The organism is Streptomyces sp. NPDC046915 (genome assembly GCF_040644935.1).
Taxonomy (GTDB): domain Bacteria; phylum Actinomycetota; class Actinomycetes; order Streptomycetales; family Streptomycetaceae; genus Streptomyces.
In genome coordinates this window covers 168,088-223,800 of record NZ_JBEYXB010000014.1, presented here as the reverse complement: position 1 = coordinate 223,800, position 55,713 = coordinate 168,088, and the positions used below count along the sequence as shown (strand labels likewise).

Annotated in this window: 56 protein-coding genes, 1 tRNA gene, 1 pseudogene and 1 riboswitch (2 of these 59 cut by a window edge); of the genes and pseudogenes, 27 read left to right on the top strand and 31 right to left on the bottom strand. The window is 71.5% G+C overall.

Annotated elements, in window-relative coordinates; genetic code table 11:
• Positions 1–430, top strand: the final stretch of a protein-coding gene (locus ABZ915_RS32380) for a phosphoribosyltransferase (protein ID WP_361810597.1). It extends 2,381 nt beyond the left edge of the window; only the last 430 of its 2,811 coding nucleotides appear in the window; its start codon lies beyond the left edge, outside the window; the stop codon is at positions 428–430.
• Positions 430–1,242, top strand: coding sequence for an HAD family hydrolase (locus tag ABZ915_RS32375; RefSeq protein ID WP_361810595.1), 813 nt, complete (start codon positions 430–432; stop codon positions 1,240–1,242). The genes ABZ915_RS32380 and ABZ915_RS32375 overlap by 1 nt, the downstream gene beginning before the upstream one ends.
• A 6-nt stretch (positions 1,243–1,248) precedes the next feature.
• Here the strand turns inward: ABZ915_RS32375 and ABZ915_RS32370 are convergent, their stop codons facing one another.
• Positions 1,249–1,470 carry a zinc ribbon domain-containing protein gene (locus tag ABZ915_RS32370; RefSeq protein ID WP_361437988.1) on the bottom strand — a complete coding sequence of 74 codons (222 nt, stop codon included), beginning with the start codon at positions 1,468–1,470 and terminating at the stop codon, positions 1,249–1,251.
• Between the two features lie 358 nt (positions 1,471–1,828).
• On the opposite strand from ABZ915_RS32370, the gene ABZ915_RS32365 reads away from it, so the two are divergent.
• From ABZ915_RS32365 to ABZ915_RS32355, 3 genes are all read left to right on the top strand, one after another.
• On the top strand, positions 1,829–4,084 hold the full coding sequence (locus ABZ915_RS32365) for a transglycosylase domain-containing protein (protein WP_361810593.1): 2,256 nt from the start codon (positions 1,829–1,831) through the stop codon (positions 4,082–4,084).
• Between the two features lie 51 nt (positions 4,085–4,135).
• Positions 4,136–5,434, top strand: coding sequence for a hypothetical protein (locus tag ABZ915_RS32360; protein WP_361810591.1), 1,299 nt, complete (start codon positions 4,136–4,138; stop codon positions 5,432–5,434).
• A gap of 186 nt (positions 5,435–5,620) precedes the next feature.
• Positions 5,621–6,721 carry an amidase domain-containing protein gene (locus ABZ915_RS32355; RefSeq protein ID WP_361810658.1) on the top strand — a complete coding sequence of 367 codons (1,101 nt, stop codon included), beginning with the start codon at positions 5,621–5,623 and terminating at the stop codon, positions 6,719–6,721.
• Here ABZ915_RS32355 and ABZ915_RS32350 read toward each other — a convergent pair.
• The 3 genes from ABZ915_RS32350 to ABZ915_RS32340 all read right to left on the bottom strand — a co-directional run bounded on the left by ABZ915_RS32350 (position 6,709) and on the right by ABZ915_RS32340 (position 9,572).
• Positions 6,709–7,278 carry a DUF4383 domain-containing protein gene (locus tag ABZ915_RS32350; RefSeq protein WP_361810589.1) on the bottom strand — a complete coding sequence of 190 codons (570 nt, stop codon included), beginning with the start codon at positions 7,276–7,278 and terminating at the stop codon, positions 6,709–6,711. The genes ABZ915_RS32355 and ABZ915_RS32350 overlap by 13 nt on opposite strands.
• 171 nt (positions 7,279–7,449) lie before the next feature.
• Complete coding sequence (locus tag ABZ915_RS32345) at positions 7,450–8,718, bottom strand: hypothetical protein (protein ID WP_361810587.1); 1,269 nt, start codon at positions 8,716–8,718, stop codon at positions 7,450–7,452.
• A gap of 74 nt (positions 8,719–8,792) precedes the next feature.
• Positions 8,793–9,572 carry a DUF4097 family beta strand repeat-containing protein gene (locus ABZ915_RS32340; protein WP_361810585.1) on the bottom strand — a complete coding sequence of 260 codons (780 nt, stop codon included), beginning with the start codon at positions 9,570–9,572 and terminating at the stop codon, positions 8,793–8,795.
• A 127-nt stretch (positions 9,573–9,699) separates the two neighbouring features.
• On the opposite strand from ABZ915_RS32340, the gene ABZ915_RS32335 reads away from it, so the two are divergent.
• Positions 9,700–9,774: transfer RNA gene (locus ABZ915_RS32335), tRNA-Val, on the top strand.
• Between the two features lie 41 nt (positions 9,775–9,815).
• On the opposite strand, the gene ABZ915_RS32330 is transcribed toward ABZ915_RS32335, so the two are convergent.
• Entirely contained in the window at positions 9,816–10,178 is a 363-nt protein-coding gene (locus ABZ915_RS32330) for a hypothetical protein (RefSeq protein ID WP_361810583.1), read from the bottom strand.
• 67 nt (positions 10,179–10,245) lie between these two features.
• A complete protein-coding gene (locus ABZ915_RS32325; protein WP_361810581.1) occupies positions 10,246–10,698 on the bottom strand; it encodes a MarR family winged helix-turn-helix transcriptional regulator in 453 nt (150 codons plus the stop codon).
• A gap of 60 nt (positions 10,699–10,758) precedes the next feature.
• Between ABZ915_RS32325 and ABZ915_RS32320 the strand changes: the two genes are divergently transcribed.
• Entirely contained in the window at positions 10,759–11,130 is a 372-nt protein-coding gene (locus ABZ915_RS32320; protein ID WP_361810579.1) for a hypothetical protein, read from the top strand.
• Between the two features lie 23 nt (positions 11,131–11,153).
• Complete coding sequence (locus tag ABZ915_RS32315) at positions 11,154–11,384, top strand: DUF2277 domain-containing protein (protein WP_361810577.1); 231 nt, start codon at positions 11,154–11,156, stop codon at positions 11,382–11,384.
• 129 nt (positions 11,385–11,513) lie between these two features.
• On the opposite strand, the gene ABZ915_RS32310 is transcribed toward ABZ915_RS32315, so the two are convergent.
• From ABZ915_RS32310 to ABZ915_RS32295, 4 genes are all read right to left on the bottom strand, one after another.
• Positions 11,514–12,137, bottom strand: a complete 624-nt coding sequence (locus tag ABZ915_RS32310) for a VTT domain-containing protein (protein WP_361810575.1) — start codon at positions 12,135–12,137, stop codon at positions 11,514–11,516.
• A gap of 159 nt (positions 12,138–12,296) precedes the next feature.
• On the bottom strand, positions 12,297–12,752 hold the full coding sequence (locus ABZ915_RS32305) for a DoxX family protein (RefSeq protein ID WP_361810573.1): 456 nt from the start codon (positions 12,750–12,752) through the stop codon (positions 12,297–12,299).
• Positions 12,753–12,988: 236 nt separating this feature from the next.
• Entirely contained in the window at positions 12,989–14,629 is a 1,641-nt protein-coding gene (locus tag ABZ915_RS32300; RefSeq protein ID WP_361810571.1) for an alkaline phosphatase D family protein, read from the bottom strand.
• Positions 14,630–14,692: 63 nt separating this feature from the next.
• Entirely contained in the window at positions 14,693–15,346 is a 654-nt protein-coding gene (locus ABZ915_RS32295; RefSeq protein ID WP_361810569.1) for an HNH endonuclease family protein, read from the bottom strand.
• A gap of 396 nt (positions 15,347–15,742) precedes the next feature.
• On the opposite strand from ABZ915_RS32295, the gene ABZ915_RS32290 reads away from it, so the two are divergent.
• Both ABZ915_RS32290 and ABZ915_RS32285 read left to right on the top strand, forming a co-directional pair.
• Complete coding sequence (locus ABZ915_RS32290; protein ID WP_361810567.1) at positions 15,743–16,324, top strand: TMEM165/GDT1 family protein; 582 nt, start codon at positions 15,743–15,745, stop codon at positions 16,322–16,324.
• A 157-nt stretch (positions 16,325–16,481) separates the two neighbouring features.
• Complete coding sequence (locus ABZ915_RS32285; protein WP_361810565.1) at positions 16,482–17,147, top strand: HAD family hydrolase; 666 nt, start codon at positions 16,482–16,484, stop codon at positions 17,145–17,147.
• 178 nt (positions 17,148–17,325) lie between these two features.
• Here the strand turns inward: ABZ915_RS32285 and ABZ915_RS32280 are convergent, their stop codons facing one another.
• Positions 17,326–18,243 (bottom strand): peptidoglycan-binding domain-containing protein, encoded by a 918-nt coding sequence (locus ABZ915_RS32280; protein WP_361810563.1) that lies wholly within the window; start codon positions 18,241–18,243, stop codon positions 17,326–17,328.
• Positions 18,244–18,419: 176 nt separating this feature from the next.
• Between ABZ915_RS32280 and ABZ915_RS32275 the strand changes: the two genes are divergently transcribed.
• Entirely contained in the window at positions 18,420–20,468 is a 2,049-nt protein-coding gene (locus ABZ915_RS32275; protein WP_361810561.1) for an MFS transporter, read from the top strand.
• A gap of 19 nt (positions 20,469–20,487) precedes the next feature.
• Here the strand turns inward: ABZ915_RS32275 and ABZ915_RS32270 are convergent, their stop codons facing one another.
• The gene (locus ABZ915_RS32270; RefSeq protein ID WP_361810560.1) at positions 20,488–20,997 is read right to left on the bottom strand and encodes a GNAT family N-acetyltransferase; all 510 of its coding nucleotides are present in this window, start codon (positions 20,995–20,997) and stop codon (positions 20,488–20,490) included.
• A gap of 10 nt (positions 20,998–21,007) precedes the next feature.
• A complete protein-coding gene (locus ABZ915_RS32265) occupies positions 21,008–21,643 on the bottom strand; it encodes a dihydrofolate reductase family protein (protein WP_361810558.1) in 636 nt (211 codons plus the stop codon).
• 243 nt (positions 21,644–21,886) lie between these two features.
• Between ABZ915_RS32265 and ABZ915_RS32260 the strand changes: the two genes are divergently transcribed.
• Together ABZ915_RS32260 and ABZ915_RS32255 are read left to right on the top strand one after the other, a co-directional pair.
• Positions 21,887–22,516 (top strand): hypothetical protein, encoded by a 630-nt coding sequence (locus tag ABZ915_RS32260; protein WP_361810556.1) that lies wholly within the window; start codon positions 21,887–21,889, stop codon positions 22,514–22,516.
• A gap of 5 nt (positions 22,517–22,521) precedes the next feature.
• Entirely contained in the window at positions 22,522–23,001 is a 480-nt protein-coding gene (locus tag ABZ915_RS32255) for a hypothetical protein (protein WP_361810554.1), read from the top strand.
• Here ABZ915_RS32255 and ABZ915_RS32250 read toward each other — a convergent pair.
• Positions 22,990–23,415, bottom strand: a complete 426-nt coding sequence (locus ABZ915_RS32250) for a DUF1992 domain-containing protein (RefSeq protein ID WP_361810552.1) — start codon at positions 23,413–23,415, stop codon at positions 22,990–22,992. The two genes, ABZ915_RS32255 and ABZ915_RS32250, sit on opposite strands and share 12 nt — an antisense overlap.
• A 99-nt stretch (positions 23,416–23,514) precedes the next feature.
• On the opposite strand from ABZ915_RS32250, the gene ABZ915_RS32245 reads away from it, so the two are divergent.
• Positions 23,515–23,907 (top strand): hypothetical protein, encoded by a 393-nt coding sequence (locus tag ABZ915_RS32245; protein WP_361810550.1) that lies wholly within the window; start codon positions 23,515–23,517, stop codon positions 23,905–23,907.
• Here ABZ915_RS32245 and ABZ915_RS32240 read toward each other — a convergent pair.
• Together ABZ915_RS32240 and proP are read right to left on the bottom strand one after the other, a co-directional pair.
• The gene (locus ABZ915_RS32240) at positions 23,904–24,575 is read right to left on the bottom strand and encodes an O-methyltransferase (protein ID WP_361810548.1); all 672 of its coding nucleotides are present in this window, start codon (positions 24,573–24,575) and stop codon (positions 23,904–23,906) included. The genes ABZ915_RS32245 and ABZ915_RS32240 overlap by 4 nt on opposite strands.
• Positions 24,576–24,925: 350 nt before the next feature.
• Positions 24,926–26,287 carry a glycine betaine/L-proline transporter ProP gene (proP, locus tag ABZ915_RS32235; RefSeq protein ID WP_361810546.1) on the bottom strand — a complete coding sequence of 454 codons (1,362 nt, stop codon included), beginning with the start codon at positions 26,285–26,287 and terminating at the stop codon, positions 24,926–24,928.
• Between the two features lie 424 nt (positions 26,288–26,711).
• Between proP and ABZ915_RS32230 the strand changes: the two genes are divergently transcribed.
• Together ABZ915_RS32230 and ABZ915_RS32225 are read left to right on the top strand one after the other, a co-directional pair.
• Positions 26,712–28,772 carry a bifunctional glycosyltransferase 87/phosphatase PAP2 family protein gene (locus ABZ915_RS32230; protein WP_361810544.1) on the top strand — a complete coding sequence of 687 codons (2,061 nt, stop codon included), beginning with the start codon at positions 26,712–26,714 and terminating at the stop codon, positions 28,770–28,772.
• Positions 28,769–29,167: a DUF5958 family protein gene (locus ABZ915_RS32225; RefSeq protein WP_361810542.1), complete on the top strand. Its 399-nt coding sequence runs from the start codon at positions 28,769–28,771 to the stop codon at positions 29,165–29,167. The genes ABZ915_RS32230 and ABZ915_RS32225 overlap by 4 nt, the downstream gene beginning before the upstream one ends.
• Before the next feature lie 160 nt (positions 29,168–29,327).
• Here the strand turns inward: ABZ915_RS32225 and ABZ915_RS32220 are convergent, their stop codons facing one another.
• Positions 29,328–30,563, bottom strand: a complete 1,236-nt coding sequence (locus tag ABZ915_RS32220; RefSeq protein ID WP_361810540.1) for a cytochrome P450 — start codon at positions 30,561–30,563, stop codon at positions 29,328–29,330.
• A 259-nt stretch (positions 30,564–30,822) separates the two neighbouring features.
• On the opposite strand from ABZ915_RS32220, the gene ABZ915_RS32215 reads away from it, so the two are divergent.
• Positions 30,823–31,992, top strand: coding sequence for a steroid 3-ketoacyl-CoA thiolase (locus ABZ915_RS32215; RefSeq protein ID WP_361810538.1), 1,170 nt, complete (start codon positions 30,823–30,825; stop codon positions 31,990–31,992).
• On the opposite strand, the gene ABZ915_RS32210 is transcribed toward ABZ915_RS32215, so the two are convergent.
• The gene (locus ABZ915_RS32210; protein ID WP_361810536.1) at positions 31,976–32,164 is read right to left on the bottom strand and encodes a DUF397 domain-containing protein; all 189 of its coding nucleotides are present in this window, start codon (positions 32,162–32,164) and stop codon (positions 31,976–31,978) included. The genes ABZ915_RS32215 and ABZ915_RS32210 overlap by 17 nt on opposite strands.
• Positions 32,139–32,975, bottom strand: coding sequence for a helix-turn-helix transcriptional regulator (locus tag ABZ915_RS32205; protein WP_361810534.1), 837 nt, complete (start codon positions 32,973–32,975; stop codon positions 32,139–32,141). The genes ABZ915_RS32210 and ABZ915_RS32205 overlap by 26 nt, the downstream gene beginning before the upstream one ends.
• 92 nt (positions 32,976–33,067) lie before the next feature.
• Between ABZ915_RS32205 and ABZ915_RS32200 the strand changes: the two genes are divergently transcribed.
• From ABZ915_RS32200 to ABZ915_RS32190, 3 genes are all read left to right on the top strand, one after another.
• Positions 33,068–33,493 carry an ATP-binding protein gene (locus ABZ915_RS32200; RefSeq protein ID WP_361810532.1) on the top strand — a complete coding sequence of 142 codons (426 nt, stop codon included), beginning with the start codon at positions 33,068–33,070 and terminating at the stop codon, positions 33,491–33,493.
• Between the two features lie 147 nt (positions 33,494–33,640).
• A complete protein-coding gene (locus tag ABZ915_RS32195) occupies positions 33,641–36,007 on the top strand; it encodes a bifunctional YncE family protein/alkaline phosphatase family protein (protein ID WP_361810530.1) in 2,367 nt (788 codons plus the stop codon).
• Positions 36,008–36,141: 134 nt separating this feature from the next.
• On the top strand, positions 36,142–37,113 hold the full coding sequence (locus ABZ915_RS32190) for a hypothetical protein (protein WP_361810528.1): 972 nt from the start codon (positions 36,142–36,144) through the stop codon (positions 37,111–37,113).
• 19 nt (positions 37,114–37,132) lie between these two features.
• Here ABZ915_RS32190 and ABZ915_RS32185 read toward each other — a convergent pair whose 3' ends face one another.
• The 10 genes and pseudogenes from ABZ915_RS32185 to ABZ915_RS32140 form a co-directional block, all read right to left on the bottom strand.
• Positions 37,133–38,131 carry a hypothetical protein gene (locus ABZ915_RS32185; protein ID WP_361810526.1) on the bottom strand — a complete coding sequence of 333 codons (999 nt, stop codon included), beginning with the start codon at positions 38,129–38,131 and terminating at the stop codon, positions 37,133–37,135.
• A gap of 144 nt (positions 38,132–38,275) precedes the next feature.
• The gene (locus ABZ915_RS32180; protein ID WP_361810524.1) at positions 38,276–38,488 is read right to left on the bottom strand and encodes a bacteriocin immunity protein; all 213 of its coding nucleotides are present in this window, start codon (positions 38,486–38,488) and stop codon (positions 38,276–38,278) included.
• Positions 38,489–38,520: 32 nt separating this feature from the next.
• Positions 38,521–40,107 (bottom strand): annotated as a pseudogene (locus tag ABZ915_RS32175) (RHS repeat-associated core domain-containing protein); the annotation flags it as partial.
• Positions 40,108–40,545: 438 nt separating this feature from the next.
• Entirely contained in the window at positions 40,546–41,223 is a 678-nt protein-coding gene (locus ABZ915_RS32170) for a YoaK family protein (protein ID WP_361810522.1), read from the bottom strand.
• Positions 41,224–41,368: 145 nt separating this feature from the next.
• Positions 41,369–41,785, bottom strand: coding sequence for a transglycosylase SLT domain-containing protein (locus ABZ915_RS32165; RefSeq protein ID WP_361810520.1), 417 nt, complete (start codon positions 41,783–41,785; stop codon positions 41,369–41,371).
• A 347-nt stretch (positions 41,786–42,132) separates the two neighbouring features.
• Positions 42,133–42,963 carry an ECF transporter S component gene (locus ABZ915_RS32160; protein WP_361810518.1) on the bottom strand — a complete coding sequence of 277 codons (831 nt, stop codon included), beginning with the start codon at positions 42,961–42,963 and terminating at the stop codon, positions 42,133–42,135.
• Positions 42,960–44,636 carry an ATP-binding cassette domain-containing protein gene (locus ABZ915_RS32155; protein WP_361810516.1) on the bottom strand — a complete coding sequence of 559 codons (1,677 nt, stop codon included), beginning with the start codon at positions 44,634–44,636 and terminating at the stop codon, positions 42,960–42,962. The genes ABZ915_RS32160 and ABZ915_RS32155 overlap by 4 nt, the downstream gene beginning before the upstream one ends.
• The gene (locus ABZ915_RS32150; RefSeq protein WP_361810514.1) at positions 44,633–45,736 is read right to left on the bottom strand and encodes an energy-coupling factor transporter transmembrane component T; all 1,104 of its coding nucleotides are present in this window, start codon (positions 45,734–45,736) and stop codon (positions 44,633–44,635) included. The genes ABZ915_RS32155 and ABZ915_RS32150 overlap by 4 nt, the downstream gene beginning before the upstream one ends.
• Positions 45,723–46,397 (bottom strand): SCO2322 family protein, encoded by a 675-nt coding sequence (locus ABZ915_RS32145; protein ID WP_361810512.1) that lies wholly within the window; start codon positions 46,395–46,397, stop codon positions 45,723–45,725. The genes ABZ915_RS32150 and ABZ915_RS32145 overlap by 14 nt, the downstream gene beginning before the upstream one ends.
• Entirely contained in the window at positions 46,394–47,626 is a 1,233-nt protein-coding gene (locus ABZ915_RS32140) for a prenyltransferase/squalene oxidase repeat-containing protein (RefSeq protein WP_361810510.1), read from the bottom strand. The genes ABZ915_RS32145 and ABZ915_RS32140 overlap by 4 nt, the downstream gene beginning before the upstream one ends.
• Positions 47,627–47,739: 113 nt before the next feature.
• Positions 47,740–47,876, bottom strand: a riboswitch (cobalamin riboswitch).
• A 57-nt stretch (positions 47,877–47,933) separates the two neighbouring features.
• Here ABZ915_RS32140 and ABZ915_RS32135 point away from each other — a divergent pair.
• From ABZ915_RS32135 to ABZ915_RS32110, 6 genes are all read left to right on the top strand, one after another.
• A complete protein-coding gene (locus ABZ915_RS32135) occupies positions 47,934–48,542 on the top strand; it encodes a phosphotransferase (protein ID WP_361810508.1) in 609 nt (202 codons plus the stop codon).
• 259 nt (positions 48,543–48,801) lie between these two features.
• The gene (locus ABZ915_RS32130; RefSeq protein ID WP_361810506.1) at positions 48,802–49,410 is read left to right on the top strand and encodes an XRE family transcriptional regulator; all 609 of its coding nucleotides are present in this window, start codon (positions 48,802–48,804) and stop codon (positions 49,408–49,410) included.
• Positions 49,407–49,979, top strand: a complete 573-nt coding sequence (locus ABZ915_RS32125) for a hypothetical protein (protein ID WP_361810504.1) — start codon at positions 49,407–49,409, stop codon at positions 49,977–49,979. Before ABZ915_RS32130 ends, ABZ915_RS32125 begins: the two co-directional genes overlap by 4 nt.
• A complete protein-coding gene (locus ABZ915_RS32120; RefSeq protein ID WP_361810502.1) occupies positions 49,979–51,199 on the top strand; it encodes an MAB_1171c family putative transporter in 1,221 nt (406 codons plus the stop codon). Before ABZ915_RS32125 ends, ABZ915_RS32120 begins: the two co-directional genes overlap by 1 nt.
• Positions 51,192–51,353, top strand: coding sequence for a hypothetical protein (locus ABZ915_RS32115; protein WP_361810500.1), 162 nt, complete (start codon positions 51,192–51,194; stop codon positions 51,351–51,353). The genes ABZ915_RS32120 and ABZ915_RS32115 overlap by 8 nt, the downstream gene beginning before the upstream one ends.
• Positions 51,346–52,761 (top strand): FAD-dependent monooxygenase, encoded by a 1,416-nt coding sequence (locus ABZ915_RS32110; protein WP_361810498.1) that lies wholly within the window; start codon positions 51,346–51,348, stop codon positions 52,759–52,761. The genes ABZ915_RS32115 and ABZ915_RS32110 overlap by 8 nt, the downstream gene beginning before the upstream one ends.
• Positions 52,762–52,820: 59 nt before the next feature.
• Here ABZ915_RS32110 and ABZ915_RS32105 read toward each other — a convergent pair whose 3' ends face one another.
• Entirely contained in the window at positions 52,821–53,276 is a 456-nt protein-coding gene (locus ABZ915_RS32105; RefSeq protein WP_361810496.1) for a nuclear transport factor 2 family protein, read from the bottom strand.
• Between the two features lie 39 nt (positions 53,277–53,315).
• The gene (locus tag ABZ915_RS32100) at positions 53,316–54,344 is read right to left on the bottom strand and encodes an MBL fold metallo-hydrolase (RefSeq protein WP_361810494.1); all 1,029 of its coding nucleotides are present in this window, start codon (positions 54,342–54,344) and stop codon (positions 53,316–53,318) included.
• 107 nt (positions 54,345–54,451) lie between these two features.
• Here ABZ915_RS32100 and ABZ915_RS32095 point away from each other — a divergent pair, with 107 nt between their 5' ends.
• On the top strand, positions 54,452–55,713 hold the 5' portion of the coding sequence (locus ABZ915_RS32095; protein ID WP_361810492.1) for an aldehyde dehydrogenase. The gene runs 196 nt beyond the window's last position; only the first 1,262 of its 1,458 coding nucleotides appear in the window; its start codon is at positions 54,452–54,454; the stop codon falls past the right edge of the window.

Here is a 55,713-nt window from a genome sequence, read left to right as displayed (position 1 = left end):
GAAGTTCTACCGCGAACTGGCCGCCACGGACGTGTCCGTGGCCTTCCTGGACGCGGTCTCCGCCCGCTTCCAGGAGGTCGCCGACGGCGTGGACGCGGCCGTGAAGGAACTGGCCGCCGGCGACCGCACGCCCAGCTGGGAGGGCTGGAAGGCGGTGGAGCGCATCAGCGAGGAGTACGGCATCCACGACGTGAACCTCGTCAAGCCGGGCGTCGGCGAGACCACGCGCGTGCTGCTGCGCCGGGTGCCGTGGAAGATCCTGGCCCGTGCCGGGGCGGGCCCCGACCTCGACCACGTACGCCTGCTGGCCGAGCAACGCGGCGTACCCGTCGAGGAGGTCGACGAGCTGCCGTACACCTGCGTGGGCCTGATCCACCCCAAGTACACGCGCGGCGCGACCGGTGCCGACGGCAAGGCGGTGAACGTCTGATGCCGGTGCTGGCGGCGAGCGACCTCGACCGAACGCTGATCTACTCCGCGGCGGCCCTCGCGCTGACCATGCCGGACGCGAGGGCGCCCCGGCTGCTGTGCGTGGAGGTGCACGAGAGCAGACCGCTGTCGTACATGACGGAGACGGCTGCCGAGCTGCTCACCGAGCTCGGGGACACGGCGGTGTTCGTACCGACGACCACCCGTACCCGCAAGCAGTACCAGCGCATCAACCTGCCGGGCCCGGAACCCGAGTACGCGATCTGCGCCAACGGCGGCCACCTGCTGGTGGACGGCGTCTCGGACCCCGACTGGCACCGGGAGGTGACCGACCGGCTGGCCGGCGAGTGCGCGCCGCTCGCCGAGGTGCAGGAGCACCTGCTGCGGACCGCCGACCCGGTCTGGGTGCGCAAGCACCGCGTCGCCGAGGACCTCTTCGCCTACCTCGTCGTCGAGCGCGAACTGCTGCCCGAGGACTGGGTGAAGGAGCTCGCCGTGTGGGCGGAGAACCTCGGCTGGACGGTCTCCCTCCAGGGCCGCAAGCTCTACGCCGTTCCGGGGCCGCTCACCAAGAGCGCCGCCGTCCGCGAGGTCGCCCGCCGCACCGGCGCGGACCTCGTCCTCGGCGCGGGCGACTCGCTCCTCGACGCCGATCTGCTGCTGGCCGTCGACCGGGGCTGGCGCCCGGGCCACGGCGAGCTGGCCGACACCAGCTGGACGGCTCCCGGGATCACGGCGCTGCCCGAGCGCGGGGTGCTGGCGGGGGAGCGGATCACCCGCGAGTTCCTCAGGGCCGCGCAGGCGCCCAGGTAACCGCGCTCAGCCGCAGCAGCCGCCGCCGCAGCACCCGCCACCGCCGCCGCCCGCGCGCGGCGCGGGTGCCGGCGCGGCCGCCGAGCCGCCCACCGCGACCGTGGACAGCAGCTTGACCGTGTCCTCGTGACCGGCGGGGCAGGCCGCCGGAGCGGAGGACTCGGCCATGGGACGGCTCAGTTCGAAGGTGTCTCCACAACTGCGGCACCGGTACTCGTAGCGAGGCATGCCGATAGGCTAACCGCCGGGGCCGTGACAAGGGCAGCTCAGAGTTTCATGAGTGTTGATTTCTGTCCGGCACGTGTGCGGAGATTTTGCAAAGATCGCTGGTAATTTGTGAGCGCCGCGAGGAGCCGCAAGTCCGGAGCGAGACCGGGGGAAGAGGGGGGCGTACGCCGCGTGAGCGGCGGTCAAGTCCACCCGCTGAGTCTGCCCGCGCGCAAGAACGAGTGCGGAGGGAGACGCAGTAGTGACCGAGGCAGGGCAGGGGGAGGGTCTCCCGGAGGACGACCGCCGTCCCCGGAAACGCCGAGCTGCGCCGAACGAGCGGCCGGCGGCGGGCCCTTCGCTGCCGCCGGACGAAACGATGCAGCTGAACGTCGACGCTTTGCGCAAAGCGGACGAGACCATGCAGCTGAGCGTCGAGGCCCTCCGTAAGGACGCCGCCCGCAAGGAGGCGCTGGGCAGGGACGCCCACGACTGGGACGCCGACGGCGGGAGCGCGCCGCCCAGACCCGACGAGACGATGGCACTGCGCGTGTCCCGGTTGCGGGAGACCGTCCGCACGCCCGGTCGGCGCGCCGACCGCCGCAAGCCGCGCGGTAAGCGCACGATGCCCCCCGCCGTTGCTCGTGTCACCGCCACCGCCGCGCGGTACCTCGCCCCGCTCGCCGCGCGAATATCCCCCTACGCCCGGAAGCTGAAGCCGGTCTACCCGCGCCCCGGCCGCACCGGCTGGCGCCGCTGGATGCCCTCCTGGCGGCAGTGGCTGGGGGCCTGGCTCACCGCGATCGGCCTGACCGGCATGTTCCTGGTCGTCGCCTACGCCGTCACCGACATACCGGACAACCTCAACACGTACGCCACCCAGCAGGACAACGTCTACTTCTGGTCCGACGGCACGCCCATGGCCCGCACCGGCTGGGTGCAGCGGCAGGCGATGCCACTGAAGGACATACCCCAGGACGTCCGCTGGGCGGTCCTCGCGGCGGAGAACGAGAACTTCTACAGCGACCCCGGCATCTCCTTCAAGGGCATCACCCGGGCCCTGTGGCGCACGGTCGGCCAAGGGGACACCGAGGGCGGCTCCACCATCACCCAGCAGTACGTCAAGAACGTCTACCTGACCCAGAACCAGACCGTCAGCCGCAAGTTCACCGAGGCGATGATCGCCCTCAAGCTCGACAACAAGATGAGCAAGGACCAGATCCTCGAGGGCTACCTCAACACCAGCTGGTTCGGCCGCGGCACCTACGGCATCCAGCGCGCGGCCCAGGCCTACTACGGCAAGGACGTCAGCAAGCTCAACGCCTCCGAGGCCGCCTGTCTCGCCGGCCTGCTCAAGGGCGCCGGCCTGTACGACCCCACGCTCGGCAAGGCCAACCACAAGCGGGCCGTGGAGCGCTGGTCCTGGATCCTGGACCGGATGGTCAAGATCGGCAAGCTGTCGCCGCAGGAGCGGGCCAAGTACACGAAGTTCCCCGACCCGCTGAAGACCAACCCGCTGTACGACACGGGTGAGCAGAGCGACTACCTGGTGGAGCTCGCGTCCCAGTACGCCAAGAAGTCCGCGCACCTCACGGACCAGCAGTTCGACCTGGGCGGCTACCAGATCTACACGACCTTCGACCACAAGCGGGAGAAGGCGCTCACCGACGCCGTGGCCAAGGCCCGCAAGCAGGCCAAGCAGGACCACCCCGAGGAAGCGAAGGCCGGGCACTACGGGGCCGCCTCGGTGGCCACCGACGGCCGGATCCTCGCCGTCTACGGCGGCCCCGACCACCGTACCCAGGGCTACAACGAGTCCAACGCGTCCACCGTCAAGGCGGGTTCGGCGTTCCAGCCGTTCGTCTACGCCGCCGGGCTCGAGCACGGCATCGTCAAGAAGCGCAACGGGGTCCCGAGCCCCGTCTCGCCCGAGACGGTCTATGACGGCGACGACGGCCACATCGTCACCACGCCCGAGGGGCCCTACTGGGACCGCAGCGGCAAGCGGGTCACCGCCCACAACGACGACGGCAAGTCCTACGGGCAGATCACCCTGGACAAGGCGCTCGCCCAGTCGGTGAACGTGCCCTTCATGCAGCTCGGCATGGACACCGGCCTCGACAAGGTGACCCGGACCGCCGAGGCGTCCGGTCTGCTCGCCTCCAGCATCGGCCCGCAGGTGCCCGCGCTGTCCATGGGCAACTCCACGCCCAGCGCGATCCGGATGGCCGGCGGATACGCCACGTTCGCCGCCTCCGGCACGCACACCGAGCCGTACTCGGTGCGCCGGATCACCCGCAACGGCGCCCAGGTCGCCCTGGTCACCCCGCGTGCGCAGCGCGCGGTCGGCGCGAAGGTGGCCGAGGCCGTCAGCCGGGGGCTCACCGAGTCCTTCCGCATCGCACACCCGGCCGGGGCGCCCGTCACGGCCCAGGTGTCCGGGAAGGCCGGAACCACCGAGGACGACACCGCCTCTTGGTACACGGGTACCGCCTCGTCCGTGACCACCGCGGTCGTCGTCTACCGCATCGATCTGGCCAAATCTCTCGAACCGCTGCCGCTCAAGGGACTCGCCGGCACCACCGCGGACAGCGTCCCGTACACCGTATGGTCGAAAGCCATGGGATTCGGCTGATCCCGGTGGCCGTCCCGCAACCCGCCGACCCCCTCGCAGAATGAGCCCCGCATGACCCGCACGAAGTCGTCGACCGGCCGCCGCCGCAGGGCCCGCGCCCGCCGTCCCGCCCCCCGGGCAACCCGCCCGCAGGTCATGACCCTCGCCGCCCTGCTCGTCGTGGCGTCCGTGGTCTCGGGCTTCCTGGTCCTGACCAGACCGGACCACACGGAGCCCACCGCCGCCGCGGGATCGAGCAAGTCCGGCAAGGCCGCCCCCAAGGCCACCGCGGAACCCAAGTGGGACGGCAAGACCAAGATCCTCGGGGATGGCTCCACCTCCTACACCGGCCCGCAGAAGGGCCAGTTGAAGGCCGTTCCGCTCAAACCCGGTGAGAAACCGCCCCAGTTCGTGGTCTTCTCCTGGGACGGCGCGCTGGAGGGCAGCGACCACCTCTTCTCGCACTACCGGGAGCTGGCCAAGGAGTACAACGCCCACATGACCTTCTTCCTCACGGGCATCTACCTGCTGCCCAAGGCAAAGAAGGACCTCTACACCGGCCCGATGCACAAGCCGGGCGACGCCGCGATCGACTACGCCACCGACGAGCACATACGCACCACGCTGGAGCAGCTCCGGCAGGCGTACGACCAGGGCAACGAGATCGGCACCCACTTCAACGGCCACTTCTGCGAGGCCAAGGGCGGCAAGGACTGGAGCGTCGCGCAGTGGAAGAGTGAGATCGACCAGTTCTTCTCCTTCGCGGAGAAGTGGAAGACCAACACCGGCTTCAAGGACATCCCCGCGCTGCCCTTCGACTTCAAGAAAGAGGTCACCGGCGGCCGCGCGCCCTGCCTGGAGGGCCAGCCCAACCTGCTGAAGGCGATCAAGAGCTACGGCTGGCGCTATGACGCCAGTTCCCCGGGCGATTTCCAGATATGGCCGACGAAGAAGAACGGCATCTGGGACTTCCCGCTCCAGCTGCTCCCGTACACGGACAAGAACCAGGCCCTGTCGATGGACTTCAACTTCCTCTACAACCAGTCCAACGGCGAGGTGCACGGCGACCCGACGCAGTACCCCAACTGGGAGCAGATGACCATCGATTCGTACATGAAGGGCTTCAACCGGGTCTACTACGGCAGCCGGGCGCCGCTGTTCATCGGAAACCACTTCGAGGACTGGAACGGCAGCATCTACATGAAGGCGATCGACCAGGTCATCAAGAGCGTCTGCACCAAAAAGGGCGTCAAGTGCGTTTCCTTCAAGGAACTCGCCGACTGGATGGACGTGCAGAAGCCCTCGACCCTGGCGGCCCTGCGCACCCTCGACCCGGCGCAGAACCCGGACTGGTCCGCGGTCGTCAAGTGACGCCTGTAACCCGTTGATTCCACTTGTGCATCCCCCTTCACAACCGACTCACATGCCGTGCGAAGATGCCATCTCCCGGTAGGTGTACCGGTGTAGAGGGGAACAGCATTGAAATCCAGAAAACTGAGCCGTAAGCGGAGCCGTGCCGCCATAGTCTCGGCCGCTGCCGCATCGGTCGTCGCCGGAGTGGCCCTCGTGCCCAACTGGAGCGCCGGCGCGGCGGTCGTCGACGATCCGACGGTGGACGCGGCGACCAAGGCGACCTTCCAGCGGCTGGCCGACGCGGTCTTCACCGACCGCACCGACGCCCTGGTGAACGGGGCCGGCAAGAAGCGGGCCACGTCCGGTTTCACCGGCGACGTGAAGATGTCCACTTCGCAGAACCGCGAGGAGAGCTCCGCGCTGACCGAGCTGCGCGGCCGCAAGACCCGCCTCGCGAAGCTGGGTGAGAAGTACAGCGCCGGCAGCACCCGGGTCACGCTGGAAGCGACGCGGGTGACCGGCCGCACCGCCAAGGCCGACGTCGTCGAGAGCACGACGCTGACCTATGCGAAGGTCAAGGGAACGGAGCCGAAGACCACCGGCTTCCAGGCCCACCACGAGCTGACCTTCAAGGCCGACCGGCAGGGCAACTGGCAGCTCACCGACGTCCAGGACACCGACAACGGCTACATCGCCGTGAACCAGGTGGCCAAGCAGCCGGCCGCCGTGAAGGCCAGCCCCGCCCCTGCGGACGACAGCCCGCCCGAGGCGGCCAGGTCGGCCACCACGTGGCCCGCGTCGGCGAACGCCAAGAACATGACCGCCAAGGGCTACGACTACAAGGCCATGGTGGCGTACGCCACGAAGTACTGGAGCAACTACAACAAGGACTACCCGGACTTCAACGGGGCCGGTGCCGGCGGCGACTGCACCAACTTCGTCAGCCAGTCCCTGAAGGCGGGCGGCTGGAAGCACGTGCCCGGCGACGGCACGGACTTCCACAAGTGGTTCGGCAACTCCGAGATCCAGTCGGACTCGTTCGTCGGCGTCAACGAGTTCTCCTGGTTCGCGCTGTCCTCCAAGCGCGTCACCAGCCTCGCCAACGTCTACCAGTTGGACATCGGCGACGTGCTGCAGATGGACTTCAACAAGGACGGCGAGAAGGACCACTCGATGATCGTCACCTACCGCAGCCCGCAGGGCGTGCCGTACGTGACGTACCACTCCACCAACACCTACAACCGGTCGGTGCAGAGTCTCGTCGCGTCCTACCCGAACGCCGCGTTCTACGCCTACCGCACCTGACCTCGCGGTCCCTCGGGGCCCCGCTGCTCCTGCGCCGACCGCTGCTCCCGTGGTGGCGGTTCGGGGTGGCGGGCCCGCCAGTACGGGTTGTCGTGCGGCAGGGACGTACCGACCCTGCCGTACATCCCGAAGACCATCAGCAGCAGACCGACCACGAAGCTGAACAGCACGTTCTGGATCTTGAAGGCCAGGAAGTTGTAGTCGGTGTCGAGCAGTCCGAGGTTCAGGAAGCCGTTCAGGATGAACAGCACGCCGAGGACCATGTTCAGCCACGAGGCGAAGTTCCCGCCGATCACCATGCCGACGAAGAGCAGCAGCCCGACACAGATCGACAGGATGCTCAGCGTGCCGTTGGTGTTCAGGCCGATGACGGTGTTCCCGCCGGTGTCGAAGAAGCCGATGTGGTCGATGACGCCGAAGATTCCGAAGACCAGCAGGAAAAGGCCCATCAGGCCGGCACCGACCCGGTAGACGGTGTTCAGCCGGTGGTCCACGGGCAGATGCTCGTCGAACCTGATCCGCCGGCTGCTTTCCGGGGGCACTGTGTGCGAGGCCATCTCCGCCTCCCTGTCCGTGCGGGCGCAGAAGGTACGTATCTCCCAATATCCGCCCGCCATGCCCCGACGGCAACGGCTCGGCACACGCCGGGGTGCGCCCGCCCGCTCCCGCCGTCCGGCGGAGGGCCCTGGGTCGGGGTAGGAGGCCGCGGGGGGCGGGCGGCGAAGGGCTCAGTGGGCGCCGCCGCGTTCCTCTCGGATCTGGTTGACCACCCGGGTCACCGTCTGCCGTACCGCTTCGGTCTCGGTCAGGAAGTGCCAGTAGTCGGGGTGGCGGCCCTCCAGTGTGGTGATCGCGCGTTCCAGGCGGGCCACGGAGTCGTCGAGCGGGCGGGCGTGCCGGGGGTCGGGCGTGGTCCGGCCGGTCATGGCCAGCCGCTGCGCGTCCCGGATGGCGAAGCGGGTCCGGTCGATCTCCTGCTGCGGGTCCTTCTGTACGGCGTTCAGCCGGGCCAGCCGGTCACCGGCGGCGGACACGGCCTCGTCGGTGGTGTTCAGCAGCGCCCGCACGGTCGACAGCAGCGAGGTGGCGTCCGGCAAGCGCTGGGCGTCCCGGGCGGCGTGCGCCTCCGACAGCTTCCGTTCGGCCTGCCGCACGTTCTCGGCGGCCTGCTCGGGCACGTGCTGGAGGTCCTGCCAGCAGGCGGCGGAGAACCGGCGCCGCAGCTCGCTCAGCACCGGCTCCACCTGCCCGGCCCGGGTCGTCAGCGCCTGCGCGCGGGTCCGCAGGCTGACCAGCCGGTGATCGATCTCGGCGGCCTTCTCCGGCAGCCCGGAGGCCGCCGCGCGGATCGCCTCCGCCTCCCGCTGCACCCGCTCGGCCCGCTCCAGCGTCGGCGGCACGCCGTGCTGCCCGGCGCCCTGGTTGAGCTTGGTCAGCTCCGGGGAGAGCGCCGCGAGCCGGGCCGCGAGGTCGTCGGCCCTGAGGCCGGACTCCCGTACGGCGTCGAGGGCGTTGGACGCGGCCAGCAGCGCCTGCCGGGCCCGCTCCACCGCCGGGGCCAGCCGGGCCAGCTGTGTCTCGGCCTTGCCCAGCAGCGGCCCGAGGGAGTCGCCGAATCGGTCCAGCTCCTTCTTGACGCCGACCAGCTCGTCCTTGGCGGCGCTCAGCTCCGCGCGGGCCCGCCCGGCGACGGAGGCCTCCAGGTCGTCGCGGTCCAGGTCGTGCGCGTCGACCGCCTGGATGTACCGCTGGCTGACCTCGTCGATCCGCCGCCCGAGCGCCTCGAAGTCCGCGACCGCGCGGCGGGCCGCCGGGGAGTCGTCCACGGCGGAGATCGTCTCTATGGAGATCCGCAGATCGCGCTGAGCGGTGTCCAGCTCGTAGAACGCGGCGGCCGCGGCGTCCTTGGCGGCCTGGGCGTCCGCCCGCTGGGTCTCCGCCCGGCCGCCGAACCAGCCACGGACCGGACCGGGGGTCCTTCGGGGTGTCGCCGCCACATCCCTCTCCTGTGCCGTGGTTCGCCCTGCGAGGAGACATTCTCCCACCCGGTGAAGACGAACACACGCGCCGGTCAGTTCACCGTTCGCACGGTGACGCTCCCGTCATCGCTGCGGGCGGAGACGACGTGGGGACTGGAGTCGCTCCGGGGCACGGTGACGTGGCTGCCGCCGTCGGCGGACTTCGCCGTCACCCGGTACGTGGCCCGGGGCAGCCCGATCGTGACCGAGCCGTCGTCGCTGCGGGACTCCACCAGGTCCGGTACGGCGCCGAGTTCGAGGTGGACCGAGCCGTCCTTGGACGTCACCCGCACCCGGGGCGAGGAGACCTCGGCGTGCGTGGAGCCGTCGTCGGTGCGGACCTCCAGCGGGCCGGTGGAGTCGGTGACGTGCACGGACCCGTCGTGCGTACGGATCCCGAGGGCGTCCCGGAACCCGCGCGCCCGCACACCGCCGTCGTCGTCCTCCACCTTGACCGCGATCCCGCGGGGTACCTCGATGCGGTGCTTCGCGGAGCAGTCGGTGATGAATCCGGAGCACGTCATCCGCAGCACCAGCCTGTCGTCCTTCATCGACCAGGTCACCTTGGGGGCCTTGCCCACGACGGTCGAGCCCTCGAACCACCGGGTGACCTCGACCGTGCCCGCCTTGGCGGAGCCGGTGGCGACGATCTCCAGCGCCGAGTCGTCGGAGTCGACGGTGAGGGTGTGCCCGTGCAGGGCGAAGGAGCGGTGGTCGGGCTCCTTGTCGTCCCCCGCGGAGGCCCCGCAGGCGGAGAGCGCGGCGGTGAGCAGCACGAGACCGCCGAGGGCGGCCGTACGGCGGAGGGAAGCGGTTCGGGCGGCTGAGGTCATGCCTCGACCGTAGGAACCGGCGGCACGGGAACCCATCCGGAGCGCTCCCGTATTCGAGGTGGGGCTAACCCCCCGATACGGGTTTGCGGGGCAGTGCTCCCGGCAATGTAGGCTGTCGACTCGTCCCGGGTGCGTAGCTCAGGGGTAGAGCGCCTGCCTTACAAGCAGGATGTCGGCGGTTCGAAACCGTCCGCGCCCACCATGGGGAAGACCCCGGCCGGTTCCGGCCGGGGTCTTCCGCTGTCAGCCCCCTTCTTCCCCTTCTTCCTCCCGCTCCTTCTGCGCTTCGTTCGCGTACTTGAGCTTCATGCGGGCGTCTACGCGGTCGCTCGCGGCCACCTCCGACCAGAAGCGGTGGCCGCTGACGAAGACCGCCAGTTCGTGCTCGCGCTGCCGGAGCTTCTCGACCTCGGCCTGTTCGTCGGCCGTCCAGCCCGGGGAGGCCGGGCGCTCCACCTTGCGCCAACCGCCCTCGTCGCTGAAGCCGTCCAACGGCTCGACCGACCAGGGCAGCCGCTTCAGCAGGACCGACAGCTCGGCCCTGACCTGATGCAGCTCCTCCTGACCGGCGAGAAGGTCACTCGGAAAGTCATAGGTCGCAGCCACAGCTCAATGCTACGCCTGTTCGATTTTGGGAGGCGAGTTCGTTCGGGAGGTTCATGCGAACGAGTGCTCAGTCCGTCGGGAGGCCCGCCCGGGTCGCCAGGGCGCCCAGGGCATCCCGCAGGATCTCCCGCTGGGCGGGGGTGAGTTGGGCGGTGATCTCGGCGTCCAGGGCGCGCGCCTCGGCGGCGCAGTCGCTCAGCAGCCGGTGGCCCTGCTCGGTCAGGGTGAGGACCTGTCGGCGGCGGTCGTCAGGGTCCCGTACCCGCCGCACCGCGCCGAGATTCTCCAGGTGGTCGGCGAGCGAGACGACCAGGCTGGGTGCCACGCCGAGCCGGCCGGCCAGGTCCTGCTGCGAGGCGAACGAGCCCTGGCCGAGGGCGGTGAGCAGGCCCACGTGCTTGGGCTTGAGGTCGTACGGCTCGATCCGCTCGGCGAAGCGGTCGCCGATCACCGCGCCGAGGGTGCCGAGACGGAAGACCAGGGTCTGCGGCAGGCCTGCGGAGCCCTTGACTTCATTCATGGCGAGTACGGTACCGTCGCTCAATCATTCACAGCCAGAACGATTCACGAGGTGATGGGAATGTCCGCGCACACCGCACACCTGCTGATCGGCCTCCTCAACGCGTTCGGCGCGCTCGTCTCGGGACTCTTCGCCGCGGTCGGCACCGCCCGCCCCGCACTGGCCCTCGGCCCGGACGAGCCCGCGCACACGGGCGTGGTGTTCTTCGCCCGCGCCTATGCCGTGCGGGCCGTCCCGCTCAGCGCGGTCGTCCTGGCGCTCCTCGCCGCGGGCGCCTGGGACGCCGTCGCCCCCGTCCTCGTCGTCGCCGGCCTGGCCCAGCTGGGCGACGCGGTCATCGGTGCCACCCGGCGCAACCCGGGCATGCTCGGCTCCGCCACCGCGCTCGCCGCGCTGCACCTGATCTCGGCGGGATGGCTGCTGACGTACTGAGCGGCGCCGGGGACACTGGGGGCATGTGCCGGAGCATCAAGACACTGCGCCCGCCCGCGTTGGCCGAGGAGGCCACGGAGGACGAGATCAAGGCTGCCGCGTTGCAGTACGTGCGGAAGGTTTCCGGGTTCCGGGCACCTGCCGCCCACAACCAGGAGGTGTTCGACCGAGCCGTGGAGGCGGTGGCGGCGGCGACCGCGGAACTGCTGGGCGGGCTGGAGGTGCGGGGGCAGGTCGCCAGGCCGGCGGGATAGCGGCGGGCACTCCGAAGTGCCGGGTGCGGATATTTCAGCCCGTCCGGCGTTTGAGGACGCGGCCGTTCAGGCCGAAGCGGGGGTCTGGGGGCGGCAGCCCCCAGTGGACGTGAGCTGGACGAGCCCCGACTACACCGGCTGCCGACGCATCACGTACGCCGCCCCGGCCCCCGCCAGGAACAGCGCCGCCAGGGAGACCCCCGTGGCCAGCCAGGTGGCGCCCAGCCACTGCGCGCCGAAGTAGCCGAGGGCGACGCTGTAGGCGGCCCAGGACAGACCGGCCAGGGCGGACCAGGGCAGGAAGTCGCGGGCGCGGCGGTGCGCGGCGCCCGCGCAGAAGGAGACGACCGAGCGGCCGGCGGGGGCGAAGCGGGCCAGGACGACCAGGGCGCCGCCGCCCCGGGCGAGGGCCGCGCCGAGACGTTCCTGCGCCGTGGTGAGGCGGCGGGAGCGGGCGATCGCGCGGTCCAGCCGCTCCCCGCCGCGCCAGGCCAGCCGGTAGGCCACGAGATCGCCGAGGAGCGAGGCGGTGGCCGCGGAGAGGGTCAGGGCCAGGATGTCCGGCACATCGTGCGGGACGCCTCCCGTCGCCGCGTTCGAGCCGGCCGCCGCGGCGGTCGCGGCGGTGATCACCAGCACCCCGCTCGGCAGCACTGGCACGAAGACGTCGAGCAGGACCGACAGGGCCACCATGACGTAGATCCATGGGCCGGCGGCGGTCACGGCTGCCAGCGACCCCACGTTCTCGAACACGACTGCTACTCCCCGTTGGTCCCCCGATGACAGCCATACAGCGTACGCCCGAGGTGTGACAGGAGGTGCATAGGGGGCTGATGTGAGGGCTGATACGAGGACTGATGTGCGCCGGTGCCCTCCCCCGCGCGGCAGGGGAGGGCACCGTGACCGGGGCGGTCAGGCCGCTACCGTGGCCCGCTCCGTCGTCCGCTTCTCCGTGCCGGAGGCGCGCCGGGCCAGCAGCCGGTCGAGGCCGAAGGCGCCCGAGCCGGTGAAGACGAGCAGGAGGAACGACCAGCTGAACAGCGCCGCCAGTTCGCCACCGTTCTGGATCGGCCACAGGGCCGCCTTCTGGTGGATGTCGAAGTAGGCGTACGCCATGGACCCGGAGGCGAGCAGCGCGGCGCCGCGGGTGCCGAGGCCGAGCAGGGCCAGCCCGCCGCAGACCAGTTGGATGACGGCCGCGTACCAGCCGGGCCAGGTGCCGGCGTCGATGGTGCCGCCGTCGGTGCCCATCGCGCCGCCGAGGACGCCGAAGAGCGAGGCGGCGCCGTGCACGGCGAAGAGCAGGCCGACGACCATCCGGAACAGGCCGAGGGCGTAGGGCTGAGCGGTGTCGAGGCGTTCGGACATGGGGGGTTGCTCCTTCGGTTTCGGTCGGACCGGTCGGGGACTGACCGGTCGGTGGGGGCGGCGGTACCGAACGAGAGACCCAGGCTAGGAGCACCTAATCGATGCTTGCAAGTTCAACATTTGGCCATGGTTCCGCTTCCGTTTGCGGTTCCGTCACGGCCGCAGCCGCACGTGGGGCGGCTCCCGCGACCACATCGACGCCCGAAAGCGTGACCGAATCCACGCCCGATGTGCCCTCACACAGGGCTGATGACGGACTCCTCCACGGTCTCCAGGTCCCCGGCCGAGCCGCGGCGCGCTCGTGCCCGCTCCAGCCGCAGCCGGGCCGAGCGCCCGTGCAGCGTCAGGGTCATCAGCTGGTTCCCGAACCACGGGCCGCCCGTCCTGCGCCACTCGACCGGCGGCCGGGGGCAGCCGCCGTGCCGGGCGAAGAGCCGGCCGAGGAGGCGGGCCGGGGCGCTCCAGCCGACGCGGAAGCCCAGCCGGATGGACGCCGGCACGGAGTTGTGGACGGGGGAGCAGGTCAGTTGCAGGATCCGGGCCTCGGGCGGGCGGGCCGGCCAGGACGGCTCGGCGGTGTAGGCGTGGTGGACGTCGCCGGACAGCACGCAGACGCTCGCCGGCGCCCGCGGGCCCGATCCGGCCTCGGCGAGCAGCCCGGCCAGGTCGGCGAAGGACTCCGGGAAGGCCGCCCAGTGCTCCAGGTCGGCCCGGCGGCGCAGCCTCTCGCCGAACCGCGCCCAGCGCGCGCCCCGCACGCCCCGGCACAGGGTGGCGTCCCATGCCTCGACGTCGTGCACGAGGTGGGGCAGCAGCCAGGGCAGCGAGGTGCCGACGAGAAGGTGGTCGTACCCGCCCCGGTCGTCCAGCGCCTGCTCGCGCAGCCACCGCGCCTCGCCGGGGGCGAGCATCGCGCGGCGGTCCTCCGCCAGCACCCGCGCCGCCCGCGAGTCGACCATCAGCACGCGTACGCGGCCGAAGTCGCGCCGGTAGCTCCAGCGGACCGAGGCGGGGTCGGTGTCGGCGCGGGCGGCGAAGGCGCGCAGCAGGTCGGTGCCGTCGGGGGCGGCGCGTACGGCTTCGTGGACGGGGTCGGCCGCCAGCTCGGCGGGGGAGAGGTTGCCGATGTGCTGGTACACCCAGTACGACATCAGCCCGCTCAGCAGCCGTTCCTGCCACCACGCGGTGTCCCGGACGTCGGCGAGCCAGGCGGCGGAGGTGTTCCAGTCGTCGATCACGTCGTGGTCGTCGAAGATCATGCAGCTGGGCACGGTGGACAGCAGCCAGCGCACTTCGGGGTCCAGCCAGGACTCGTAGTAGAGCCGGGTGTACTCCTCGTAGTCCGCCACCTCGCCGCCCGGCGCCTCGCGCAGGTCGCGGCGGGCGGCCAGCCAGCGCCGGGTCTCGGCCGAGGTCTCGTCGGCGTACACCTGGTCGCCGAGCAGCAGCAGTACGTCGGGCCGTTCGCCACCGGGGTCGGCCGCCAGCCGGGCGGCGAGGCAGTCGAGGGCGTCGGGGCCGACCGGGTCCGTGCCGTCGGCCGGGGCTGCGGCCCAGCGGCAGGAGCCGAAGACGACGCGGACCGCCTCTTCCGCGGTGCGGGTGGCGATGACGGAGGGCGGGAGGCGGGAGTCGGCGAGCGGCCAGACGCGGGTGCCGTCGAGGAACACCTCGTACGGCACCGACGTGCCCGGTGTCAGTCCGGTCACCGGCACCAGGGCGTAGTGGTGGCCGGCCACCTGGAAGGTGCGGGCCGTGCCGCCGGCGCCGTCCGCGCAGCGCACCTCGGCGGCGCACGGACGGCTCGCCTCGACCCAGACGGTCGCGCACGCGCCGTCGACGTATCTCAGCAGCGGTCCCAGGCGCAGTGCGGCCACGGCGGTCACCCTCCTCCGTCGCCCCGTACGGTACGGAACGCGGAGGAGGGTGGGGAGGGTCCGTCAGCAGCTCGCCAGGTAGTTGGTGAGCGCGGTCTTCTCGGCGGAGTCGACCGAGAGGCCGTAGTAGTACTTCACCTGGACCCAGGCGCGCACGTAGGTGCAGCGGTAGGACGTCAGCGAGGGCATCCACTCGGCCGGGTCCTTGTCGCCCTTGGACTGGTTCACGTTGTCCGTGACGGCGAGGAGCTGCGGGCGGGTGACGTCGTTGGCGAAGGCCTCGCGCTGGGCGGTGGTCCACTTGCCGGCGCCCGAGTCCCAGGCCTCCGCGAGCGGCACCAGGTGGTCGATGTCGACGTCGGAGGCGGCGGTCCAGGTGGCGCCGTCGTAGGGGGAGTACCAGCTGCCGCTGGTGGCGGTGCAGGCGGAGTTGGTGACGACGTTCGTACCGTCGCGCTTGAGGATCCACTCACGGGTGTTGCAGGTGCCGCTGATGGTGTCCCAGGTCGGGAACAGGTCGCGCGCGTAGCCGGTGCGGTTCTCGGTGGCCACGGTGAGCGAGGCGAGGTAGCCGCGGGCGGTGGCGGCGCTGACCGGGGTGGGGAGGGCGGCGGAGGCGCTCGGGGAGTTGAAGAGGGCGGCGGAGGCTATCAGGCCGGTGAGGGTCGCGAGTATGCTCAGTCGTCGACGCGCGTAGAACCTTGCGGAGCGGGCCATGCGAACTCCCTTTTGGGGTGGGGGTGTTGGAGCGCGAGCGTGGGAATGCTCGCGGCGCCGTGTGGCGGGGAGGTGTGCGCTGGGTAAGAAGTTAATGACGCGTACATGACACGACAAGGTTCAGGACCGAACTTTCGGTCTCCGAGGCCGGTGGAGGCGTCACGTACGATGGACGGCGTTGAAGGGGAGTAGCTCTTCGCCGGACCGTCGACATACTGCTCAGCCAGCCTGAGCCGGCGCCCGGAGGCGGATCCCGCGCGGACCGCCCAGCGAGACCTTCGGCAAGCAGTGCACGCCCGTGCCCTTCGGCACGGGCGACGAGTGTGCTGCCATGCCGAGGTGTCTCTTGTGAGGTTCAGCACTCTCGGTGGGGCAGCCCCGACCGATTGAGGACCCTTGATCAGCATCACCGTGACGGCGCTCGTCTTCGGCGTCATCTTTCTCGCCGAACTGCCGGACAAGACCGCGCTCGCCGGGCTCGTCCTCGGCACCCGCTATCGCGCCTCGTACGTGTTCGCGGGCGTCGCCGCCGCCTTCCTCCTGCACGTCGTGCTCGCCGTCGCGGCCGGCAGCGTGCTGACCCTGCTGCCCCAGCAGATCGTGCACGCGATCACCGGCGTCCTCTTCCTCGGTGGCGCGGCGATGCTGCTGTTCCAGAAGGGTGAGGACGAGGAGGAGATCCGCAAGCCCGCCGACCAGTCCTTCTGGAAGGTCGCGGGCACCGGCTTCATGCTCATCCTCGTCGCCGAGTTCGGTGACCTCACCCAGATCATGACCGCGAACCTCGCCGCTCGCTACGACGACCCGATCTCCGTCGGGCTCGGCGCGGTCCTGGGGCTGTGGGCGGTGGCCGGGCTGGGCATCGTCGGCGGCAAGGCCCTGATGAAGCGGGTGCCGTTGCGGCTGATCACCCAGATCGCGGCCCTGCTGATGCTGGGGCTCGGCGCGTGGAGCCTGTACGAGGCCGTGGCCGGCTGAGCTGAACGCCGGGTGAACGCTTGCCGGGGACGGTGGCGGATACGGGCAAGGTTTTGTACCGTAGGGAAACAAAGTGGCTCCCGCCCGTTTTCCCTGACCGGCGGGCGGGGCGCTTTGTCCCTCCCCACCTCGGGATCTCTCGTCATTGGAGCTGCCGATGCCGGCCACCGTCCTCACCGCCCGTGCCCTCCTGCTCGACATGGACGGCACCCTCGTCAACTCCGACGCCGTCGTGGAACGGATCTGGCGTCGCTGGGCCGAGCGGCACGGGCTCGACGGGGACGAGGTGCTGAAGGTCGTACACGGGCGGCAGGGGCACGCGTCGATGGCGGTACTGCTGCCCGACCGGCCGGTCGAGCAGAACCTCGCGGACAACGCGCTCATGCTCGCGCAGGAGACCGCGGACATGGACGGCGTGGCGGAGGTGCCGGGAGCGGGTGCCTTCCTGGCCTCCCTGCGGGGCGCGGGCGTGCCGCACGCGCTGGTGACCTCCGCGGACGTACCCCTGTCCACCGCGCGGATGGCCGCCGCCGGGCTACCCCTGCCGGACGTGCGGATCACGGCCGAGTCCGTCGGCGCGAGCAAGCCCGACCCCGAGGGCTTCCTGAAGGGCGCCGCCGAACTGGGCGTCGCCCCCGCCGACTGCGTGGTCTTCGAGGACTCCGGCGCCGGGATCACGGCGGGGCGCGCCGCGGGGATGCGGGTCGTGGGCGTCGGCCCGCGGGCCGGGCTCCACAGGCCGGACGTGGCGGTGCGGGACCTCCGGCAGGTGCGGGTGGAGACGGTCGAGGGCGGGGGCGTTCGGCTGCACGTCGGCCCGTAGGTGCGGGTCGGCTGGAGGCTCGGGCGGGTTTCGCTCGCCCGCGCCGACGGGGTGCCGCCCCCACTATCGGCTTCGCTCGAGCGGGGGCCCCACCGCCCACCCGTGCCGCCTGGGGGTCCCCCAGGCCCTTGAGGCACGGGGGGAGGCACGACTGCCCGCGGCTACGGCGGCTCAGTGGCTACGGCTCCGACGTCTCCGACTCCAGCTTCGTCCGGGTCGCGGTGTCGTACACGCCCAGTTCGTCGGCCTCGATGCCTCGGGCCCACTGGTAGGTGCGGACGGCGGTCTCGACCTGGGTGGAGTAGTCGCCGTCGATCTTGCCGGCGTAGAGGTTGAGCTGGCGCAGGCGCAGCTGGAGCTCGGTGACCTCCGCGCCCTGGTCGCCGGGGCGCAGCACCGGGTCGGAGGTCGGGGCCGCCGGGGCCGGGGTGTTGGCGCGCGTGGCCGTCTGGGTGGGCCGCGGGGTGCGGGTGGGAGTGGGGGACGCGGAATCCGCCGATGCCGACGCCGAGGGTGACGGGGTCGGGGACGGGCTCGCGCTGCGGGACGGGACGGCGGGCGCGGACGTCCGGGCGGGCGGGACGGCGGGGGCCGAGCTCGGCGTCGTCGGGGCGCTCGATGTCACGTCCGGAACGCTCTCCCGTACCTCCTGGGGCGCGGCACCGTCCCGCGACGGCGTGTCGTAGGAGAACAGGCCGCTCGCGAAACCGGCCGCCGCGAGGAGCGCGGCCAGGGCGGCGCCCGTGGAGAGCAGCGCGGTGCGCCGACGGCGCGGCGCGGGGCTCCCGGGTTCGCCGAGCCGGTCCTCCGGGTCCGGCCGGTCCGGTTCCACCGCGCGCATGGGCATCGTGACCGCGGCGGACGCGGTGGGCTCAGGCTCGGGCGAGCGCAGCGGCATCGTGGAGTCGGCCGGGGCGTCCAGGTCGACGTACGGACGTATGCGCAGCGGGTCGAAGTCCTCCGCCGCGGCCGCCTCGGCCGTACGCGTGTCGCGCAGGGCTTCGGCTGCCCGCTGGGTGCAGTCGCACGACGGGGCACTGTCCGGCCCCCTCGGCGCGCCGCATTCCGGGCACGGGTGGCCCTTCGGTGCTGTCACGCGTTCGTTCCCTCCCCATACGAATCACCGCCCCAGGGCTCCACAGATTATGCAGAAGTCCCCCACAAACACCCGGCGGCGCCCCGGAGGAGTACCGTCACCGAAAGGACTCAACAGGCCATAACGGGTGACACCGAAGACCATGAAAGGTGTCACACGAGCCGCGGGAGGTCTCCATGGCCCTGGATGCGCACGGCACGGCGAGGAAGCCGCAGAGTCCCGAGGACGCCGAGCACGTCCGCGCGAACGTCCTCGTCTCGATCGGCGCCCTGCTCCTCGGCCTGCTGCTCGCCGCCCTCGACCAGACGATCGTGTCGACCGCCCTGCCGACCATCGTCAGCGATCTCGGCGGGCTGGAGCATCTGTCGTGGGTGGTCACCGCGTATCTGCTGGCCTCGACCGCCGCGACCCCGCTGTGGGGCAAGCTCGGTGACCAGTACGGACGCAAGAAGCTCTTCCAGACCGCGATCGTGATCTTCCTGATCGGCTCCGCGCTGTGCGGCATGGCGCGGAACATGCCCGAGCTGATCGGCTTCCGGGCCTTGCAGGGCCTCGGCGGTGGCGGGCTGATGGTGCTGTCGATGGCGATCGTCGGCGACATCGTCCCGCCGCGCGAGCGGGGGCGCTACCAGGGACTGTTCGGTGCCGTCTTCGGCGCGACCAGCGTGCTGGGACCGCTGCTGGGCGGGCTGTTCACCGAGCATCTGAGCTGGCGCTGGGTGTTCTACGTCAACCTGCCCGTCGGCGTCGTCGCCCTCGGCGTGATCGCCACGGCCCTGCGCATCCCGCGCCGCGCCGCCCGCCACGTCATCGACTACCTGGGCACCTTCCTGATCGCCGCGGTCGCCACCTGCCTGGTGCTGGTCGCCTCGCTCGGCGGCACCACCTGGGGCTGGGGCTCGGCACAGACCGTCGGGCTCGCGGTGCTGGGCGTCGTGCTGGCCGTCGCGTTCGTCGCCGTGGAGCGCAGGGCCGCCGAACCCGTCCTCCCGCTGAAGCTCTTCCGCATCCGCACCTTCACGCTCGCCGCCGTGATCAGCTTCATCGTCGGCTTCGCCATGTTCGGCGCGATGACCTACCTGCCGACCTTCCTCCAGGTCGTGCAGGGCATCTCGCCGACCTTGTCCGGCGTGCACATGCTGCCGATGGTGTTCGGCCTGCTGCTGTCCTCGACCGTCTCCGGGCAGATCGTCAGCCGCACCGGCCGCTGGAAGGTCTTCCCGGTCGTGGGCACCGGGGTCACCACGCTCGGCCTGCTCCTGCTGCACCGGCTCGACGAACACAGCACGACGGCCGCGATGAGCGTGGACTTCTTCGTCTTCGGCCTGGGCCTCGGCCTGGTCATGCAGGTCCTCGTCCTCATCGTGCAGAACGCCGTCTCGTACGAGGACCTCGGCGTCGCCACCTCCGGCGCCACCTTCTTCCGGTCCATCGGCGCCTCCTTCGGCGTCGCCATCTTCGGCACGGTCTTCGCGAACCGGCTCGCCGACAACCTCGCCACCGCCTTCCGGGGCGTCCGGCTGCCCGGCGGCCTGTCCGCGGACACGCTGAAGTCCGACCCGCGCGGCATCGCCGCCCTGCCGCCCACGCTGCGCCCGGCGGCCCTGCACGCGTACGCGTCCTCGATCACCGACGTGTTCCTGTACGCGGCTCCCGTCGCCCTCCTCGGTTTCGTACTGGCCTGGTTCCTGAAGGAGGACCGGCTGCGCGGCTCGGTCACGGCACCGGACGTGTCGGAGACCATCGCCCCCAACCCGGTCGAGCGCTCCTCGTACGACGAGGTGTGCCGCGCGCTGTCCCTGCTCGGCACCCGCGAGGGGCGGCGGGAGGTCTATGTGAAGATCACCGAGCGGGCCGGGTACGACCTGCTGCCCGGGGCCGGCTGGATGCTGCTGCGGATCAGGCGGTACGGCTCGGTGGAGCCGGGCATGCTCGCCGAGCGCACCACCGTGCCGCTGAACGTGATCCTCGAGGCCGCCCGCCAGATAGAGGAGCGCAAGCTCGTGCTGCGGCAGGGCCTCGACCTCACCCTGACCGACACGGGCCGCGCCGTCGCCGAGCGGCTGGCCAAGGCCCGCGAGGAGTCGATGGCCGAACTGCTGGGCGACTGGTGGGGGCCCGACCGCCCCACCGACCTGGACCGGCTGGTGCGGGAACTGACCGGCGAACTGTGCGGCTCGGAACGGGAGCGGCCGCACAACGGGGCGACGGCGAAGTTCAGTTGAGGTCCTGGCGGTTGAGGTCCTAGCTGTTGAGGTTCTCGCGGACGAGGTCCTTGCGGAACCAGTGCTCGGCGTACACGTCGTCGTTGTGCGGCTCCGTCTCCGCGTAGCCGAGCCGGGCGTACAGGGCGCGGGCCTCCACCAGGTCCGTGCGGGTGTCGAGGATCATCCGCTCGGCGCCGAGCGAGCGGGCCGTGTCCTCGGCGGCGGCCACGAGGAGCGCGGCGCCGCCCTTGCCGCGCATCGCCTCGTACAGGAAGACCCGGGTGAGCTCGGCGGTGGCCGGGTCCAGGAGCCGTACGCCCGCGCTGCCGGCGGGCTCACCGTCGTACCGCGCCACCAGCAACCGCCCTGTGGGCGGCCCGAGTTCGGCGCCCGGGTGGGCCGCGATCTCCCTCTCCAGCTCCGCCGGCTCGGTGCGCCGCCCCTCGTGCAGCAGGTACCAGCGGTCGCTGACCTCGGTGTAGTACGCCCGCCAGAGGGCGGCGGCGACGGGGGAGTTCGCGGGTTCCCGGGAGACGGTCCAGGTCATGCCCGCATTGTCAGGACGCGGGGGGCGTCCGGCGCAACCGAATATGCGTGACCTCCGGTGAGTCCAGCACCTGGGTCTTGCGCCACTCGATGGGCAGGCCGCCGAGGTCGCCCGGGTCGCCGAACAGCCGCCGTCCGTCGCACAGGAGCACGGGCACGACGTGCAGGAGCAGTTCGTCCAGCCGGCCGTCGCGGATGAACTGCCCCACCAGGTCGGCGCCCCCGGCGAGGGAGACGTCCTTGCCGCCGGCCGCCTCCCGGGCCAGCTCCAACGCGCGCTCCGGTCCCTCGGTGACGAAGTGGAAGGTGGTGCCGCCCCGCTTCACCAGCGGCTCGCGCGGGTGCCGGGTGACGACGAACACCGGCATGTGGAAGGGCGGTTCGTCGCCCCACGGGATCTCGCCGGTGATGTACATGCCGTGGCCCATCACCACCGCGCCCGGCCGGGCGACGTGCTCGGCGAGCAACTCGTCGTCGGGTCCGCCCGCGCCCCCCTCCATCCCCTGCATCCGACGGAACGTGCGCAGCCCGAACACCCACGAGTGCAGCCGCTCGCCGCCGATGCCCAGCGGGTGCTCGCGCCCCGACTCGGGGCCGGCGATGTACCCGTCCAACGACATGGCCAGCCGCGCGATGACCTCACCCATGACTACCTCCTCGGTTCCCGGGGACCTCCGGTCCCTCACACCCCTGCGTCGATCGGGCCGCCGCGGGATCGACACACCGGGCCGAGGAGTTTTCGTCGACGGCATCCCGCTCGTCGCCCCCCCGGCTCGGCCGGAACATGCCCGGAGCGCACCGCTTCGCTGACGGAGCGTCGTTTGTGGGCCGCCTTCCGGGCAACCCGGGCAGTGAACCGGCCCACGGGGCCGACACACCGGAAGGCAGACATGTCCACAGGCTTGATCATTGCTCTGGTCGTGATCGTGGCGGCCGTGGTCGTTGTCGCGGCCGCCTCGACCCGGCGCGCCCGCGGCGGAAACGGCGGGCGGAACCTCAGGCGGCGCTTCGGGCCCGAGTACGACCACGTGCTGGCCCGGCACGACGGCGACACCAAGGCCGCCGACCGCGAGCTGACCGAGCGGCTGGAACGGCACGGCGGGCTGCGCGAGCGGCCGTTGGAGCCCGCGGAACGTGAACGGTTCGAGGCCCGCTGGGCCGCGGCCCAGGAACACTTCGTCGACTCGCCGCGCGAGGCGGTGGCGGACGTCGACCGGCTGCTCGCCGAAGCGGCCGGCGCGCGTGGCTTCCCGGACGGCGGACAGTACGAGGAGCAGCTCGCCGCGCTGTCCGTGCACCACGCCGGGAACGTGCGGGGTTACCGGCGCGTCCACCGCGCCGTCGGCGCCGCGGGGGACGGGTCCGGCACCGACACCGAGGAACTGCGCGCGGCGATGCTGGAGGCGCGGGACCTGTTCGCGGACCTGATGCGTTCCGACCAGCGCGCCCCGGTCTCCCACAAGGCGGAGCGCTCCCACCGGCCGCACCTGTTCCACCGGCACCCGGTCGCGGAGAGGTGACACACATGACCGACGTGACCCGACACGGCGCGACACCGCCCGCGACCGAGAAGCAGGCGACCGAGAAGCAGGCGACTGTGAATCCGGCGACCGAGAAGCCGGGGACCGAGACGCCCGCGGCCGAGGCGCGAAGGGCTGAGCCACCCGCGCCACCCTCACCGTCCGCACCACCCGCACCGTCCAAGCCGCCCGCGGCCTCCGCCGCGTCGCTCGTCCCCCACGAGGAGACCGACAAGTTCGGACTGCGGCTGCAACAGGCGGTCTCCGGGTTCGTCGACGAACCCCGGGACGCGGTGGAAGAGGCCGACCGGGTGGTGGAGGAGATCGCCGCCCGCTTCACGGAGGCGGTCGGCCGGCGCCGGCGCACCCTGCGCATGTCCTGGCAGTCCGCCGACGACAAGCCCGGCTCCACGGCCGACACCGAGCAACTCCGGCTGGCCCTGCGGGACTACCGGGAACTGGCGGAGCGGCTGCTACGCCTGTGACTTGATACCCGCCGCCGCCCGGCGCTCCCGCCACTCACGTACGACCTCCTCGACGTCGTACGGCTTCATGCCCAGCGGGGGGCCGGGCGGCGGCTTGAACATCATGTCGCGGAGCTTGACGTTCACCTCGTCGATGATCTTCCGCGCGATCCGCTCCGAGGGCGCCGCGTACGCCGCCGCGAGGGCGTCCTCGGCCTCCTTGCGCAGGGCCAGGGCCGGCGGCAGCATCGCCAGGCCCTCGCGGGCCATCTTGCGCTTCACCCACCACAGTTCGTCGTACGAGGTCTCCAGGTCCCTCGGCAGCGGCTTGCCGGCGCCGGGCAGCTGATCGAACTCGCCGCGCCCCTCGGCGTCACGGATCTGCTTGTCGACCCAGGACTCGAACGGCACCCCAGGTGGCTTTCGCTCGGTCATGAGGCCATTGTGCCGGACGTGGCCCGGCCGGGCGTTTTATCATGCGGCGGCGGAGCGCCAATCCGGCCGCCGTACCAGCACATTCCAGGGGGAACGCACGTGCTCGAACTCACGATGGCCACCGTCTCCGCGGCGGACGCGGGCGCCACGGCCGGCATGACCATGGCCGACGCGCCCAGCGAACCGGGTGCCGCGCTGCGGGTGGGCCGGGATGCGGCCGTGTGCCGCCTGGTGACGCCCGAGGACTGGCTGTTCGTCTCCCGGGTCCACCTGGAGTTCCTGTGCGGGCCGGACGGCGGCTGGCAGGTGTCCTGGCTGCGCGGCTCGCAGGCCGACCCGTCGGCCGAGGTGCGGCTGACCGTCGGCGAGTACGCGCAGACCATCGCCTACGGCGGCACCGTACGGCTGCCCCGGGGCGGCTCCGGTGAGATCATCATCCAGGACCGCACCGAGCCGCGCAGCGTGAACGTGGGCTTCTACCACGAGGGCTAGGCGAGCACCCGGGCCAGGGCGAAGCCGTCGTAGCCCTTGCTGCCCACCGTCTGGATGGCGGTGCCGCTCAGTCGCGGGTGGGCGGCGATCAGCTCGATGGCGGCGCGGGTGCCGCGTACGTCCGGTTCGATGCTCTCGGCGTCCACGACCCGGCCGCCGCGTACGACGTTGTCGATGACGACCAGGCTGCCCGCGCGGGTGAGCCGCAGCGCCCACTCGACGTAGTGGGCGCTGTTGGACTTGTCCGCGTCGATGAAGACCAGGTCGAAGGGGGCGGGGTTCTCGTCGGCCAGCTTGGGCAGCGACTCCAGGGCCGGGCCCACCCGCACCTCGACGATCTTGTCCAGGCCGGCGCGGGCGATGTTGCGGGTGGCGACCTCGGCGTGCTTGGCGTTGTACTCGAGCGAGACGAGGCGGCCGTCGGCCGGAAGGGCGCGGCCCAGCCAGATGGTGCTGTAGCCGCCGAGCGTGCCGATCTCGAGGATGGTGCGGGCGTCCTGGATCTGGGCGAGGAGCTGGAGCAGCTTGCCCTGGTTCGCCGTGACGCTGACGTGCGGGAGCTGAGCCGCCTCGCTGTCGCGCAGTGCCGCCTGGAGCACCTCGTCGTCGGGCGAGAGGTGGCTGGTGAAGTAGAAGTCGACATCGTCCCAGAGCTGCGACCCGCTCATGCGTCCACTGCCTTTCCCTGTCCGGTACTCGCCGAATACCCCGGCGGCACCTTACGCACCCGGCCGCCACAGATCACCTGCCTCTACGGCGTGTCCACCAGCACCCATGCGGGTCGGCTGGAAGGTACGGCTCCCCTCTCCCGTCGAGGGCGACTGGGAGGCGCGGCCTGCTCTTATCAGCCCGTCCGGCGTTTGAGGACGAGGCCGTTCAGGCCGATGGGGTCCGGGGCGGAGCCCCGGCGGGGTCGAAGGGGCGGAGCCCCTGGGGACGGGAAAGGGCAGGGGCGGCGGGGGCGAGGAACCGTCGTGGGCCCACCCGCACCACCCCACCCCGCCCGCGGAGCGACCGGTCAGACGCGCTCCACCGACGGCGCGGACCCCGGCAGCGGCCGCCCCGCGGACTCCGCCATGCGCCACACCGCGAAGCCCCCGATGACGGCCGCGGCCATCATGTAGTACGCGGGCATCATCATGTTCCCGGTAGCCCCGATCAACGCCGTGACCACCAGCGGAGTCGTACCGCCGAAGAGCGAGACGGACACGTTGAAGCCGATCGACAGCGAGCCGTAGCGAACACGGGTCGGGAACAGGGCCGGCAGCGCGGCGGGCATCGCCGCGGTGAAGCACACCAGCAGAAGACCCAGCGCACCCATGCCGAGCGCGACCGCGAGCAGGCTGCCCTGGCGGATCAGCAGCAGGGCGGGAACGGAGAGGGCGAGGAAGCCCACGCAGCCCACCGCGATGATCGGCCGGCGGCCCACGCGGTCGGACAGCGCGCCCACGAAGGGCTGGACGATCATCATCAGGGTCATCACGCCGAGGACGACGAGCAGGCCGTGCGTCTCGTCGTACTTCAGCTCACTGGTGAGGTAGCTGGGCATGTACGACAGCAGCATGTAGTCCGTGACGTTGAAGACCAGGACCAGGCCCATACAGAGGAGCAGGGCCTTCCACTGGCCCGCGACCATCTCGCGCAGCGGAACCTTCGGACGGTTCGTTTCGGCCTTTTCGACCTCGGCGGCGAACGCCGGGGTCTCCTCCAGCCGCATCCGCAGGTACAGCCCGATGATGCCCATCGGGCCCGCGATCAGGAACGGCACCCGCCAGCCCCAGGTCAGCAGGTCGTGCGAGGACAGGAGCGCCGTCATCAGGGTGACCAGGCCCGCGCCGCCGATGTAGCCCGCCAGCGTGCCGAACTCCAGCCAGCTGCCGAAGAAGCCGCGCTTCTTGTCCGGCGCGTACTCGGCGATGAAGGTGGACGCGCCCGCGTACTCGCCGCCGGTCGAGAAGCCCTGCACCAGCCGGGCGGCCAGCAACAGCAGCGGCGCGCCCACGCCGATCGACGCGTACGACGGGATCAGGCCGATCGCGAAGGTGCCCACCGCCATCATGATCATGGTGACCGCGAGGACCTTCTGGCGGCCGACACGGTCGCCGAGCGGTCCGAAGACCATGCCGCCGAGCGGGCGGACCAGGAAGGCCGCGGCGAAGGCGCCGAAGGTGGACAGGAGCTGGGCGGTCGGGTTCCCGGAGGGGAAGAAGACCTTGCCGAGCGTCACCGCGATGTAGCTGTAGACGCCGAAGTCGAACCACTCCATGGCGTTGCCCAGCGCGGCGGCCTTCACGGCACGCTTGACCATCGCCGGTTCGGTGACGGTGACCCGGGCGGCGGGGGACTTCGCGGAAGCGGGGGACTTCGGTGAGGCGGACACGGGGGCGGCTGTGGCACTCGCCAAGGCTTCGCTCGCCTGCCTTTCGACGGGGACAGATACGCGGTCCGCACGGCGGCGGGCGGGCCGAAAACGACCATAGGGTGACTTGTGCCGCTTACGGGTCGCACGCACTTCGATGCAGGGTGCAACTAAATGGCCCGTGTACAGGTACGTCTGCCGGTCCGCACGCCCGTTTTCGGCCAGCATGCTGTGATCCTTCTCGCGCCTCGGCCGGGCAACCGCACACCCCCCGGACTATCGTCATCCGGACAAAAGGCGAGCGGCGGTCAGGCGAAGAGGGGGTTGCCCGCGTCTCTCGTCGGGGGGCGCGAGCCTCAGGAGGACGCGCGGAGGAGTCTCCGCGCGTGAGGCCCACGGGAAGTACGGGACACGCGGGACGGATGGGGCGGGAGGCCTACGGGGCGTGGCGAACGTGGAGCACGGCGGACGACCGGCGGCGGACGGTTTCGGAGCGACGGCCGTAGCAGAGGCGAGACCCCCGCTGCGTGTGGTCCGGCTCGGCCTGTGGCTGGTGGCCGCGATCCTGGCGATACGGCAGGTGGCGGTCGTCCTCTCCACCCCGAGCGGTCAGCGGCTGACCGCCCTGGAGACCTGGGTCGGCCCCGAGGGCGTCCTGCATGTGAAGGGCTCGCTGTACGACTCCACCCGCTTCACCGGCACTCCCTTCGGCGGCCTCGTCCTCAAGCCACTCACCCGTTCGGCCGAACAGGCGCTCGGCTGGGGCTGGACCTTCGGCACGCTGCTGCTGGTCGTCGCCCTCGGCCTGGTCGCCGCCCGAGCCCTGCCCCAGCCGGTCGACCGCCGCACCTCGCTGCTGGCCGCTCCGGTCGCCGTCAGCCTGCTGATGCTCTCGCTGCCGGTGCGCAACACCCTCTGGCTGGGCCAGACCAGCATCATCCCGGTGCTGCTCGTCCTGCTCGGCTGCTTCACCGTGCGCGGGGAACGCGCCGGCGGACTCTGCATGGGCCTGGCCGCCGCGCTCCAGCCGACCGTACTGCTCTTCGCGCCGCTGCTGTGGTTCACCGGCCGCCGGGGCGCCGCCGTGACCACCGGTGCCACCTTCGCCGCGAGCACCGCGCTGGCCTGGGCCGCGATGCCGCACGACTCGTACACCTACTGGGTGCACCACATGGCCGGCGCGGGACTCGGCGGCGAGGCCGACGGCCTCGGCAACCAGTCCCTGCACGGCGGCCTGCTGCGGCTCGGCCTCACCGGCCCCCTCGAAATAGGCCTCTTCCTGTTCCTGGGCGCGGCCGTCGCCGTCCTCGGCCTGCGCCGCGCCGTCCACTACGCCCGTGACGGGCAGCTGCTGCTCGCCGTCGCGATCACCGGCTGCGCGGCGGTCGTGGTCTCGCCGACGGCCTGGCAGCACCAGCTGCTGTGGGTGCTGCTCGCGGTGGTCGGCCGGGTGGGGAGGCGGGCGTCCGACCGTTACGTGTGGCCGGTGGCCGTGGTCCTCGTGACCACCCTCCCCGCGAAGATGATGCTGCCGAACGTGCCGGCGATGTACCCCCTGCGGGACGACATCGTGCTGCTCGCGGCCCTGGCGGCGGCGACCGCCGTCCCGTTCCTGTCGCGCGCCTCCCCGTACTACCGGGCGCCGATCCCCGCAAAGTACGCGGCTCCCGTCCCCGCCCGCTTCCGGCGCGTCCCGCTGCTGCCCTTCCTCCGCCGGGCCCTCACCCGCCCCAGCCTGCTCCTGGAGCTGCTCCTCATACGCGTCACGTACGCCGCGTACCAGCAGGTCCGCCTGGCGGCGACGGGCGGCAGCAACTCGGCGGACCGGGCGCGGGCGGAGGAGCACGGCCGTCTCGTCCTCGACATCGAGCGCTTCCTGCACATCGACTTCGAGCACGCGGTCAACCACGCGGTGACCAAGGTCGACTGGCTGCGGAGCTTCTTCGACTTCTACTACGAGTCGTTCCACTTCGTCGTGCCCCTGACCATCATGGCCGTCCTCTACTGGCGCCGCCCGGCCGACTACCGCTGGGCCCGCTCGGCCCTCGGCTTCGCCACCCTCCTCGCCCTGGCCGGCTTCTGGGCCTTCCCCCTGGCCCCGCCCCGTCTGATGCCGTCCCTCGGCATCATCGACACCGTCCACGGCGCCCAGAACTTCTCCAAGCCGGACTACGGCACCCTCACCGCCCTCACCAACCAGTACGCCGCGATGCCCTCCCTGCACTTCGGCTGGTCCCTGTGGTGCGGCGTCGTCATCGCGATCATGGCCCCGAGATGGTGGATGAAGGCCCTGGGCCTGCTCCACCCGCTCTTCACGGTCTCGGCCATAGTCGCCACCGGCAACCACTGGGTCCTCGACGCGCTCGGCGGCGCCCTGGTCGTGACCGGCGGCTTCGGTCTGACCTACCTGTTCCAGGGCCCACGAGCCCGACTCACCCCCACGGAGGCTCCGACGACGACCGACCGCGAACGAACGGCACCGGTGAAGGAGACGGCGTCCGGATGACACCGATGAGGGAGTCCGAGCTGGTCATCAACCGGGTCGCGCAGGGGATCGTCCCGCTGGCGGAAGGCGTGGCCTGGTTCTCCGCGCTCGATCGCGCCGGACAGACCGCCGTGCTCGTCGAGATCGGCCACTACCTGATGCAGGCGAGCGCGACCGTTGAGGACGGCCGGGCCGGGGTGGCGAGGGCCGGGGTGAAACCCACGGTCACCCCGGCGGTCCTGATCACGATGGAGCCCTTCCTCCAGAGGGTGGGGACGATCATCGGCCTTCCCGAGGCCGAGCATGTGAAGGCCTTCCGCGTGCTCGTCTCGACCTTCACGGTGGCCGACACGCGCCGGAGGGAAACACGGTGCCAGGGGCGTTGTACGCATGCGTGGCACAACCTGGGTGCCTGATCAGCGGAGCCGCGGAACCGCGGGACCGCAGAACCACCGGACCGCCGGAGGCCGGGGCTTTCGGGGGAGGCAGGTACTGGGCGTGGGGGTGGTCCTGCCTCCCCCGCTCGGGCCGGCGGCGCCGGGAGCCGTCGGCCCGAGTCTGGGGGAACGGGTGGGGTCAGGTCGTGGTGACCCGGAGTTCCTTCACGCCGTTGATCCACGCGGAGCGCAAGCGGCGGGGGTCGGCGGCCAGGCGGAGGCCCGGCATCGCGTCCGCTATCGAGTGGAAGATCAGGTCGATCTCCAGGACCGCCAGGGACTTGCCCAGGCAGTAGTGGGGCCCACCGCCGCCGAAGCCGAGGTGGGGGTTGGGGTCGCGGGTGATGTCGAAACCGTCGGGGTCGGCGAACACCTCGGGGTCGTGGTTGGCGGAGGCGTAGAACAGGCCGACGCGGTCGCCCTCCTTGATCTGCTTGCCGCCGAGCTCCGTGTCCTGCGTGGCCGTGCGCTGGAAGGAGTTGACCGGGGTGGCCCAGCGGACGATCTCCTCGGCGGCGGTCGACGGGCGCTCGCGTTTGTAGAGGTCCCACTGCTCCGGATGGGTGAGGAAGGCGTGCATGCCGTGGGTGATGGCGTTGCGGGTGGTCTCGTTGCCCGCCACCGCCAGCATCAGCACGAAGAAGCCGAACTCGTCCGAGTTGAGGTTGCCCTCGTCCTCCGCCGCCACCAGCGTGGTCACGATGTCGTGCGCCGGGCACTGCTTGCGCTCGGCGGCCATGTTCATCGCGTACGCGATCAGCTCGGTGGCGGACTCCTGGCCCGTCTCCTTGGTGATCGCGTACTCCGGGTCGTCGTACGAGATCATCCGGTTCGACCAGTCGAAGATCTTCGCGCGGTCGTCCTGCGGGACGCCGATCAGTTCGGCGATGGCCTGCAACGGCAGTTCGCAGGCCACCTGGGTGACGAAGTCGAAGGGCCCGGACCGGGCACGGGCCGACGCGACGATCGCCTGGGCGCGGGCGCGCAGGCGCTCCTCCAGGGCGCGGATGGACCGCGGGGTGAAGCCGCGCTGGATGATCTGGCGGACCCGGGTGTGCTCGGGCGGGTCCATGTTCAGCAGGATCAGCCGCTGCGCGTCGATCGCGTCCCGTTCCATGTCCTCGGTGAACCGGATGATCGCCGTGTTGAGGTAGGAGGAGAAGAGCTCCGGGTGCGTGGAGACGTACTTGACGTCCGCGTGCCGGGTCACGGCCCAGTAGCCGTCGTCCGCGAACCCGGCCAGGCCGTGCGGCTGCGGGATCCAGCGGACCGGTTCGGCCTGCCGCAGTTCGGCGAACTCCGGGAGCGGGACGCGGTGGTGCAGCAGGTCGGGGTCGGTGAAGTCGAACCCGTCGGGCAGCGCGGGACAGGGCATGGGCGACTCACTCCCACCATTCTGACGGTCCATCAGATACTCGGGTTTCCGTGAAGGTAGTAACGGGTTCTACAAGTCGCAAGGGGCATGGCGACCCCAATTACGTGCACCCCCCTTGCGATTGCGGACCCCCTGTCCGCAGACTGCACACGGAACTAGAACGCGTACTAGTTCTGCGTGGCGGGTGGCCGGGACGCCCGCGCCGCGCGGGTTACCGGGCCTGCCCGCCGGACAGGCCCTAGGGAGAGGACGCACCCCCATGGCCTCGGAGCCCGTGATCGTCGAAGCCGTACGCACCCCCATCGGCAAGCGCGGCGGCGCGCTCGCCAACCTCCACCCCGCCTATCTCCTGGGCGAGACCTACCGCGAGCTCCTCGGCCGCACCGGCATCCCCGCCGACGCCGTCGAGCAGATCGTCGGCGGCACGGTCACCCACGCCGGCGAACAGTCCATGAACCCCGCCCGTACGGCCTGGCTGACCATGGGGCTGCCGTACGAGACCGCCGCGACGACCGTCGACTGCCAGTGCGGGTCGTCGCAGCAGGCGAGTCACATGGTCGCCAACATGGTCGCGGCCGGGGTCATCGACGTGGGGATCAGCTGCGGCGTCGAGGCGATGTCCCGCGTGCCGCTCGGGTCCGGATCCAAGCACGGGCCCGGCAAGCCCTTCCCCGACGAGTGGAACGTCGACCTGCCGAACCAGTTCGAGGCCGCCGAACGCATCGCCCGCCACCGCGGGCTGAGCCGTCAGGATGTCGACGCGCTGGGTCTACGCTCCCAGGAACGCGCCGCCGTCGCCTGGTCCGAAGAGCGCTTCAAACGCGAGACGTTCGCCGTCCAGGTCCCGACCACGGAGGACGAGCAGCGCGCCGGGCAGGGCATGTGGCGCCTGGTGGACAAGGACGAGGGGCTCCGCGACACGTCGACGGAGGCGCTGGCCCGGCTGAAGCCCGTCATGCCGACCGCCGTGCACACGGCGGGCAACTCCTCGCAGATCTCGGACGGCGCTGCCGCCATCATGTGGGCCTCCAAGCGGATGGCCCGCGCCCTGAAGCTGAAGCCCCGCGCGCGGATCGTCGCCCAGGCCCTCGTCGGCGCCGACCCGCACTTCCACCTCGACGGCCCCGTCGACGCCACGCGCACGGTACTGGGCAAGGCCGGCATGTCCCTCAAGGACATCGACCTCGTCGAGATCAACGAGGCGTTCGCCTCAGTGGTGTTGAGCTGGGCCCAGGTCTTCGAGCAGGACCTGGAGAAGGTCAACGTCAACGGCGGCGCGATCGCCCTCGGCCACCCGGTCGGCGCGACCGGCGCCCGCCTCATCGCGACGGCCCTGCACGAACTGGAGCGCGCCGACAAGGAGTTCGCCCTGGTGACCATGTGCGCCGGGGGCGGACTGGCCACCGGGACGATCATTCAGCGGCTGTAGTCCAGTCCAGGAACGAGGAGAAGGCGGCGGGCTCGAAGGAGAGGATCGGGCCCGTCGTGTTCTTGGAGTCGCGTACGGCGACGGTGGCCTCCGGCAGTTCGGCGACTTCTACGCAGTTGCCGCCCTCGTCGCCGCTGTAGCTGGACTTACGCCACATCGCGTTGTTCTCCATAGCGGTCCTCCATCACACACCGGATCATCTCCGCCGAGTCCCGGAGGGACAGTGCGGCGGCTTGCAGATGATCGTAACGGAGCGAGCACTTCTTGATAGTGGCTCGGTTGGCAGTTGGATGGCCGCTGCCCCCGTAGCCCTCCGTGTACACGATTGCCGGGTCGGACTCGAAGCGGTAGAGGTCGAACGAGCCTTGCAGCCCAGCATGCGCCCCAGACTTGAAGGGCAGCACCTGGATATTGATCCGCGGGTTGTCCTTGAACCCCAACAGGTGGCCCAGTTGCTCCCGCATGGTGACCGGACCGCCGATCTCCTGGTACAGCACGGCCTCACTGAGGATCGCCCAGAACACCGGCGGCTCCTCCTTCTCGAAGATCCGCTGCCGGGCCAGTCGAACGGCGGTGCGGTCGTCGAGGCCGGTGTCGTCCAGGGCGCCGAGCACGGCGCGCGCGTACGCCTCGGTCTGGAGGAGACCGTGCACCATGTGTGTCTCGAAGGAGCAGATTTCCACGGCCCGTGACTGCAACTCGGCCACCTGCCTGAACCAGGTGGGGAGTTGGTTTCGCAGCACCAGCTCGACCAGGCGGGACAGCAGTCCGTCGGAGCCCAGCGCCGCGTCGGCCCGTTCGCTGAACTCCAGCGTCGGGACCTTCCGCGCCGTCTCGATCTGCCCGACCAGCGACCCCGTGTAGTTGAGGACGTCCCCGAGCTGCCGCTGCGTGAGCCCCGCCGCCTCCCGAAGTCGCCGCAGCTCGAAGCCGTAGTAGTCGAGCGGCGACGCACCCGGGTCGAGGATGTTGATGTGGGTCACGCACGGTCCCCTCTCGCGCAACTGGGCCCACTGCGGAACCCGTTGTATCCGTCCCGTAGCTCAAAGTAGTCGCGCGAGGTCATCCTCGTCCTGTGGACGACTACTTTCCCCCCGCCCTGGTGGGCCTTGGCCCCCGCCCGGTCCAGTACCGCATGCGCCTCACCGTCGGCGAGCACTCGGCCCGGCACATCCGCAGGATCGTCCGGTCCTGCCTGGACGAGTGGGAGCTGGCCGAGCTGACGGACGTCGTGCAGCTCGCCGTGACCGAGCTGGTCGCCAACGTCGTACGTCATGTGCCGGACCGCCGCTGCGCGCTGGTGCTGCTGCGGCGGGGCGCGGGGGTCCGGGTGGAGGTGACGGACGGCTGCTCCCGGCTCCCGCGGGTCGTGCCGGACCCGGCGCCGGAGGCAGAGGGCGGCCGGGGGCTGCTGCTGCTCGATGCCGTGGTGGGGAAGTGGGGCGTGGAGCCCGTGCCCGGGGGCGGGAAGACGGTCTGGTTCGAGTGCGGGGACCGGTGAGCCGGTGGTCGCCCACTCACCTGAATGCCCGCCGCGACGAGAGCGGCCGGGTATCAGCGGTGACAATCCCCTTAGCCGTCGACCCACGTCGCATCGCCATGCCGAGCAGGGGAGAAGACATTGGCCGGCCCGTACTTCCGTGCCCTCGTGATCGGCGGGGCAGCCATGGCCGTGGTCGCCGCCCCCTGGGCGCCCAGGGCCCCGACCGATGCCATACCCACCGGATCCGACGGTCCGGTGTCCCCGCCCGGCATCAAGACCGTTGGTCCAAGGAAGGACGGCACCGCGATTACGCCGGTCGGGTACCGGGTCACACCGGCGGGCCACCAGACCCGGCTAGGGAGCCTGCCGCTGAACGCGGTACTTCATCCCGACGGTCGCCATCTGCTGGTGACCAACAACGGTCAGGGAGTGCAGAGCCTGCAACTGGTCGACACCCGGACGAACAGGGTCGTTCAGACACGGTCGTATCCGTCGCCGGAGTCGCTGTACATCGGTCTGGCGTGGAGTCCGGACGGCAGGACCGCCTACGCCAGTGCCGCGGGGAACTCCAAGATCCGGGTGTTGTCGTTCGCGGGTGGCCGGCTCACCGAACGTGATCCCGTCAAGCTGCCCACCAAGTCCCCGGAGGGCAAGGCCCTCACCCTCTTCCCGGCCGGTCTGGCCGTCACCCCGGACGGGAAGAGGCTGGTCGTCGCGGATCAGCTCGGGGACGCGGTGACGGTCGCCGACACCGTCGGCGGGCGGGTGCGGACCGTCGCCGCGGGTCATCGGCCGGTGTGGGTGACGCTCGGCAAGGACGGACGCACGGCCTATGTGTCGAACCAGGGTGCCGACACCGTGGACGTCTTCGATGTGGCGGGCCCGTCGCCCCGCAGGACGGGGCGGATCAAGGTGGGGCTGCATCCGAACAAGTCGGTGCTCTCCGCGTGCGGCGGGAAGCTGTATGTCGCGAACGGCGACGCCGACAGTGTCAGCGAGGTCGATCTGGCGACCAGGAGCGTGGTGCGCGGCTTCTCCGTGTTGACGTCCAAGAAGGGCCTCGTCGGCAGCAACCCGACGGGCCTGGCCCTCGACCCCGTGGGCAGGCGGCTGTTCGTCGCCGACTCCGGCGACAACAGCGTCGCGGTGCTCGGCCTGGCCGGGGGCGGGGTTCTGGGGCGGATCCCCACCGGCTCGTACCCCAGCGCGGTCGTCTGGCGCGACGGCCACCTCTGGGTCACGAATGCCAAGGGGCTGGGGGCGGGCCCGAACGACGGACCTGGATACCCCAACCCCGAGCGCCTGGCCAGGGCTTCCCCCAGTCAGCAGCTCGCGTCGATGGTCGTGGGCACGCTGAGCGCTGTGGACGTGCCGGCCTCGGGCGAGCGCCTGGCCGAGTACACACGCCAGGTGGAGTTCAACAACACCCGGGTGACCGGGGGCGGTGGTGGTGTGGTGCCGCGCGACCCCGGTGGCGGGAGCCCTGTCAAGCACGTGATCTACATCGTGAAGGAGAACCGCAGCTACGACCAGGTGCTCGGCAGTCTGGGGAAGGGCAACGGCGACCCCCGCCTCAACCTGTTCGGGGACGAGTCGGCGCCCAACACCCGCGAGCTGGCACGCCGCTTCACCACCATCGACAACTTCTACGGCGAGGGGAACGTCAGCGCCGGCGGCTGGAACTGGGCGGTCCAGGCCAACTCCAACCCCTACGTGGAGCAGATGTGGCCCGCGGCCTACTCCGGCCGCAAGGGTGTCTACCCGGGTGGGAACAACGCCCCGGAGAACGCCGCGCAGGGCACCGAGGACTCCTATCTCTGGCAGCGCCTCGCCAGGGCCGGCGTGAGCTTCGCCAACTACGGCTTCTACGTGAAGCGCAAGGGGGACGAGGTGCACGCCGCGGACCCGGTGCTCGACGCCCGGACGGACCACCGGTTCCTGGTGGATCTGGGCTGCCCGGACTCGGCGGGCACCTTCGCCCCCGCCAAGAAGGACTGTCCGACTCCACGGGTCGACCAGTGGCTGAAGAGCTTCCGTCGGTACGAGGCCGAGGGCGCCATGCCGACGGTGCAGTTCGTCCAGCTCCCCGGTGACCACACCTTCGGCCTCGGGGCCGGCCGGCCCACACCCAAGGCGATGGTGGCCGACAACGACTACGCCCTCGGCAGGCTGGTGGACGCCGTGTCCCACTCCCGGTTCTGGAAGGACACCGTCATCCTCGTCACCGAGGACGAGGCCCAGGGCGGGCCCGACCACGTCGACGCCCACCGGACGCTCGCCCTGGCGGTCAGCCCGTACACGCGGACGGGCAGGGTCGACTCGACCTTCTACAACACCGCCTCCATGGTCCGCACCATCGGACTGCTCGCCGGGATCGGCCCCCTCACCCAGTTCGACGACTACGCGACGCCCATGACCGCGTCCTTCACCGACAGGCCCGACTACCGGCCCTACTCGGCGATCAGACCGACGTACCCGATGAACAGCCTCAACCCGCCCTCTGCCGTGATGCGGACGCCAGGAGGCAAGTGACCGGGGGAGCGGCGACCAAAACGACTCATACAGCCTGCTATCGAACGTCTGCCTCACTCAACCGGTTTCCCGGACATCCCTGCCATCCCGCCGCTATCGTCACCCGAAAGGTACGGCAGCCGGGGGGAACGGGCATGGCACGGCGATCGAACACACCCGGCTGCGGATGCGGTGGCTGTCTGGGGTTCCTCTTCGGCTGGGTGACCCTCGCCTACGTCCTGCTGCTGCCGATCACCCTGCCCGAGCTGCTCGCCGTCCAGGAGCACGGGCCGCGCACCACGACGCCCGTCCAGGACATCGGCCTGTGGACGGCATCCGCCCTGGTGGTACTCGCCCTCGCCTGGGGCGCCCAGGGACGCCGCCGCCCGAGCCCGCCGACGCTGCTGCTGCACACCGCGCTGTTCTCCGCCTCCGCCGCCCTGGCGTTCTGGGGCGCCACCTGGGCCAACCGGTCGATCGCCGCGTACGCGCGAACTCATCCCACCGCCGGCGCCGCCTCACCCACCGAGCTGCCGTGGTCGTTCACCGCCACGCTCGAGACGGTGGCCGCGGCGGGCGCGATGATGATCACCTTCCATGCCGTCCGCCGCTGGTGCCGACGCGACGACCCGCCCCAGCGGGTGGTGATCCACGGCCCGCGCCCCGGCACGGACCGGGACCGTCCAGGCAGCACGGACCGGGAGGTACGCCGCCCCCGGACCGGGGAGATCTGGCTGGCCGACGTCCCGCTGCGCGAGGACGACAGCCAGACCCTCCAGCACTACTGCGTCGTCGTGCGCAACCACGCCGCGTACGCCGACGTCATGCAGATCACCAGCAAGGACAAGACCGGCCGGCGGGACTTCATCCCGATCCCCAACGACGGCTGGGACTACACGGAGTACGACCACTGGCTGGACGTCGCCCTGCCACCCCGCCGCGTCTCCTACGCCGGCTTCCTGAAGTCGACTCCCCAGGGCCGCTGCCCCCAACAGACCTGGCAGGCCATCACCCAGATCATGAACCACCCCCGACCATCCCACCAGACCAACAAGGCCCGCACACGCCGCCCCACCGGCGACCCGCGGCCACCGCATGGCTCGCGGAGGAGCGGACAGCGGAGGTGAGGTGTGCTCGGGGCCCGCTTCACTGCAGGCTGGTCCGGTGCTCGTGGGCGGGGTCGGCCCGGCAGACGAAGATGTCGAGGTGACCTCCCCGACCGACGAGCACCTGGGTAGGGGTGTTCGCATCGTGCGTGCCGACGAGGGGCAGGTCTTCGAGCGGGGTCCAACTGCTGCGCACGCCTCCCCACTCCGCGGAGGCGACGGTCAGCAGCAACCGCATGGGGCTGCCGCACGAGCAGACGAGCTGACGGGGGCCTGTGACGCCCCAAGCCGCGAAACCGCCCACCTTCCAGCCGGGGGCGATGGAGAAGTCGGCGTCGTAGGAAGGGGGTTCGGCTTCGCCCTGCTCTTCTTCATCGGCTGCCTCCCACAGCGTCTCTTCCCACTCCTCGATACGCTGCCGCAGGTCTTCGGGCAGCAGCTCGGCCCACTCGTGCTCGGTGACCTGTTCCGGGGCGAGCGTGCAGGGTTCCGGTACGTAGCCTTCGTCGCCGACCACTGCGGGGAGCGGGGGGTCGGCCCGGGTGCCACCTGCCTCGGCCGCTGTGCGCCACACCAAGTGGACGCCCGGTCCGGGCGGCGAGCCGTGCGCCTCGAACGGGCACCACAGCACCTGCAACACATCGCGCCCTTCGGGTGCCACGAGTCCCGGAACGTCCCTGGTGAACAGCTGCGCCAGTGGGAGCAGGGGAATGGGGTCGGTGTCGCCGAGGCCGGGCTCGCGGTGCGTGCGGCGGAGCGCCGTCAGGGTGTCCCGCTCTTCATCTGTGGGCCCGGAGCCGTCCCGCGCCCAGGCTTGCGCGAGCAGACGACGCTCTTCGCGGACATCCTGGATGCGCCTGCCCGTGTGCCGCGGGTGAGGCTCCCGGCAGCTCGGCCACGGCTCGTCGACGGGCCACAGGAACGGGCCGCCCACGGAGCTCTGACCGGGCTCGGGGGCTCCGGGGCGGGGGCGCAGCCGGGTGCAGGTCTGCCGGTGGCCGGCCAGTTCGGGGAACTGCGCCTCGATTTCCAGGCGCAAGCAAATGTTTGACGGCTCGTGATTCACTGGCACTTCCGATTCCTGGTATCACCTGGTGTCAGAGCCGGTCAGTACCGTCCACCCGGCGCAGGACGCGATGCTATGAGCTCCGCGTGAGCCACGCCCGCTCAGCGCCTTTGCGGGCTACAGCTCGATCGGACGATATGCGAGAGCCTGGTCCACCACGTCTTCAGCCGTCAAAGCGGGATCGGAGTAGTAGATGAGGTCACTGACCCGCGGGTGCGGAACGCTCTCTTTCAATTCTTCGAGGAGGCGATCTTCTTCATCTTCCGGCAACGTTGCGTCGATAAGCTGCTGAACGATGTGAACCAGTTCCTCGCGTGTTTTACGGAGCATGGCCCCGAACCTCCTTCAACCTATTTTTGAGGTCAATTTCCGAAGTGATAGCTGCCGTCCAATATTTCCTTATGATAGCGCGGCGTGACGACGACGATGTTGTCAAGGTCGTACACGCCACCGCCGCGTTGGATGGGCTGAACATGATGCAGCACGTACCTGTACTGCCCAGGAACCTGCTGCCCTTCGAGCACAAAGGGTGACTTACCGCCCGCCATCGCTGTCTGGCCTGACTTGCTGAACTGCCCCGCCAGCTCCGGATGCTTGGAAACCTGTTCCCAAAAAGCCTTCCGGAAGTCATTGAAACTGGAAAACTCTCTTCCGTGGAGCGCCTTGGCCACCTGTCCCGGTATTCTCCCGACATTACCTTCCGATCCCCTGAGCCATTTCCCGGAAACCTGTGGAAGTGAAAACCCTCCGGTAGCCGCCCCGGGAGAATTGCGGAGTTCGGTTGCACTCTTGGGTGACGTCAGGCACGGCGCAAGTCCCAGCGGGTCCGTCCACATATGCGGATTGACGACGTAAGCACTGGGATTTGGAGACGCGGCGAGTCCGAGCGGATCCGGGGTCAGATATCGAGCCGTCTCGGGATCATATTGGCGGAAGTAGTTGTAATGAAGGCCCGTTTCGGGGTCGAAGTACTGGCCAGGGAAGCGGAGTGGCGTGTACGTCGTGCTGTCGACCGGCCAAGCGGTCTCACCCCAGAGGGTGCTGCGGGCACGCCAGGCTATGTCGCCCTGCTCATCGATAAGCTCGCTCGGGCTGCCGACCAGGTCCGTGACGATCGCGAAGAAGCGGGAGGCAATCTCCTCCTGAGGCGCTCCCGCCACGGTTATGCGTTCCGTCTGGGCTATCGGAGCGGTTCCTTCGTGGTCCCAGGTGAGCGTGACCGGATTCGGCAGGTTCGGGGACGTGGTTGTCTGCTCGCCGAGGACGGTACCGTCCCAGGTGAACACCACACGTTCGACAACGGTTTCGCCGTCGTCAGCCAGGCGCAGTTTGGCCGTGCGGCGGCCGAGCGGGTCATAGGCGTAGCGCCAGCGGGTGCCGTCGGGGGTCGTCACCGCCGTCAACCGGTCTTCGACGTCCCACTCGTAGTGCCAGGTGTCCGGCTTGCGGGAGAGGCGGGGCTTCTGCCGCATGGTGATACGGCCCAAGGCATCATGTTGGTAGCGGACGCGGCCCGCACGGGTAACGCAAGTGCCTGCGTACTCACGCGCGCCGATTGCCGCTCCCCCTGGAGCACTCTCCGGCCAGTGCGCCTGCGACTGGTTGCCTGCCGAGTCGTAGACGTACTTCTCGGTCCAGTTCGCGGCGTTCACCGACGTCACCCGGCCCGCCATGTCCAGGTGAAAGCGTCGAGAGCCGGCGAGGCTGTCGTCAATACCGATCAGGGCGCCATCGGCACGATAGGTGTAGCTGCGGTGCTGGACGAGGTGACCGCCCGCCCCCGTCACCGACTGGGCCGTCAGACGGCCCAGTACGTCGAAAGTGTGCTCCAGGGTGACCGCACTTCCGACACTGCGCGCCACTTCCCGGCCTGCAGCGTCGTAGGTGACATCGATCGATCGGCCCGATGCCGCCATCCCGATACGACGGCCTGCCGCGTCGTACGACCACGGAATGCGCCATCTCCGTCGCGGACTTCCGGGCCGCCTTGGACCGCTTGTGGAAGGCCTTGGCCGCCTTGCCCTCCCACACCACCCCCGACAGCGCGCGGTCGGAGGCAGCGGCCGCGTCCTCCAGGCCCTTCGCCAGATGCCGCCACTTCTTCGCGATCTCCCGGACCCCGTCCGGATCCACCGCCGGATCCGAGATCCCCAGGAACTCCAGACCACTGGCGATCGAATTGCCGAACATGTGGTTGAACTTGTTGATGTAGTGCAGCGGGTTGAGATCCACCATGACTGCGGCCGCTCAGCCCTTCTTGGCCCTCAGGCCAGACATGCGGCCAATCCCCCGTACGTCACTCCGTGTACATGCCAGTCCTTCGACCCTAGGGAGGACGGATCACGTGAAAGGCATGGCCGCGTCAAGCTGAGGTAAAGGACAAGGGCCTACTCCCGCCCAGACGTCACCACCGCCAGCACCCCCGCCGCCAGTGCCGCGAGCAGTAGGGGCAGGGGCAGGCCCTGGTGGAGGACCAGCCAGGCGCCGAGTGTGGCGCCGGTGGCCATGGCGAGGACGGAGGCGGTGCGGCGCGGGCTGCGGTGGCCGGTGCCGTCGCCGGCGCGGGACTCGGAGGCCAGGCTGGTCAGGGTCATGGTGAGGACGGTGGTCGTGAGGTCGGGCACGCCCAGTTTGCGGACGGTCGCGTTGCGCAGGCCCATCGCGAAGGCGGTGAGGGCGATCAGCGCGTACACGGTGCCGGTCGGCGCGAAGAAGGCGACCGCCGCCGAGATGCCCATGAGCACCGCCTCGCTGCCGAGCATCACCCGGGCCCAGGTCCGGCGGGAGCCGCCGCCGTAGCGTGCCGAGACCCGGCCGCCGGCCGCCGCGCCCACCAGGAAGCAGGCCAGGGAGGTCGCCGTGTGGGGCACGGAGAAGCCGGGCGCTCCGGCCGCGGCGAAACCCAGTACCACCACGTTGCCGGTCATGTTGGCGGTGAAGACCCGGCCGAGCCCCAGATAGCTCACCGCGTCGATCAGACCGCTCACCACGGTCAGCACCAGCAGCACGGCCACCAGACGCACTCCGCGCCGCTCGGGGTCCTCGGTCCGGGTCTCCGCCGTCATGTGTCCTCCGGTCGGCCCGACGGGCAGGGCGGTTCCCAGTGCACCACGGGTGACGACCCCGGACATACGCGCGCACCCCCGCCGGCGTGGGCGAGGGTGCGTGCGCGTGCTGGACCGGGAAGCGGCCGGTCAGTGAGGGGTCGGCTCAGTACCAGCCGTTGGCCTGCCAGAACGTCCAGGCGGCGGCGGGGCTGCCGTAGCGGGACTTCATGTAGTCCAGGCCCCACTTGATCTGGGTGCTGGGGTTGGTCTTCCAGTCGGCGCCGGCCGAGGCCATCTTCGAGCCCGGCAGGGCCTGGACCAGGCCGTAGGCGCCGGAGGAGGCGTTGGTGGCGGTGATGTTCCAGCCACTCTCCCGCTTCACGATGTTGTTGAACGCGTTGTACTGGGCGGCGTCCGGGATCATCTTGTGCGCGATCGACTGGGCCTGGGCGGGCGCGACGGTGGTCGCCGCGTGGGCCGGGGCCGAGGTCAGGACCATGCCGGCGGTGGCGGCGGCCACGGCGGCGGAGGTGAGGGCCTTCTTCGGGGTGGCGATGCGACGGATGACGGCGACGGACACAGAGAACCTCTTCGTGCGGGGACAGGAAGCGCCGGACGTTCGCCACAACCACGCGGTGCGAGGCGGGGCGTACGTCGGCGCCGCGACCCGTGGGGTTCGTCGGCGCCTGGCGACTGCTCCAGAGAAACAGGCTCGAAGGATGTCCGCAATGCCCCCCTTTACTAGTTGTGGCCGGATCCAGGCGGAAAGTCGGTCGTGTGAACTGGCTCTCAAAGTGCAGGTCAGGAGGGGTGCGTGTGCGGACATTTCGGGCATGTCGCACTACGGTGTCGGATCGTAGGTGACCTGCGTCATGTGGGGTGCTTCACCGGTGGGCCGACGTTCCGCGTGCGGGTGATCGCTCGGCGTCACCTTGTGGGCGTGTCGAATGTGACCGCGGTCTCGAACGCCGCCCGGCGCGTGGCCCGGCGCAGCGCCCTGAGGACCGCCGGGCCGAGCGTCAGGGTCAGGACGACCGTGCACACCGCCCGGCCCAGGTCCCAGCCGAGGGAGGTGGCCAGGCAGTACGCGAGGAAGCGGGCCAGGTTCGTGGGGACGGCGGCGTGCGGGTCGAAGGCGATGCCCGAGGCCAGCGCGCTCATGAAGGGCCAGCCCGCCAGGTTCATCACCGTGCCATAGGCGAGGGAGGCCAGGCAGCCGTAGGCGGACAGCAGCGCGAGTTCGGCCCGGCCGCGCAGCCGGTCCGGGCCCGGCAGCAGGCCCGCGCCCATCGTGAACCACCCCATGGCGAGCATCTGGAACGGCATCCAGGGGCCCACCCCGCCGGTGAGCAGGGCGGACGCGAACATCGTGACCGAGCCGAGGACGAAGCCGAAGCCCGGACCGAGGACGCGCCCGCTGAGCACCATGAGGAAGAACATCGGCTCGACACCGGCGGTGCCCGCGCCGATCGGCCGCAGCGCCGCACCGGTCGCGGCCAGCACCCCCAGCATGGCCACGGCCTTCGGCCCGAGCCCCGATTCGGAGATCGTCGCGGCGACGACGGCTACGAGGAGCACGAGCAGCCCGGCGAAGAGCCAGGGCGCGTCCTGCGCGTGGGCGCCGAGCTGGGAGGTGGGCGGGGCGAGGAAGGGCCAGCCGAAGGCGACCACCCCGACCGCGCCGACCAGGACGAGCGCGGTCGTGGAGCGGGGGCCGAGCAGAACGGGCCGGGAACCGGGACGGGGGCGGCGGGTCACGCCAGCGCCTCCCGGACCTGGGTGACCGTGAGCCAGCGCTGCGGGGCGAGGATCTTGGTCACCTGGGGTGCGAAGGACGGGGACGAGACGACGATGTCGGCCGTCGGGCCGTCGGCGATCACCTCGCCGTCGGCGAGCAGCACGACCCGGTGGGCGATCTCGGCCGCCAGTTCCACGTCGTGCGTGGCCAGCACGATGGCGTGCCCCTCGGCCGCGAGGCCCCGCAACACCGTGACCAGGCGGGCCTTCGCCGCGTAGTCCAGACCCCGGGTCGGCTCGTCCAGCAGGAGCAGGGGAGGGCGGGCGGCCAGTACGACGGCCAGGGCGAGCGCCAGCCGCTGGCCCTCGGAGAGATCGCGCGGGTGGGTGTCGTCGCCGATGCCCGGCAGCAGCTCCGACACCAGCGCACGGCAGGTGCCCGGCGCGGCCTCCGCGTCCCGGTCGGCCGCCGCGCACTCCGTGCCGACCGTGTCCGCGTACAGCAGGTCCCGTGGCTCCTGCGGAACCAGGCCGACCCGGCGCACCAGCTCGCGCGGCGGGGTGCGGTGCGGCACGGCCCCTCCGACGTGCACCGATCCGGCGGACGGTGCGACGAGACCCACGAGCGTGGAGAGGAGGGTGGACTTTCCGGCGCCGTTGCGGCCCATGAGGGCGACCGTCTCGCCGGGGGCGACGGTGAGGTCCACGTGCCGGAGCGCGTCGACGCGGGCCCGGCGGACGGCCAGGGAACGGACCTCGGCGGCAGCGGGGGGCGCGGCCTGCTCGGGGGTGCGCCGGAACAGGCGGCGGCGGGGGGCAGACGGCGGGGAAGCGGGTGCCGTGGCGGCGGTCGGCTGCGCGCTGGGGGCCGCGTCCCGCCCGGCGAGCCGGTCCCGGAGCCCGCCCGCCCGGCGGCGCGCGTCCCGGACCGTCAGCGGCAGCGGGGACCAGCCCGCCAGCCGGCCGAGGTCCACCACCGGCGGGTACACCGGGGACACGGCCATCACCTCGGCCGGGCTGCCGAGCAGCGGGGCGGCGCCGGGGGCGGGCAGGAGCACGATCTCGTCGGCGTACTGGACGACGCGTTCCAGCCGGTGCTCGGCCATCAGGACCGTCGTACCGAGGTCGTGGACGAGCCGCTGGAGGACGGCGAGGACCTCCTCCGCGGCGGCCGGGTCGAGCGCCGAGGTCGGCTCGTCGAGGACGAGGACCCGGGGGTGCGGAGTGAGCACCGAGCCGATCGCCACCCGCTGCCGCTGGCCGCCGGAGAGGCCGGCGATGGGCCGGTCGCGCAGATCGGCCAGGCCCAGCAGGTCGAGGGTCTCCTCGACGCGCCGCCGCATCACCTCCGGAGCGAGCCCCAAGGACTCCATTCCGTAGGCGAGTTCGTCCTCCACGGTGTCCGTGACGAAGTGCGCGAGGGGATCCTGGCCCACCGTGCCCACCACATCGGCGAGTTCACGCGGCTTGTGGGTACGGGTGTCCCGGCCGGCGACCGTCACCCGGCCGCGCAGGGTGCCGCCGGTGAAGTGCGGCACCAGCCCGCTGACCGCCCCCAGCAGGGTGGACTTGCCCACGCCCGACGGCCCGGCGAGCAGCACGAGTTCGCCCTCCGGCACCTCGAAGTCCACACCCCGGACGGTCGGTTCGGGCGACCCGTCGTACGTCACGGAGACATCCTCGAAGCGGATCACGACGACTCCTTGGGGACGACGGGGACGGGGACGGGGGAGACGGGGACGACGAAGGCGGGCAGCAGGGCGAGGAGTATCGCGGCCGCGGGCCAGAGCGGGAGCTGGGGTGCGGTCAGCGGTACGACCCCGGGGCGCAGGGCGTCGGGGTCGCTCACGGAGGCGAGGGTCAGCAGCGCGGCGACGGCCGCCCCGGACGCGGCGACCAGCCAGGCACGCGCGTCCCAGGCGTCCGGGCGGTAACGGGTGCGCAGGGTACGGCGGCCCCCGAGGCGCAGACCCGCGAGGGCGGCGGCGACCGAGACCAGCAGGACCGGCAGCCCGTACGTGCCGCCTTCGGCGGTGAGCAGGCCGTACGTGCCCGCGCACACGCCGAGCAGGCCGCCCAGGGTGAGGGCGGCGGTCGTACGGCGGATCCGGGCGGGGACGTCGGCGGTACGGCCGTAACCGCGGGCGTCCATCGCGGCGGCGAGCGCGACGGACCGCTCCAGCGCGCCCTCCAGCACCGGGAGTCCGACCTGGAGCAGGCCCCGTACGCCCCGGTCCGGGCGGCCGCGCAGCCGGCGGGCGGCGCGCAGCCGCTGGACGTCGGCGATCAGGTTCGGCGCGAAGGTGAGGGCGACGACCACGGCCACACCCGTCTCGTAGAGCGCGCCGGGCAGGGACTTGAGCAGCCGGGCCGGGTTGGCGAGGGCGTTCGCCGCGCCGACGCAGATCAGCAGCGTGGCCAGCTTCAGGCCGTCGTACACCGCGAACAGCACTCCCTCGGCGGTGACTTCGCCGCCCAGTCGGATGCCCTGCGCCCAGTGGGGGAGCGGGACTTCGGGGAGGGTGACGAGCACGTGCGTGCCGGGGACGGGGGAGCCGAGCACCACCGCGAAGGTGAGGCGGATGAGGAGGACGGCGAGGGCGAGCTTGGCGAAGGCGCCGTAGGAACGGGCCCAGGGGGCGGCGCCGCGGTGGGTGGCCACCACGTACGCGGAAGCCGTGACGAGGAGGGCGAGGAGGAGGGGGTTGGTGGTGCGGGTGGCCGCGGTGCCCAGGCCTATGGACCACAGCCACCAGGCACCGGGGTGCAGGGCGGTGACGCTACGCGCGGCCACGGCGCCGAGCCCGCCATATCGCCGCCGCGCCCAGCAGCACGACCACACCCACTCCCACCGGCAGGCCCACCGACGGGCCGTGCGAGGAGCCGTGCGACGGCTTGCTCCCGGCCGGATTCCCGTCTGGCTCCTCGCCCGGCTTCTCGGCCTGTTTCCCGGCCGCCACCTGCTCCCCGCACCCCTTCCGCGGATACCCGTCGATCGCACACAGCAGCGCGTTGGTGTCGTAGCGGAGCGGTCCGGCCACGGCGGCCAGCGCGTCCGCCGTCGTCCCGTCGGCCGGGACCGCCGCGCAGACCGTCCGGCGGCCGGGCGGGGTCTCGTCGGAGGGGGCGTCGGCGGCCGTGCCGAAGTCGAGGACCAGGGCGATGCGCTTCTTGCCGTCCCGCGCGGGCGTCTTGGCGCAGATCGCGTCGAAGTCCGCGGTGCCGCGCGGCCGCGTCGCACTGGCGGAGTCCTCGCTCACCGCGAAGCGGAAGCCCTGGACGTCGCCGTCGGCGGGACGCGCGGTCGACGGGCCCTGCGTGGCGTACGTCCAGTGGCCGCCGGTGCGCTCCCAGAAGGACCAGTAGCGGTAGCCGGTGGCCTGGGCCTGCCCGGCCGACACCACGCACAGGAACGCGGCCAGGAGTACCGCCCCGGCACGGCGGACGACGGTCACGGCTGCTGCTTCCTGCGGCGGCCGCTGAGCAGGAAGCCGATGCCGATGCCCGCGACGAGGCCGGTGCCGACGATCCACCACACCTTCGTCGCCTTCGTCCCCGAGTCGTGCTCGGCCCGCTCGGTCTCAGCGCCGGTCGCCCGAGCCGTCTGCGGCGCCGGTCCGGTCGCGTCGAGCGCCTTCACGAGGTCCGTGCCGCCGGAGTCGTGCGGGTCGGCGCCCATCGCGTGCGCGGCGAGGATCAGCTGGGCGTAGGCGGCGGGGCCGCTCTGCTTCGCCCACCGCGCGGAGTTCGTCACCAGCCAGGCGTACGGCTCCCGCGCCTGCCTCATCCGGCCCTGGGCGGCCAGCGCGACGACCGCGTCCGCGGTGTTGCCGTAGTCGGGCTGGTCCTTGGCGCCGGGGAGCGCCGAGGTGAGGTGGGCGGTGTCGTGCATCTCGTCCGCCAGATATGCGGCGCCGTTGCGGGCGATCTCCCGCGGGGTGAGCGGCTTGCCCGAGTCGGCGCAGGCGTTGCCCTCCTCCACCGCCTTCCCGGCCGTCGTCACGAAGCCCTTGCCGAGCGCGCCCAGCACCCCGGCGGCCGTCGCGTCGGCGTTGGCCGCCAGTTCGCCCTTCTTGTCCGGCTGGTAGGCGAGGGCGCCGCCGCCGTCCTCGTCGCAGGGGATGGACCACTTGGCGAGCAGTTCGGCCGGGGTCCTGCCCTCGGTACGGAGCTGGAGCGGCTGCTCCCCGGCCGCCGCGAGCGCGCCGATGACGACGGAGGTGGAGTTGGTGTCGCTGGGCGAGCCCGGCGTGTAACTCCAGCCGCCGTCCTTGTTCTGCATCATCTTCAGCCAGACGACGGCCTTGTGGACCTCGCCGTCGTGCTCGCCGAGCGCGTGCAGGGCCTGTACGGCGGCGGCCGTGCTGTTGGTGTCGGCCTGGGCGCCGGTCGCCTCGCACGTCTTGCCGGGGTCCGGGCGGTAGGCCGCGAAGCCGCCGTTGGCGCACTGCTGCCCGACCAGCCAGTCGACGGCCTCGGCGGCGGGCCGGACACCGACCGTGCGCTGGGCGAGCAGCGCGAGGGACTGCCGCCACACGCCGTCGTACTTCGGGTCCGCGCTGCCGTACAGCCCGGACGGGAGCGCCTTCGACGGGGAGGGCGACGGCGACGCGGCCATGGCGGGCGCGGCTGCGGCTATGACGCCGATGGCGGCGAGTACCGCGGCACTGCGGCGGACGTTCATTGGCGGCTTCTGCCTCTCCCTGCGGGGGAGCACGGGCAGCACGGGGACACCCCGCGCGGCTCGGCCCCGTAGACCTCGACGGTGCCGCGCACGGCGGGCCGCCGCGCACGTGAGCCGGTCAACTTCCCGTGCGTGGCGGTCCGGCTCACCGTCGTTGAAACGGCTCACGGTTGCGGGTCAGCGCCGGAATTGCACCGGCTTCGCCCCGTACGGGTGTGATGACGCCCGGACACTCTACCCGGCGGTAGACAGCGGCTGGGAGGCGGCTGCGCGCCAGGGGCACAGGCGAGGTGGTCAGGGTCGCGCCATGCCGTCGACGGGGAGACTGCTGGGTTCCGGCCGGACAGCCGACGTGTACGAGATCGACGAGGCGTGGGTGCTGCGCCGCGACCGGGAGGGGCGGGGGGACGCCGCCGCCGAAGGGGCGGTGATGACGTACGTGCGCGAACACGGTTACCCGGTGCCCCGGGTGCGGCCGTCCGGCTCGCGCACCGACCTGGTGATGGAGCGGCTGTCCGGGCCGACGATGCTCGCCGCCCTCCTGGACGGCTCGCTGGGCCCGGCCGAGGCGGGCGCCGAACTCGCCCGGCTGCTGCGGCTGCTGCACGCCGTTCCCGCCCGGGACTCCGCCGGCCCCGGTGCCCGCGTCCTCCATCTGGACCTGCACCCCGACAACGTGATCCTCACCCCGGACGGTCCCCGGGGCATCGACTGGAGCAACACCGAGGACGGTCCGCCCGGCCTCGACTGGGGCATGTCCGCGGTGATCCTCGCCCAGGCCGCCGTCCCGTCCGACCTGACGGAGACGGGACTGACCGAGGCATGGCGGCGGCGCGCGGCCAATCCGACGATGAGTGCCAGGGAGGTCGAACTCCTCGGGGGGACCGTGGAGTTGGTGCGGACGCTCACCCGCTGACGACCAGGGCTGCCCCGGGGTGTCCCGGGATGCCCAGGGATGCCCAGGGTGTCCCGACCCCCGATGCCGCTCCCCCATAGGCGGCACCCGGGGCCGGGGCCGGGTGGCGTCATGATCCTGTCCCGACCGGACCTCAACTGTCAACGATTGCTGCCTAATTCAGCAGCTGTCATTGACATCACTTCTCGACCGGCGGGCGACCCGGTAGCCTCGCGTCAACTCAGCCACGGAACCGACGACATGCCCAGGGGGGACCTCGGTGAGTGACGCCCACGCCCCGCTCGCCGGCCTGCTCGAACGGCTCGGGGAGCTGACCGAACGGCCGGGCCGGCTGCCCGAGGTCCTGGACGTGACCGACCTCTCGTACCGCACCGGCATCCCCGCCGAGGTGGTCGCCCGGTTGCTCGGGGGCGGCACCGCACCCGAGACCGGGCTGGCCGAACGGGTGCGGCAGCGGCTCGACTTCATCCGCGAGACCCGGCGCCGGCCGGACGGCAAGCGCTACGCGCTGGACGAACTGGCCAGGATCGCGGGCACCAGCCGGCAGTGGCTGAGCGAGTGGCGCAAGAGCGGCATGCCGAGCCTGGAACACACCGACCGGCTGCGCAGGTTCTTCGGCCTCCCGGCCGGATACTTCACCGCGGACGAGCCGGAGGCCCTGTACGAGGCGCTCCAGCCGGTGCTCCAGAGCCTGGAGGCGCAGGCCGACCCGCTGCTGCGGCTGCGCGAGAGCGGACTGGTACGACTGGCCATGCGCGCCCCGCGGATGAATCCCCGTCAGCTCGCCACGCTCGCCGACCTGGCGGAGATGATCATCACCTCCGAGGACACGTACGCGAGCGCGGACATCACGAAGGACGGTCAGTGAGCCGGAAAAGATCGCCGAAGCGCTTCCTCGCCCAGCTCGTCCGCGACACCGCCCGCACCCTGACCCCGCCGACCGAGCCCGAGGCGTTCCTGCACGCCGTGTGCGACACGCTCAGCCCGCAGCTGGACCGTCCCGTCCGGCTCAAGTTCGTCGCCTTCCCGCCGGAACTGGACGTCTCCGGGGTCACCTTCGCCAAGGACGACGAGTACATCGTCGTGGTCGAGGACCGCGCGCCCGGCGCGCACAAGTTCGTGATCGCCGGGCACGAGATCGGCCACATCTACTACCAGACCCTCGACGTGCACTACCCGGCCGGCCTGCCCACCGCCGCGCGCCGGCTGCTGTCCCAGGCCGAGGAGGACATCCCCTGGGAGCGGGTGGCCGCCATGGCCACGCGGTCCCCGGCCGCCGCGACCGCCGAGGCCGAGTGGGAGGCCGAGGAGTGCGGACTGCGCCTGGCGGCCAAGTTCGCCAAGGTCGTCGGCCCGTCGGCCGCGCCCGGCCGGACGACCCAGGACACCCTGACCGACCGCCTGTCGTCCTCGCTGGGCAACGCCGGCGGCCTGTGATGCGCTGGGACATAGCGGGCTCGTTCCTCGCCTACGCCGTGCCCGCCGTGCTGCTCGCCGTGGCCTTCGTGATCAAACTGCCACTGCTCAGGAGGGCGTGGCAGGACCCGATCCTGCGGGCGACGGCCCTGCTGCTCGGCATCGGCGCCATCACCTTCGCCTCCCTGCCGCCGGGCAACCTGCACCGCATCAACGAGCTGACCGGCGTGCCGAACTTCGCCGGCCTCTGGGTCTACTCGCTGCTCAGCGTCTACTGCGGCGCCTGCCTGTGGCTGATCGTCACCTGGCGCGAGCCGCCCTCCCCGGCCCGGCGCCGGCGCACCCGCACGATCTGGATCACGTACTCCCTGATCATCGCCGGCCTGTGGGTGACCTTCTTCCTCGGCGACCACCACGTCGAGCGGCTGCGCGACCTGGACACCTACTACGCGACGACGCCGTGGACGCGTGAGTTCGCCATGCTCTACCTCGTCGCCCACATGATGTCCGCCGTGGCCGCCGCGAGCATGCTGTGGGCCTGGTTCCGGGAGGTCCGCGACACCTGGCTGCGCCGCGCCGTGGTGTTCCTCCAGGTCGCCTACGCCCTCGGGCTCATCTTCGACGTCGCCAAGGTGGCCGCGATCGGCGCCCGCTGGAGCGGCCGGAACTGGGACTGGCTGTCGACGTACGTCGCGCCGCCGTTCGCCATCGCCGAGGCGATCCTGGTCGGGGTCGGCTTCATCGCCGGGCAGACCGGGCCGCTCGCCGAGGAACGCCGGCGGATGTGGCGCACCCACCGCCGCCTGGAACCGCTGTGGCAGGCCGTGCTGACGGTCACCGCCCCGTCCGCCCCGGCGACCGGCCGGGTCAGCGGCGCCGAACTCCAGCTCGAACTGCGCCGGGCCGCCATCAACGACGCCCTGCTCAAACTCGCCCCGCACCTGAGCGGAGCCCGCCGCGAGCGGGCCCGCCGCGCGGCCCTGGCGGCCGGTCACCCCGACTCCGCGGCGCGCGGCATCGCGGGCGCGGTGGACATCCTGGCCGCCGTCGACGCGGTGCGTTCCGCGGGGGAGGGGGAGGGCGTGGACCCGGGCCCCGCGCACGACGGCTACGAGCGTCCCTCCGATGTTCCGGACAGCGAGCTGGAGTCGATCGGGCAGGCGCTGCGTGTGCACTCGTCGGCCATCGACACGATCCGCGGGCAGCTGGCGGCTACGGAAGGTCTCACTTCGCATGCCTGAGGGCCGCATGCCTGAGGGCCGCATGCCCGCCGATGCGATGTCCCCGGAAAGCGAGCTGGAGTCGGTCGCGCAGACGCTGCGCGTGCACTCGTCGGCCATCGACACGATCCGCCGGCAGCCGGCGGCCACGGAAGGTCTCACCCCATATGCCTGAGAGAACGACCGCTCGCCGTCGCACCGCGATCGTGATCGGGGGCAGTACGACCGGGATGCTCGCCGCCTCCGTGCTCTCCACCCGGTTCAACGAGGTCACGGTGATCGAGAGCGACCGGCTGCCCGAGGGGCCCGAGCCGCGCAAGGGCCTGCCCCAGGCCCGCCACGCCCATCTGCTGTGGTCCGGGGGAGTGGCCGCGCTGGAGGAGCTGCTGCCGGGGATCGGCGGGGAGCTGGCCGGCAGGGGCGCCGGGCTGATCGACGTGATGACCGACCTGGTCAGCAAGGCGCCGTCGGGGCAGTGGTTCCGGCGGTTCACCGACTCACGGCACCACATGATCGTGTGCAGCCGGGACCTGCTGGACGCGGTGATCCGAGCGGACGTCCTGGCCCGGAGCCGGGTCACCCTGCTCGACGGGACGAGGGTGCGGGGGCTGGCCGGCGACCGGTCCCGTGTGACGGGCGTACGCGTACCCGGCGGGCCGGGGGCCGGGGAGACCGTCCTGTACGCGGACCTGGTGATCGACGCGAGCGGGCGGGCCTCCCAGGCCGACAAGTGGCTGGCGGCGATGGGCCTCGCCCCGGTCGTGGAGCGCGTGGTGGACGCGGGCGTCGCCTACGCCAGCCGCGTCTACCGGGCCCCCGGTGCCACCGCGGCCCTGCGCTACCCGGTCGTCAACGTCCAGGCGGACCCGCGCCGGGCGCCCGGCCGGGGCGGGGTCGTCGTGCCGGTCGAGGACGACCGCTGGCTGGTGACGCTGTCCGGCACGAGGGGCGGCGAACCGTCCTCCGACCCCGACGCCTTCGAGGAGTTCGCCCTCACCGGCCTGGAGGACCCCGTCATCGGCCGCCTGATCTCCCAGGCCGAGCCCCTCACGGACCCCGTGACCACCCGCAGTACGGCCAACCGCCGCCGCTACTACGAGAACGCCGAGGCCTGGCCCGACGGCTTCGCCGTCCTCGGGGACGCCGTCGCCGGGTACAACCCCGTCTACGGCCACGGCCTGACGGTCGCCGCGCAGAGCGTCATCGCCCTGCGCCAGGTCCTCGACCGCCACGGCCCCACCACGCCCGGCACCGCCCGCCGCATCCAGCGCGCGGTGGCCCGCCCGGTCGGCAACGCGTGGAACCTGGCGGTCGGCCAGGACGCGTACTACCCGGGGGCCGCCCCGCAGCCCCCCACCGCCGTCGAGCGCCTCCTGACGGCCTACGTCGACAAGGCGGTGGCCGCCGGCTCGGAAAACCCCCGCGCCCTGCGCGGCCTCCTGGACGTCATGAGCCTGAAGACCCCACCCACCCGCCTCTTCGCCCCCGACATGCTCTGGAACATCTGCTTCGGCCCCCGCAAGGGCCCCCTCCCCGGCCCACCGCTGACCAGGACCGAACGCGAGGCGGCGGGCCTCAGCTGACCGCCGGGGGCGGGCCGCCGAAGGGGGGAGCGATCTGGGCGGGCGCAGGGCGGCGGGCCTCAGCCGACCGCCCGCGGGGTCGGACCGCCGAACGGCAGCGACAGCACCCGGCTGTCCAGCAGCCACTGACCGTCGACCCGGCGGAACGCGTCCTCGTAGGTGCCGACCTGGACGGGTGCGCCGGTCGGAACGATGCCGCCCTCGTAGCCGTCCACCCGGTACGTCGAGAAGTACGAGGTGGCGACGGCCGTGTCCGGCGTGATCAGGGTGACGAGGATGTTGGACATCAGACGGCGGGAGAGCCGGTCGGCGGGACGCGAGCCGAAATAGTCCCGCAGCGCCGCACGGCCCTCGACCAGCCGCCCGTCCGCCGGCCAGGACCAGGTGCCGTCCTCGGTGAACAGCTCGGCGACGGAGGCGGGTTCACCGAGGTCGAGACGGTGGACGAACTCGTGGATGACGCGCTCGCAGGCGCGCTCGGCGAGAAGGTTCTCCAGGGGGTCCGTAAAGTCCATGAGACGGTCTACCAGCCGGGGCCCCGCCCGCTCGACCGGTTAAACGGCCACGTACGCCACCGGCTCGCCCCCCGCCACTGCCTCCGCGCGCCCCAGCTTCACCAGCCTGCGCAGATGGGCCTCCGCCTCCGACACCGCGATGGTCCGAGACCCGTACGGGATCTGCTCCCAGGGCCGGTTCCACTCCATCCGCTCGGCCAGCTGCCAGGGGGTGAGGGGCTCGGCGAGGAGGAAGAGCAGGCCGGTGAGGCGGGCCTCGTGGTGGGCGAGCAACTCCCGGACCCGGGACGGCGCGTCGGTGAAGGCGTACTGGTGGGCCGGGAGGACCTCGGCGGGGGCGAGGCTGCCGACCCGCTCCAGGGCGGCCAGATAGTCGCCGAGGGGATCGGTGACGGTGGCGTCGTCGGGATCCTCGTACAGCCCGATGTGCGGAGTGATCTCGGGGAGCAGGTGGTCGCCGGAGAAGAGGCGGCCGTGGCCGGGGAGCCGGGCCGGGTGCTCCTCCTCCAGGTGCAGGCAGACGTGGCCCGGGGTGTGACCCGGCGTCCACAGGGCGCGCAGACGGCGGCCGGGGAGGCCGAGGAGTTCGCCGGGGACGATCTCGCGGTCCGGCAGCGCGGGGGAGAGACCGGGCACGGCGCGGCGGCGACGGCCGGCGCGCAGCGGGGCCACGTGCTCCTCCGGCGCTCCGGCGGCCGTGAGCTTGGCGGCCATGTAGGTGTACCAGCGCTCGGGGTCCGTCTCCCGCGCCCGGCGGACGATCGCCGCATCGGCCGCGTGCATCGCGAGCCACGCCCCGGAGGCCTCCCGCACCTGCCCCGACAGCCCGTGGTGGTCGGGGTGGTGATGGGTGATGACGACCCCATGGACCTCCGCCACCGCGGTGCCGAGGGCCGTCAGCCCGGCCACCAGGGTGTCCCAGGACGCCGGGTCGTCCCAGCCGGTGTCGATCAGCACCGGCCCCCGGTCGGTGTCGACCACGTACACCAGCGTGTGCCCGAGGGGGTTGTCAGGAATCGGAACCGCTATGGACCGTACGCCGCCACCGTGCTCGAACGTCTTCGTCATCCGTCCTCCGCCCCGTCCCTCCGGCCCGTGACCATTGCCCACTATAACTAGAACTGATATCAGTTCTGAAACAGCGTCAGATACGGTGCGGCGGGAGGCGGTCGGTCATGAGCGAGCTCGTGGAACACGGACAGCTGTTCATCGGTGGGGAGTTGACCGACCCCCTGGGCAAGGACGTCATCGAGGTCGTCTCGCCGCACACCGAGGAGGTCATCGGGCGGGTGCCGCACGCCTCGCGTGAGGACGTGGACCGGGCCGTCGCCGTGGCGCGCCGGGCCTTCGACGAGGGGCCCTGGCCGCGTGCGACCCTTCAGGAGCGGATCGAGGTCGTCAGCCGCATCAAGGACGCGATCGCGGTACGCCACGAGGAGATCGCCCGCGTGATCTCCTCCGAGAACGGCTCCCCGTACTCCTGGAGCGTCCTCGCCCAGGCCCTCGGCGCGATGATGGTGTGGGACGCGGCGATCAGGGTCGCGCGGGACTTCACGTACGAGGAGACCCGCGACGGAGTGCTCGGCAAGATCCTCGTCCGCCGCGAGCCGGTCGGCGTCGTCGCCGCCGTCGTCCCCTGGAACGTCCCCCAGTTCGTCGCCGCCGCCAAGCTCGCGCCCGCCCTGCTCACCGGCTGCGCGGTGGTGCTCAAGCCGTCGCCCGAGTCGCCCCTGGACGCCTACATCCTCGGCGAGATCGCCAAGGAGGCCGGGCTGCCGGACGGGGTGCTGTCCATCCTGCCGGCCGACCGCGAGGTCAGCGAGTACCTGGTCGGGCACCCCGGCGTCGACAAGGTCTCCTTCACCGGCTCGGTCGCGGCGGGCAAGCGCGTGATGGAGGTCGCCGCGCGCAACCTCACGCGCGTGACGCTGGAACTGGGCGGCAAGTCGGCGGCGGTCGTCCTGCCCGACGCGGACGTGGCCGCCTCGGTCGCGGGCATCGTCCCGGCGGCCTGGATGAACAACGGCCAGGCCTGCGTAGCCCAGACCCGCATCCTCGTACCCCGCTCCCGCTACGACGAGTTCGCCGACGCCTTCGCCCAGGCGGCGGGCGCGCTCACGGTCGGCGACCCGCTGGACCCGGCGACCCAGGTGGGCCCGCTGGTCGCCCAACGGCAGCAGCGCAGGAACCTCGACTACATCCGTATCGGCCAGGAGGAGGGCGCCAAGATCCTCACCGGCGGCGGGCGGCCGGCCGGGCTGGAACGCGGCTGGTACGTCGAGCCGACCCTCTTCGGCGACGTCGACAACTCCATGCGCATCGCCCGCGAGGAGATCTTCGGCCCGGTGATCTGCCTCCTGCCGTACGGTGACGAGTCCGAGGCCCTGAAGATCGCGAACGACTCGGACTACGGCCTCTCCGGCAGCGTGTGGACCTC

Bases quoted from the DNA above. Each gene is read 5' to 3' on its own strand.
- ABZ915_RS32295 (WP_361810569.1), bottom strand. From the start codon at position 15,346: ATGGCCCGCTCCGCAAGGTTCTACGCGCGTCGACGACTGAGCATACTC.
- ABZ915_RS32270 (WP_361810560.1), bottom strand. From the start codon at position 20,997: ATGACCTGGACCGTCTCCCGGGAACCCGCGAACTCCCCCGTCGCCGCC.
- ABZ915_RS32285 (WP_361810565.1), top strand. From the start codon at position 16,482: ATGCCGGCCACCGTCCTCACCGCCCGTGCCCTCCTGCTCGACATGGAC.
- ABZ915_RS32215 (WP_361810538.1), top strand. From the start codon at position 30,823: ATGGCCTCGGAGCCCGTGATCGTCGAAGCCGTACGCACCCCCATCGGC.
- ABZ915_RS32325 (WP_361810581.1), bottom strand. From the start codon at position 10,698: ATGAATGAAGTCAAGGGCTCCGCAGGCCTGCCGCAGACCCTGGTCTTC.
- ABZ915_RS32225 (WP_361810542.1), top strand. From the start codon at position 28,769: ATGACACCGATGAGGGAGTCCGAGCTGGTCATCAACCGGGTCGCGCAG.
- ABZ915_RS32100 (WP_361810494.1), bottom strand. From the start codon at position 54,344: ATGACGAAGACGTTCGAGCACGGTGGCGGCGTACGGTCCATAGCGGTT.
- ABZ915_RS32340 (WP_361810585.1), bottom strand. From the start codon at position 9,572: ATGACCTCAGCCGCCCGAACCGCTTCCCTCCGCCGTACGGCCGCCCTC.
- ABZ915_RS32115 (WP_361810500.1), top strand. From the start codon at position 51,192: ATGCCTGAGGGCCGCATGCCTGAGGGCCGCATGCCCGCCGATGCGATG.
- ABZ915_RS32320 (WP_361810579.1), top strand. From the start codon at position 10,759: ATGTCCGCGCACACCGCACACCTGCTGATCGGCCTCCTCAACGCGTTC.
- ABZ915_RS32250 (WP_361810552.1), bottom strand. From the start codon at position 23,415: ATGACCGAGCGAAAGCCACCTGGGGTGCCGTTCGAGTCCTGGGTCGAC.
- ABZ915_RS32370 (WP_361437988.1), bottom strand. From the start codon at position 1,470: ATGCCTCGCTACGAGTACCGGTGCCGCAGTTGTGGAGACACCTTCGAA.
- ABZ915_RS32210 (WP_361810536.1), bottom strand. From the start codon at position 32,164: ATGGAGAACAACGCGATGTGGCGTAAGTCCAGCTACAGCGGCGACGAG.
- ABZ915_RS32360 (WP_361810591.1), top strand. From the start codon at position 4,136: ATGACCCGCACGAAGTCGTCGACCGGCCGCCGCCGCAGGGCCCGCGCC.
- ABZ915_RS32105 (WP_361810496.1), bottom strand. From the start codon at position 53,276: ATGGACTTTACGGACCCCCTGGAGAACCTTCTCGCCGAGCGCGCCTGC.
- ABZ915_RS32265 (WP_361810558.1), bottom strand. From the start codon at position 21,643: ATGGGTGAGGTCATCGCGCGGCTGGCCATGTCGTTGGACGGGTACATC.
- ABZ915_RS32110 (WP_361810498.1), top strand. From the start codon at position 51,346: ATGCCTGAGAGAACGACCGCTCGCCGTCGCACCGCGATCGTGATCGGG.
- ABZ915_RS32120 (WP_361810502.1), top strand. From the start codon at position 49,979: ATGCGCTGGGACATAGCGGGCTCGTTCCTCGCCTACGCCGTGCCCGCC.
- ABZ915_RS32365 (WP_361810593.1), top strand. From the start codon at position 1,829: ATGCAGCTGAACGTCGACGCTTTGCGCAAAGCGGACGAGACCATGCAG.
- ABZ915_RS32315 (WP_361810577.1), top strand. From the start codon at position 11,154: ATGTGCCGGAGCATCAAGACACTGCGCCCGCCCGCGTTGGCCGAGGAG.
- ABZ915_RS32220 (WP_361810540.1), bottom strand. From the start codon at position 30,563: ATGCCCTGTCCCGCGCTGCCCGACGGGTTCGACTTCACCGACCCCGAC.
- ABZ915_RS32135 (WP_361810508.1), top strand. From the start codon at position 47,934: ATGCCGTCGACGGGGAGACTGCTGGGTTCCGGCCGGACAGCCGACGTG.
- ABZ915_RS32275 (WP_361810561.1), top strand. From the start codon at position 18,420: ATGGCCCTGGATGCGCACGGCACGGCGAGGAAGCCGCAGAGTCCCGAG.
- ABZ915_RS32305 (WP_361810573.1), bottom strand. From the start codon at position 12,752: ATGTCCGAACGCCTCGACACCGCTCAGCCCTACGCCCTCGGCCTGTTC.
- ABZ915_RS32260 (WP_361810556.1), top strand. From the start codon at position 21,887: ATGTCCACAGGCTTGATCATTGCTCTGGTCGTGATCGTGGCGGCCGTG.
- ABZ915_RS32375 (WP_361810595.1), top strand. From the start codon at position 430: ATGCCGGTGCTGGCGGCGAGCGACCTCGACCGAACGCTGATCTACTCC.
- ABZ915_RS32180 (WP_361810524.1), bottom strand. From the start codon at position 38,488: ATGCTCCGTAAAACACGCGAGGAACTGGTTCACATCGTTCAGCAGCTT.
- ABZ915_RS32240 (WP_361810548.1), bottom strand. From the start codon at position 24,575: ATGAGCGGGTCGCAGCTCTGGGACGATGTCGACTTCTACTTCACCAGC.
- ABZ915_RS32190 (WP_361810528.1), top strand. From the start codon at position 36,142: ATGGCACGGCGATCGAACACACCCGGCTGCGGATGCGGTGGCTGTCTG.
- ABZ915_RS32350 (WP_361810589.1), bottom strand. From the start codon at position 7,278: ATGGCCTCGCACACAGTGCCCCCGGAAAGCAGCCGGCGGATCAGGTTC.
- ABZ915_RS32140 (WP_361810510.1), bottom strand. From the start codon at position 47,626: ATGAACGTCCGCCGCAGTGCCGCGGTACTCGCCGCCATCGGCGTCATA.
- ABZ915_RS32170 (WP_361810522.1), bottom strand. From the start codon at position 41,223: ATGACGGCGGAGACCCGGACCGAGGACCCCGAGCGGCGCGGAGTGCGT.
- ABZ915_RS32255 (WP_361810554.1), top strand. From the start codon at position 22,522: ATGACCGACGTGACCCGACACGGCGCGACACCGCCCGCGACCGAGAAG.